A 57115-nucleotide genomic window follows, 5' to 3' on the forward strand; every position below is an offset into this window, starting at 1 on the left:
GTATCATTACAGAAGTAATAACAAGTTCTGCAAATATTGCCGATCTTGTTGATAATATGTATTCTGTAAGTTTAATTTTAAATAACGATACAGATATTGTGAAAAAGCAAACAAGTGATCAAAATGCTGTGACGACAGAAAAAGAGGCTGTTGAGAAAAAAGAGCAACAACTGAAAGTATCTGAGCAAAAATTAGAACAAAAACAGCAAGAATTACAAAGTAACCAACAACAGCAACAAACTTTTATTAACGATCTACATACGAAAGTAGCAAAAGTAGATTCAGAGATTGAAGGGTTAGAAGAATCAAAAGGCATTTTAGAAAACCAGCGTCAAGCTGTTCAAAAAGCAATTGAAGAAGAAAAACGTGCAGAAGAAGCGCGTAAAGCTGAAGAGGCACGTAAGGCTGAGGAAGCAAAAAAACAGGTAGCCGCTTCTGCTAAAGAAAGCACACAATCCGCACCAACACCGCAAGATACGAACAAAGGTGGATTTATTAAACCAGCCGCTGGATCGAAAACTTCAGGATTTGGTACACGTTCTTTAGATAACCATAAAGGAATCGATATCGCAGCTTCAGGAACAGTGCCAATCGTAGCTGCTGCAGATGGCGTCGTTATCCGTTCAGAATTATCATCTAGTTACGGAAATGTTGTATACTTATCTCACCGTATAAACGGAAAAACATATACAACTGTATATGCACATATGAGTAGCCGTTCTGTATCTAATGGACAGACTGTAAAACAAGGCACTCAACTTGGATTTATGGGGAACACTGGCCAATCATACGGACAACATTTACACTTCGAACTTCACCTTGGGGAATGGAATGTCGGCAAGACAAACGCAGTTGATCCATCTCCTTATATCGGATTATAAAAAACTCGGTGCATACCGAGTTTTTTTACTATCATTTCACACTTTGTAGGCATTTCACATAGACTATAACTAAATGCCTATATTTTGCGAGGTGATAAATATGAATACACAATTACAACAAGAAATAGAAGAAGCAAGAGAAACATACATTGGTCGGCTATTTACATTCGGTGGCTCAGCGTTATTTTTAATCGGTTCTTTTATCGCCGTTGTCACAGCTTATAAAGCATATAATCGCTTATTAAATACACCTACAACACAATAAAAAGACGGAGAATCCACATCTCCGTCTTTTTATTATGCAAACATTTTAAATACGCCTATCGCATTTAAAAATACGATAATTACAGTTACCGGAATAACATAACGAAGCAAGAAGAACCAAATATTAAACAATGTTTTCCCTTTCGTTTCCGTAACTTCTAATTCTTTCATTAATAGCTCTTTACTCATTTTATTTGGTACAAATAGTGAAATGGCTAGTACTCCGAGTGGCAGTAATACATTACTTACCGAAAAATCGACGAAATCAAAGAATGTCTTACCAAATATTTTCACATCACTCATAATTCCAAACGATAACGCTGATGGAATTCCAACTGCAAAAATAAGAATACCAATTAATAACGAAGCTGATGGACGCTTCTTCTCATTATCTTTCGCAACAGATGCTACTACAATTTCAAGCATTGAAATCGCAGATGTTAAAGTCGCAAAGAAGAATAAAACTAAAAACATAATGAAGAAAAATTGTCCAAATGGAATTTTTGCAAAGACAGCAGGAAGAACGATAAACAGTAGCCCTGGTCCTTCTGTCGGTTTAACTCCTAATGCGAAAATCGCTGGGAAAATCGCTAACCCTGCAAGTACTGTAATAAATACAGTTAAACTAACAATAGATGTTGCTGATTTAGCTAAATGCTCTTCTTTCTTTAAATACGAACTATACGTTACCATTACCGAGGCACCTACCGTTAGTGAGAAGAAAGATTGCCCCATCGCATATAAAATCGTATCTGCTGTAAGCTTTGAAAAATCTGGTTTTAAGAAGAACTCTACCCCAGCCATAGCACCATCAAGTGTTAACGCACGAATAATGATAGCAATAAATAAAATGAATAATAGCGGCATCATGTACTTACTTGCTTTTTCTATGCCTTTTTCTACACCTTTACTAACAACAAAAATGGTACAAAGCATAAAGATGAATTGTGCCCCAATCGCACTTACTGGATTTGAAATTGTTTCACCAAATACTTTCCCATAATCGACTACTCCGTTCCAGAAACTACCTGTAACACTATAATATAAATAAAGTAAAATCCATCCACCTACAACACTATAAAAAGATAGTACGCTAAAACAAGTAACAACCCCCATACGACCAATCCAAGGATATAACTTGCTATTCGGTACTAATACTTTATAAGCTGTAACCGCCTCTTTTTGAGTACTACGGCCAATAACAAATTCGGCTAAAAGTAGAGGCATACCAATAAATAAAGTTAATAGTAAGAATACAAGGAAGAATGCGCCTCCCCCTCCATTACCTGCAACATATGGAAACTTCCATATTGCACCAAGACCTACTGCGGCTCCGGCTGCTGCGAGTACAAAGCCAATTTTCGACGTCCATTGCTGTGTTTCTTTCATCATAAATTCCCCTTTTCTGAATATTTAAACTTTTGTTAATTATACACTTTCATTTCATACTCGCACACCTCCTTCAGAAAATAAAAAAGTCCCCTACACGCAAATATGCATGTAGAGGACGATATATGTAATGTAAATACCGTGGTACCACCTCAATTGGATCAATAAATCCCACTTGTTCAAGTACAGGAAAAATTCCGATACTCTATCCTTTTAACGGCGGAACCCGGGTTGCCTACTGCAATGTTCAGCATACCTCTCGCAAGCCCATTCTGTATATTTTATCGTACCGGGCTCACACCTTACCCCAGCTCTCTGAACGCCTCAAATATACGTACTCTTCTTGCTCATCGATTTCATCTATTGAAGTTACTAGTGATTATAAATTATATTTTTATATTTGTAAAGCACAATTCATTCACTATCCTACATGAAGTTCCCTCTCTAATTCTTGTAAAAAAATTTCTCTTTTTTGTTCATTTTGAACATATATCGACTTTAATACTTCTTGCAATAATATATTTTTCTGCCTTTTCTCTACTTGTAATTCTTTCACTTTAATTCTAACTTCATATAAAAAATCAAGATATGATTCATAGTTCTCATCATATTTATTTGCAATATCATCACGAATTTTTTTTGCAAGTTTCGGACTAGCCCCTCCAGTAGAAACAGCTACATTAAGCAATCCGCGATGAATTGCCGCCGGAAAATGAACATTTCCACTTTCCGGATTCGTAATAACATTTACCAATTGATTTGCCGAGGCATCTTCAGCAATTTGTTCATTTAGTACCGAATCGCTAGTCGCTGCAACTACTAAAAAAGCATCGTCGATATCACTTTTCTCATACTCCCTTTGATACCAACGGATTTGCTTTTCTTCTACAAGTTTTACTAAATTTGCATCTAATTCTGTACTTATCACAATTATATCCGCACCTTGTTTTAGTAAGGGAACAATTTTAAACCCTGCTACTTTCCCTCCACCAATGACAACCACACGTTTCTTATCAACTCGCACTGTAAGTGGATACATATTGTTCTCCCTCCAATATTCCCTCTGTTTTCTGAATTAACATCTCTCGAAACGCTTCATTCTTCCCTAAATATGGACTTATTTTTATTTCTTCCAACTCATATTGACGCACTTCTTTCTCAACATGTTTCATAAGTAAGCCTGTAAACAATAAATAAGGTAGTACAACAATGCTCTTTTCTTTTCGCTCTACAACTTCCCTCAACTTCTCCTCAAACTTTGGCTCTACAGCTGCTAAATAACAAATTTCCACCTCTTTAATGTTCTCTTCTTTTTGAAATAAAGAAGAGATCCACTTCATGTCTTGTAAAGTTTCCGGATCACTGCTTCCTCTTGCAACGAGCAAAAGTGTTACTTCTTCTTCATAGTCTTTAATGCCACTTCCGTTATATACCGCTTTTACAAGCACTTCTGATACACCAAATGGATTACCATATACTATTTTGATATCCGGATATTCTTCGTTTAACTTTCGTAATTCAAACGGAATATCTTTCTTTACATGTCCTGCCGCTAATAAAAAAACAGGAATAGCGACAATCTCTGTAGCACCACGCTTCACACATGTACGAAATCCTTCTTCAATAGAAGGACTCGCTAGCTCTAAAAAACAAACTTCTTGAATATTTGCCTCTACACGGTTCATACATGACGTAATAAATGCAACCGCTTCTTCTTTTGCTGCTTTCAAACGGCTTCCATGACATATATACAAGACAGCCTGCATTTTACAATACTCCGCTTACTGGATATGCATTTTCCGCTTGTTTCTCAAACCAATGTATCTTTTCTCTAAAACGGACAACTTCTCCAATAATAATCATACTTGGATTTTGAATTTTTTCTTTTCTAGCAACATCTATAATTGTTCCTAACGTCCCTGTAACAGTACGCTGCATAGATGTCGTCCCCCACTCAATGATAGCTGCAGGTGTACTTTGATCTTTTCCATGTTTTATAAGTTGTTCACATATATAAGGTAAATTACTAACCCCCATATAGACCGCTAATGTATCCACACCTTTCGCTAAACTTTCCCACTTCACTTCCTCTTCAGCATTTTCTTTCCGATGCCCTGTCACAATAGCGAAACTTGCACTTGCATCGCGGTGCGTTACTGGAATTCCAGCGTAAGCAGGAGCAGCTATACCAGCTGAAATACCAGGAATAATTTCAAATGGGATACTTTGCTTCGCTAACGCTTCAGCTTCTTCTCCACCTCTTCCAAATACAAATGGATCTCCGCCCTTAAGTCTCGTTACAACTTTTCCTTTTTTCGCATATTTAATAAGAAAAGTGTTAATTGTCTCTTGCTTCATCGTGTGATAATTTGGGAGTTTCCCGCAATAAATTAAATCCGCTTCAGGCTTTGCATGAGAAAGCAATTCTTTATTTACGAGACGGTCGTACAATATAACATCAGCCTTCTCGATGCATCTCAACCCTTTAACAGTAATTAAATCCGGATCACCAGGACCCGCCCCGACGATATAAACCTTTCCCATCATCTCTCCTCATTTCTACTATAAAATGAAACTTCCACTCTTCATCACGAATGGAAGTTACTATTATTTCGTATTACACTTCTCCTTACTCATGAATAACAAATGCCGCCCCTTTTCGAATCTTCTTTTTTTCAAACAAAGAAATCTCCTTCACTTCTGGTAGTGGTAAAAAGTATTTTTCAAGTTCTATCTCCGCAAGCTTAAATGCTTGTTCTTCACTTTGAGCAACAACGACTATTGGAACAACACTATTCGCTAATACAGCTTCAAATCGGTATAAATCCATATTGTCCCTCCTAAGACGCTATTACTTCTTCTAATACACGATTTAGTACAATTTGTAATTCTTCCACTCCAACACGTCCTACGAAATCATAAAACGTTTCGGCTAGTAATTTATTCTTTTGGAAATAACTTAAAAAGGACACGAGAACATCGGGCAAATCCTCTCCATCTATTTTCCCTTTTAATTTTTCGTTATATGCTCCTCCGTCTAATAGCGTTCCGCCCACATATATTTCAAACGCCTCAACGATTCCCTTTTCCTTCGTTTTCAGTTTTATCCCTTGCAAACCAATATCAGCAATTTGACGCTGACCACAGGAGTTCGGGCATCCTACCATATGAATTCGAACTGGAACATCGAGTGCAATTTGTGTATCTAAGTACTCTGCGATTTTGCGTAATCTTTCTTTCGTTTCTACTAACGCAAGATTGCAATACTCAATACCAGTACATGAAACCGCATGACCAATAAATGATTTCGGATTTGCTGAAATTGCTTCAAACAACGGTTCACTTAATAATCCTGCAACATTTTCCGGCGGAACATTCGGAATAATGAAGTTTTGTGAGTTACAAGTGCGAATTTGCCCGTTTCCATATTGCTTTGCAATTCTAGCAATCTCAAACATTTCTTCTGCATGTAAACGCCCTACCGGTACATTAAAACCGACATATTTTAATCCTTCTTGTTTTTGATCTTGGACGCCATAAAAGTATCCTGCATTCCATCCTTTGAGTGCACTTTTCCCTTTACTTTGCAATGGTCCTGTATACTCTATTAGCTTCTCTTTAAATTTCTCCGCACCCCAGTCAGCAACAAGAAATTTCAAACGTGCTAAATGACGCTTTTCACGATATCCAAAATCACGGAATATAGTAGCAATTGCAATTGCTATCCCCTTCACTTCTTCTGGTAAAACGAATACATCTAATTCTTCCGCTAAGTATGGACGAGCTGACAATCCTCCACCTATTTTTATATGAAACCCAACCTTTTTCTCACCATTTATTTCTTTCGTAGCAGGTGTAAACGCCACACAGTTAATCTCTGCATTTGCTGAATTATAAATGTTAGAACTAATAGACATTTTGAATTTACGTGGTAGATTAGAAAACTCTTCATTATGTTGGAAGTAATCGTATATTTCTTTAACAATCGATGTTGTATCAAATAGTTCATTTCCATCAATTCCAGCAAGTGGATTTCCTGTAATATTACGCGTAATATCACCGCATGCCCCCGCTGAAGATAAACCAACTCTAGCTAACCTCTTAAAAATATCCGGAATTTGCCCAATTTCTAACCAATGAAACTGAATCGCCTGTCTTGTCGTAATATCTAACACATCACGCCCATAATCTTCAGCAATGGAAGCCAGCACCTCTGCCTGCGCATTTGTAATAATTCCAGAAGGAACGTTGACACGCATCATAAAATAGCCCGCTTCTTTTGGTCTTTGCAAATACAATCCCGCCCATTTAAAAGCGTCCCACTCTTCTTTCGGAATAGATTCAAATCCATTCTCCGCATAGTAAGGAATATCATTAAAGATTTCTAATCCGTCTTTCTCTAATTTCTTTTTCTCTGTTTGATTTAATTTTTCATTATTAGCCCACACTTTTTCATAACTCATCTTTTATCCCCCTATATGAAACTACGCTCTTGTAAGTACTTCACAATTTGTTCTGCACATTCTTCAATAGAATACTTGTGCGTTTCTACAATTAATTCTGCTTGTTTTGGTTCCTCATACGGCGAATCGATACCTGTAAACTCTTTAATATCACCTTTTCTCGCCTTTTTATAAAGTCCTTTCGGATCACGTTTCTCACACTCTTCAATTGGACATTTTACAAACACTTCTATAAACTCATCTGCTATCAAAAGGTCCCTAACTTGTTTTCGGTCTACTCGAAATGGTGAAATAAACGCTGTAAGGACAACAGTTCCTTGATCTACAAATAACTTCGCCACTTCACCAATACGTCTTATATTTTCCATGCGATCACTTTCAGAAAAACCTAAATCTTTATTTAAACCTTGGCGAATATTATCCCCATCAAGCACATAATTTCCGATATTCTTTTCAAATAGTTTACGAGCAACCGCATTCGCTACTGTAGATTTACCCGAAGCTGATAAACCAGTAAACCAAACTACAAAACTGTGATGCCCATTCTTCATTCTTCTCTCATCTTTTGAAACAGAAGCTGTATGCCAAGTAGTATTCGTATTCGTATCCATCTCATTCTCTCCCTATTCTGTTACTACTTCTTTTTTCAAACCTTTAATTAACACTTCCACTACTTCTTTACGGCTAAATGTACTTGGCGGAATCTCACCATTCCTTAACATTTCTCGTACTTTCGTACCCGATAAGATGACACGGTCTTCTTTTCCATGTGGACATGTTTTCGTTGAAGCCATCGCTTCACATTTCGTGCAGTAAAAACTATGTTCAAAAAATAACGGCGTAATCCCTAACTCTTCTACTGTAAAATTCGTAAAGATTTCCTGTGCTTCATATGTTCCGTAATAGTCCCCTACCCCAGCATGATCACGCCCTACAATAAAGTGGGTACAGCCAAAGTTCTTTCTTACTAGTGCATGAAATATCGCTTCCCTTGGTCCTGCGTAACGCATTGCTGCAGGAAATACGCCTAAAAAGACACGATTTTCAGGGTAATAGTTATGAAGTAATACTTCATAACTTTCCATCCTTACATCCGCAGGAATATCATCTGACTTCGTTTCACCAACGAGTGGATTTAAAAAGAGACCATCTACAATTTCAAGGGCAGACTTTTGAATATACTCATGGGCACGATGTACTGGGTTTCTCGTTTGAAATCCGACTACTGTTTTCCAGCCGCGTTTTTTAAATTCTTCTCTCGTTTCAATTGGATCTAAATGATAAAAAGGAAACGGATTATTTCCAAAGCGTTTTGTAAGAATAATAGCTCCTCCAACGTAAACGTTTGGTCGTTCATATAATTTTTTCACCCCTGGATGTGCTTCATCCGTCGTTTTATATACAAGTAACGCTTCTTTTTCTTTATCTGGCACAAAAATATCTTCTATTTGAATAACACCATATATATTTCCGGCGTTGACAAGTTTTACTTCCTCTCCAGCCTGCAGTTTCTCTGCTACTTCTTCTGTTACCGGTAGTGTAATCGGTATACTCCATACGCTACCATTTGCTAAACGAAGCGTTTCTACTACTGAATCATAATCTCTCTTCCCTAAAAATCCTGTAAGAGGGCTATATCCTCCTGTCGCCAAAAGTTCTAAATCACTAAGTGCAATTTTGTCTATCTCGATTTCCTTTACAATGTTCGATATGTCATATGTTTCATCAATGCGGTTTACTAATTCATTTGTTGTACTCATCTTCTTATATCCCTTCTTAGCTTTATTTCAAAATCTATCTCATTGAAAGTGAAGGCCACATTCCGTCTTCATTTTCCCAGCCCATCTTCCATCTCTTGAGTCGCCACCATCACCTACAGGTAATGTACATTTCTCACACCCAATACTCGGATAGCCAACATCATGCAATGGGTTATACGGCAAACTATGTTTATATACATATCGCCAAACTTCTTTCCAAGTCCAATGAATAAGCGGACAAACTTTAATAGATTGAAAACGACGATCTTGATTTATAAACTGTGTATGCTTACGCGTTTCTGATTGTTCCCTTCTTAAGCCCGATATCCACGCTTTTTCCGCTGCTAGTGATTTTTCTAACGGTAAAATTTTTCTAATCTTACAACAAAGATTCGGATTACTTTCCCATAACTTCTCCCCATGAAGATTCGCTTGTTCATTAAGTGTAAGTTCTGGCTGTTTTTCTATAATATTTAATGAAGGAAATCTCTCGCGTACCTTCTTAATTAATTCGTACGTTTCTTGAAAATGAACATTTGTATCTAAAAATACAACTTTAGCAGATGGATTTACTTGGTTTATAAGATGCAATAAAACCATTCCCTCTACCCCAAAGCTACATGCATATACAATTTCATCTTTATATTCGTTATAAGCCCAACTTAATACTGATAGCGCGCCTTTCGTTTCATCTTCTTCAGAAAATGAAACACTATTTTCTTTCCACGTTTCGTACGTCAACATATTTTTTCCCCCTGTAAAAGCAAAAAGACGGCTTTAACCTATTAAAAATAGATTAAAACCGCCTCTAGTTTTTCTAGTCAGCGCTTTTTACTTTAAACGTACTTTTTCACTTTTTTCTAATTGAATCACTTTTCCATCTTGCACAACAATTGTAATGGAACCATATTTCATATCAGCAAGCATCGCTTGAATTTTCTCAGATACTTCATCAAAATGCTCCCGTACGCTCACGCAAACAGCCCCCCTTTTTATTCATAAAAAAAATCTTTCCCATTTCGAAAAGACTGTTCGGTAATATATTTTACCTTATCTTTCAAAATGGATTCCATTTTGCTGGATTTAGCACCTTGCTTTCTATAAGCAGGTTGCCGAGCTTCGTAGGGCCAGTTCCCTCAGCTTCTCTTGATAAGCTTTGTATTTGTATTTTATCACAATTCTGATTTTTTTCAATCCTAGTTTTCCGATATATTTAATTATTTTTCTTTTTTTAAAAAGAGTTGCCTTTACTAGACAACTCCCTCTTTCTCATTCACACCAGCTCTTTAATACGTATGCGATCGTTCCCAATGATATTTTCATATGTTTCACGTTCTACGACAATTTGTGACGTCCCGCCTTTTGCAAAGACGACAGCTGGTCTACGAATACGATTATAATTATTCGCCATCGAGTACCCATATGCCCCCGTACAAGAAATTGCTAGTAAATCAGAAGAAGCAACTTGCGGTAAGTTAATATCCCAAATCAGCATATCTCCACTTTCACAGCATTTCCCAGCAATCGAAACGAGTTCCTCATTCTCATCATTCCCTCGATTCGCCAACATCGCCTCATAACGCGCTCCATATAGAGCCGGTCTTAAATTATCTGTCATCCCACCATCGACTGAAACATATTTCCGAATACCAGGAATCTCTTTCACTGCTCCAACTGTATAAATTGTTGTTCCCGCATCACCTACGATACTACGACCTGGTTCAATCCATATTTCTGGAAGCGGGTATTCATATACTGTAAACTGCTCTCTTATCGTACTTGTTACAGCCTCCACATACGTTTCAAGTGTTAACGGTGTATCAGACTCCGTATAACGTATACCGAAACCTCCGCCTACATTCAATACTTTCACTACATAGTTTGTTCGCTCTCTCACTTCTTCTAAAAATTGACGTAGTACCTCAATTGCTCGAACAAAACCAGCCGTTTCGAATATCTGTGATCCGATGTGCGAGTGAATTCCTAGCACATTATAATTTGATTTTTGCAAAGCTAGCTCAATCGCTTGCATCGCTTGACCATTTGAAACACCAAATCCAAATTTCGAATCTTCTTGACCTGTTGTTATATATTCGTGTGTATGTGCCTCTACTCCAGGCGTTACACGGATTAATATGTTCACAAATTTCCCATGTTGCATTGCTAAATCATGTAAGATTTCTAATTCTAAGAAATTATCTACTACAAAACAACCGATATTCGCCTGAAGAGCCATAATCATTTCTTCTTCTGTTTTATTATTTCCGTGAAAATGAATACGCGATGCCGGAAAACCAGCTTGGAGCGCAGTATATAATTCCCCTCCAGAAACAACGTCTAAAGACATATTCTCTTCACGAGCTACTCGGCACATCTCCATGCACAAGAACGCCTTGCTTGCATATGCTACTTGATAAGAGAAACCACTTTCTTTAAAAGCACGATGAAACGCGCGGCACTTTCCTCGAATAGACTCTTCATCGTATACATAAAGTGGTGTTCCGTATTGTTTTGCTAGCTGCGTCGTATCGCACCCACCAATTTCTAAGTGTCCTTGCCCATTGATTCGGCTTGTGCCGTGTAAATACATTTGAATTCCTCCCTTATTTCCTCTAAAACTCATAACCCCAATCTTCTATTCATTGCAGCACGCTTTTAGATAGACAAAAAACGCGCGGAACAATGTTCACACGCGTTTCTTATTAGGAAAAATATATATTGAAAAAATAAACGAGTTGTTATCTCCTCAAAATAAGAAACCGCATCAACATCTCCAAATAGCTCTCCATAAAATAAATCTTATGACAGTACTACATTTATTCAATGCAGTCCCAATATATGAATAAGATGGTTATTCTTATATTTCGGCAATAGTCCCTTTCAACCTATGATCACAGATTCCATTAAATCTCCCATAGCTTACTCTTTCCTATTGCGGCCTCTACCTTTGAGAGTAGATGAGGTAAGTCTATTTAATTTTCAAACATCTAATTGTTGCTATTAACAATACCAAAGGACCATTTTATTTGTCAAACAATTTTTTATATTGTTTTTTTACAGTTTAATTTTGTATCATTTGGTAAGCGCTTTACTGAAACCTTTGTCACTTCCCATTCGCCCTCTTCGTTATTAAATGTAATCGTTACCTTCTCAAATGGTGGAGCAATTTTCCCAGCAACACGTTCATACTTCGTTACTTCAATACTCGCTTGAAATAAATATGTACCACTATACACTTTTTTTAAACTAATAATTTTAGGACATTGATAAGGCTTCAAGCTCCCATATTGTTTTTCAATTGCTTTATTTATTTTCGGAAATAAAACAGAATAAAGGGCATCTTCCATAAGAGGTGCATCATATTGTGCTACCGACACACTCGGTGAAGCAAAAAGTATAACACTACTGCATACTATAAAATATAATAATTTTCGCATTATAACCTCCCTTTTATTACTCGATTCTTTCTGCGCACGATAATTATCATACATAGAAACTCCGTTTTATTGTCTCCCACTGCCCTTTTTCTACTCAATTATTATAAAAAAGCCCACAACTCTCTTTTATTTTCGTATAATGATACTCATAGTATAATAAACATAATAACAAAGGACTGTTCGTATATATAAAATGAGGCGCTAATCGAATCGGCTCACAAGAACTGTCATGCTTTTAGGAGAGGAGTATATTATGCTACAAAATCTGTTTCCAAAACTGCGATTTGCACTAGTTGCAGTCGTTTTATTATGGATAAAAACATATATTGTGTACAAGCTAGCATTTGATATTAGAATTGATAACTTCTTTGAAGAATTTATGCTTTTTATTAACCCACTAGCTTCGTTACTTTTATTCTTTGGTTTCGCTTTACTTGCATCTAAGTACCGAAACCGAATTATTATTGTAATTAGTTTTATACTGTCATTTATTTTATTTGGAAATGCAATGTTTTACGGGTTCTATAACGATTTTGTTACTTTCCCTGTTTTATTCCAAACAAATAATATGGCTGACTTAGGGACAAGTATAAAAGAACTCTTTACGTATAAAACATTACTTTTATTTGCAGACGCAATTATTTTAATGTTTATTTCGCGTAAATTCCCATCATTTGGTGATAAAACACCACTTTCTCGCTCTGAGAAGCGAACTTTCTTTAGCGGTGTAACAGCATTATTAGCACTACAAATTGTTGTTTCAGTTATATATAAACCACAAATGTTCTCACGCTCATTTGATCGTCAAACTGTCGTGAAAAATTTAGGGTTATACACATATCATCTATTTGATATTACACTTCAATCTAAGTCTTCAGCTGAGCGTGTATTTGCAAGTGGAGACGGGTTCTCTGAAATTAAAAACTATACAGACTCAAAAGATAAACAAGTTGATAAAAACTTATTTGGAGCTGCAAAGGGTAAAAATGTAATTTTAATTTCAATGGAATCTACACAAAGTTTTGTTATTAACAAAAAAATAAATGGAAAAGAGATTACTCCATTTTTAAATGAGTTTATTAAAGATAGTTTTTATTTCGATAACTTCTATCATCAAACGGGACAAGGTAAAACTTCTGATGCTGAATTTATCGTTGAAAATTCCCTTTATCCGTTAGACCGTGGTTCTGTATTCTTTACTCATGCAACAAATGAATACACTGCCACACCAGAACAATTAAAGAAATACGGATATTCTTCTGCTGTCTTCCATTCAAACGATAAAACGTTTTGGAATCGTGATGTAATGTATCCTGCGCTTGGATATGATCGTTACTTTAATTTAAATGATTACGTAGGAACGGAACAAATGTCTGTAGGTTGGGGATTAAAAGATAAAGAGTTCTTTGAGCAATCTATTCCAAAGTTAAAATCTTTACCACAACCGTTCTATACGAAATTTATTACGTTAACAAACCATTTTCCATTTCTTCTAAATCCAGAAGATCAATATGTTGATGAATTTAATTCCGAAAGTGGTGTTTTAAATCGCTACTTCCCAACCGTTCGTTACACGGATGAAGCTCTTCAATTATTTATTAAACAATTGAAAGACGAAGGACTGTATGATAATTCCATTATTGTCATTTATGGTGATCATTACGGCATTTCTGAAAACCATAATGCAGCTATGGCTCAGTTCCTTGGGAAAGACGCTATTACACCGTTTGATTCTATGCAATTACAACGCGTCCCTCTCATTATTCATGTGCCTGGCCAAGAAGGAAAAGTCATCTCTAAAGTATCTGGTCAAATTGATATTAAACCAACGTTACTTCATTTACTTGGTATTAAAACAAATCAATCCGTAGAATTTGGAACAGACTTATTTACGAAAGAAAAGGACCCTCTTATGGTAATGCGGGACGGCAGTTTTGTTTCGGAAGATTATGTTTATACAAAAAATATGTGCTATAAAAGAAGCACAGGTGAAGAAGCTGATTTAACACTATGTCAGCCTTATATTGAAAAAGCAAAAACAGAATTAAAATTATCCGACAAACTCATTTATGGAGATTTATTACGATTTGATCCTAACAATCGATATAAAACCGGAACGATGACAACAAAATTTGAATAGTTTAGGAAGCAACTTTACAAAAGTTGCTTCCTTTTTTTACTTTTTTTTCAAATTTCTCTTCTATACAATCTTTCACAAATTGGGAATTTCTTTCGTATGAGGAAGAAATTTATGGTATGATAAAATAAGTAAACTTTCATACACTAATTAAGAATTTATTACAGAAAGCAAGGGATCAGATTTTGTATAGAGCAGCTATTCCAAACTTATTTACGCTCGGAAATTTATATAGCGGATTTTTGTCAATCGGCTATGCATCTTTAGGATATTATAAATCAGCTGCTATTTTAGTACTTATCGGGATGATGTTAGATAGTCTTGACGGTCGTGTTGCTCGTTTATTACGCGTTGATTCACAAATGGGAAAAGAGCTTGATTCACTCGCAGATGTTGTAACGTTTGGCGCGGCACCTGCTGTGTTAATGTATTACACATCTTTCTCCAACTATGGCATCATTGGACTATACATAGCGGGATTATTCCCACTGTTCGGAGCATATCGCTTAGCACGATTTAATGTAACACCATCATCTACTTCTATGAAATATTTCACTGGAGTTCCGATTACTGCAGCAGGAGGGCTTGTCGCTTTCCTAACATTATTTTCACATACCATTCCAAAAATCGTTCTTATTACAGTATTTGTAACGTTCGCATTTTTAATGGTGAGTCGTATTCGTATCCCAAGTTTAAAAGATGTACCAATTCCACGATATAGCATAATTATTACATTATTTTTAATTGGGATCATTATCACAATGTACCAAACAGGGTTCGGTAATTTTTCTGTTTTCTTATTCATTGCTATTCCACTATATATTTTGTATATGCTATCTCAATTCATTAGACAAAGACCGTCTAAAAAAGCGAATAAAGAAAAATAAAAAGAAACCTTCCGAATACGGAAGGTTTCTTTTTATTTTGTAACTAATAATTTTTGATTTACAGGTGTTACAGGTTCTTCATCGTTTAATACAGCTAAAATATTTCTCACTGCCATTTCAGCCATCGCATCACGAGTTTCGAATGTTGCATTTCCTACGTGAGGAGCAAGTACTACATTCTTTAATCCTTTTAGCTCTTCTGTAATTTTCGGTTCAAATTCAAATACGTCAAGAGCTGCACCTTCAATTTCATTCGTTTTTAGTGCATGAGCAAGTGCTGATTCATGCATAATTGGTCCACGTGAAGCATTTATAATATATGCTGTTTTCTTCATCATTTTAAACTGTTCTTCATCAATCATATGATGTAATTTCGGATTATACGCACAGTTAATTGTAATAAAGTCCGCTGTTTGCAATAATTCTTCCAACGTTACGTATGTTGCTTCCAGTTCACTTTCAGCTTCAGGCTTTCGATTTGGTCCTGTATATAAAACATTCATTCCAAATGCTTTCGCACGCTTTGCAACTGCCTTCCCGATTTCTCCAAGGCCAATAATTCCGATTGTCTTACCGTGTACTTCGCGGCCCAAGAAGAATAATGGTGCCCATCCGTTAAATCCAGTTGTACGACATAACGTATCACCTTCAGGAACTCTACGTGCAGCTGCTAAAAGAAGTGCAAATGTTAATTCTGCTGTCGCTTCAGTTGATACTTTCGGTGTATTCGTTACCGCAATTCCTTTTTCTCCTGCATAAGTGAAATCAATATTATCGTAACCAGCACCGTAGTTTGCAATAATCTTTAAATGAGGTGCCGCATCAATAACTTCTTTCGTCACCTTTGTAGAAAGTAAGCTTAACAATGCATCTTTATCTTTTACACGCTCTGTTAATTCATCTAAAGAAATCAATTCTTCTTTATCATACATTTCTACATCATGACCCTTTAATAGTTCTAATCCGATTGCTGGAATTTTTCCTGCTACTAATATTTTCGCCACCACTAACACCTCTTCTATACAAAATAAGATATCTCTTATATTTCATTGTAAGAAATCCACATATAAAAACCAAGGAATTTGATTATAGTTTTGAAAATCGACACTTTTCCATTAAAAAAGAGGAGATGCAAGTCTCCCCTCTTTTTACGCTTTTTCTTGCGATTCTTTTCCAAGCTTCACATCAATTGTTCCCTCTGCAACCGTATCGCTAATTTGCTCCTCAATAACAGATTGAGATGCAGCGTTCGTATCAGATGTATAAGCTTGTTGCTGTGCACCTTGTACATTTTGTTTATTTTGTTGTTTCGCCATTTCTTACCCTCCTTTTTATTCTTTCTTATTTTGAACAAAAAGGGTGATTTTCATCAAAAAATCGCGGTTCATTTTGAAATTGTTACTTCTTCTTCAAGCAATCTCATCGTTCTTACTCGTTTCGTAAATGTAGCTACGTGAGAAATATCATGATTGCGTAATGTCTTTATATTTTCTTCCACATATTTTCCTAAATCATTCGGATAATGAGCATCTGAGGAGAGAGTAATCGGAACTCCATGGTTAGCTAATACTTGTAAATAAAGCGGACTTGGACACATTTCACGCACAGGATAGCGATAATACAATCCTGCATTTATTTCTGTTGCGGTATTCGTTTCTACTAACGCACGCGCAATTTCCTTATAATAAGAAAGCTGTTCATTCTCATCTAACCGGTAATTAAATACTTTTATGTTATCAAGATGAGCTATTATATCAAATAGCTCAGAACGAACAGCACTTTCAACTGTAGCGAAAAACGTATGATATAAAGTATGTAACTCATGCTTACCAAAATATTCTTTCGTATCTGGATTATCAAATCCCCATCCCTCTATAAAATGGACTGAACCGATTACATAATCAAAGTCTCCTAATGCTAGTAACTCTTTTAGCTCTTGTTCGCCGCCGATAAAATAATCCGCTTCAATTCCAAGTTTGAGCATTACCCCTCGTTTACTCCATCGTTCTTTTGCCTCTTCAATCGCCTTTGTAAAATCATAAAGAGACGTTACTCTTACTTGGTCTAGCCATTCCTTCTGTAAACGACCGAGTTTTGAATCACTAATATCTACATATTTTTCATAATATCCTTTCGCCTCGTGAAAACGATATAAATGATCGACAATGCCAACTTCTTTTATCCCTTTTCGCAACGCCTCTTCTAAATATAAATCAATCCATTTCGCTGTAAATGGGCCTTCCTTCACACGTTTTTGCAGGCGTTCTTGTGTTTTCATAAGCCAGCCTATTGAATGTTTATCTTCTTTAAGCGGTTCATAATATTGTAGTGCATCATTTATTTTAGCAAGCCAGCCTATTGAATAAGGCCCTTCTTCTAAATGAAGGTGATAGTCCACTTTCATCCATATTCCCTCCTTATAATGTATCTATTTCTTTTCGATCTCCTACTCTCGAAAGCTTTCCATTTCTTTCTTTCACTTCTTGCATGACATCTTCTAATGGAATATTTTTTTCAGCTAATAGAACAAAACAGTGATAGAACACATCAACCATTTCTTTTACTAGTTCTTCTTTATCATTATTTTTAGACGCGATAATTACTTCGGTGCACTCCTCACCAATTTTCTTTAAAATTTTATCTTCACCTTTTGAAAATAAATAATTCGTATATGATTCAGAGAGTGGATTTTTCTTTCGTTCTTCAATTGTTTCAAATAATAACTTAAGGATATCTTCCATATGTACCCCCCTATATAATTTTATAGTGAAAACACGTTTTTTCTCCCGTATGGCAAGCAGGCCCTATTTGCTTTACGACAACAACGATTGAATCTTGATCACAGTCTAAATAAAGTGACTGAACATATTGGACATTACCTGATGTTTCTCCTTTATTCCATAACGATTGTCTCGAGCGGGAATAAAACCATGTTTTTTTCGTTTCTAGCGTTCTTTCATACGCTTCTTTATTCATATAAGCTAGCATTAAAACTTCTTTCGTATCTTCCTCGATAACAACAGCTGGTATCAACCCTTTTGAAAAGTTAGGTTTCATAACCGCACCTCAACGTTTGCTTCTCTTAATTTCCTCTTCACACCCTGTACAGTTGCCTCACCATAATGAAAGATTGATGCTGCTAACGCTGCGTCAACAGTTGTCTTTTGAAAGACTTCTATAATGTGATCCGTATGACCACATCCTCCAGATGCGATAACTGGGACGGAAACACTTTTTGAAATTGCTTCTGTTAACCGAAGATCATATCCATTTTTTGTTCCATCTGCATCCATACTCGTCAGTAAAATTTCTCCTGCCCCTAGCTGGGTAACGCGCTTCGCCCATTCGATTGAATTCATTCCCGTATCAACTCTTCCACCGTTCACATATACATTCCACTTATCCTCTGCTACTTTTCTAGCATCAATTGCGACGACAATACATTGTGAGCCAAAGTGTTCTGCCCCTTCTTTGATTAGCTTTGGATTTCGCACTGCCGCTGAGTTGATTGAAACTTTATCTGCTCCAGCTCTTAGTAAATTGTACATATCTTTAACACTTGAAATCCCTCCGCCAACTGTGAGCGGAATAAATACTTTTGAAGCTGTTTTTTCTACAACATCTATTATCGTTTTTCGTCCTTCATGTGTCGCAGTAATATCTAAAAATACAATTTCATCTGCTCCCGCATCATTATATAAAGCAGCTATTTCAACAGGATCACCGACGTCTTGTAACCCTATAAAGTTTACACCCTTTACGACTCGCCCCTCTTTCACATCTAGACATGGAATAATGCGTTTCGCTAACATAACTTTGTTACCTCTAGCACTTCTTCTAAATCAATCGTTTTCTCGTAAAGCGCCTTCCCAATTATGACACCGTATATATTCATATCATTTAATTTTTTCACATCTTGAATAGATGCCACTCCTCCAGAAGCAATGAGACGAATGCCTACGCTTTTTTGTAATAACTCCAATTGCTCAAAATTCGGCCCTGCAAGTGTCCCGTCTTTCGAAATGTCTGTAAACACAATCGTTTGAACACCTACATTCTCCATTTGCTTCGCTAAATAAATGTAAGAAATTTCAGACACATCAAGCCAGCCTCTCGTTGCTACAAAACCATTTTTTGCGTCAATTCCAACTATGATTTTCTCTTTGTATAGACGAACTGCTTCTTCTAAAAATGCCTTATCATAAAGAGCAGCTGTTCCTAAAATTACTTTTTCTACGCCGACTAACAATAACTTCTCTACTGCCGCAAGTGATCGAACTCCTCCTCCAACTTGCACAGGAATACGTACCGCCCTGCATATCCTTTCAATTACGGGCAAATTTACTGACTCCCCAGCAATTGCACCATCTAAATCAACAATGTGTAGTATTTTCGCTCCAAACTTTTCAAATATGATCGCTTGCGCAACCGGGTCTTCATTCATTACTGTTTCTTTACTAAATTCCCCTTGATAAAGTCTAACGCATCGACCTTCTTTTAAATCGATAGCTGGGAAGATTTCCATGCTTCTACCACCCCTTTGAAATTTTTCAACATTTGCATTCCAATGTCACCACTTTTTTCAGGATGAAACTGTACGCCGTATATATTTCCTTTTGCTACAAAACCAGGTACTTGCACTCCATACTCACTTACCCCATACACAATTTCATTTGGACAATCTGCATAATAAGAGTGGACATAGTATACGAAAGAACCGTCCTCTACTCCATTCCAAAGCGATATTTCTCCATCTTTCTTTAAGTCATTCCACCCCATATGTGGAATTTTATAAGAAACTTTTAACTTTCTAATGACACCTGGCAATAAATTTAATCCGTTACAGTCTTGTAGTTCCTCACTTTTTTCAAATAAAAGCTGCATTCCTAAGCAAATGCCCAAAAGTGGTTTTCCTGAACTCCCAAATTCTTTTAGCACACATACTAAATCTTTTTCTTCTAAAACGTCCATTGCTTTCGGAAATGCGCCTACTCCCGGTAAAATAACGCCATCACTTCTCAATATTTTTTCTTTATCATCCGTTACGATGTGCTCTGCTCCAATATATTTTAATGCTTGTTCCACACTGCGAATATTCCCGATTCCATAATCTATAATAGCAATCAATTACAACATCCCTTTCGTTGAATTTACACCAGTAATGTTGGCATTTCTTTCGACTGCTTCTCTAAGTGCTCTACCAAACGCTTTAAATAATGCTTCAATTTTGTGATGTGTATTGGTTCCGTATAAAATGCGAGCATGTAATGTAATATTGGCAGCATGAGCAACTGCTCTAAAAAATTCTTCCGTTAATTCTGTGTCAAAATTTCCTAGCTTTGGATTTGTTAATTCTCCTTGAAATACAATATACGAGCGTCCGCTTATATCAATTGCGACAAAACCTAAAGACTCATCCATTGGTACATATGCTGAGCCGTATCTGTTAATACCCTCTTTATTTTGCAATGCTTCTTTCAAGCAATTTCCGAGTACAATTCCAACATCTTCAACTGTATGATGCGCATCAACGAATACATCGCCTTCCGCCTCCACTTGCAAACCGAATCTTCCATGCCTTGCAAATAAAGTTAACATATGATCAAAAAATCCAACTCCCGTTTGCACAGAAACATTCTTGCTTTCATCGAGCTGCAAACTTAATTTTATTTTTGTTTCTGTCGTTTCACGTATTTGACTAGACTCACGCATTATTCTTCCTCCTCAAACCTTATTTGAATTGCTCTCGCATGCGCATGTAACCCTTCTTTATTTGCTAGTTCTACAATATGATGTTGTACATCTCTTAACGCTTCCTCCGTATAAGATAGAAAGCTTGATTTTTTCACGAAATCATCGACTGATAACGGTGAGAAAAACCTTGCCGTTCCACTTGTCGGTAACACATGATTCGGCCCTGCTAAATAATCACCGAGCGGTTCCGGTGCATATGGTCCAAGAAAGATAGATCCTGCATGTTTCACATACGCTAGAGTATTCATCGGCTCTTTTATATGTAACTCTAAATGTTCTGGAGCGATTTCATTCGATAACTTTAGTGCCTCATCTAAAGAAGGAACGATAAAGATGGCTCCATTTCTATTTATCGATTCACGTGCGATTTCACTTCTTGGTAATGTCGCTAGCTGTCTTTCTATCTCCCTTTCTACTTCTTTCGCTAACTCTATACTCGTTGTAATGCAAATTGCTGTAGCCCTTACGTCATGCTCTGCTTGTGATAATAAATCAGCAGCAATATATTTTGCATTTCCTGTTTCATCAGCGATAACTACAATTTCTGATGGTCCAGCAATCATATCGATATTTACTATTCCGTATACTTCTCTTTTCGCTAGAGCGACGTACAAATTTCCTGGTCCAACTATTTTATCCACTTTCGGAATCGATTCCGTCCCGTATGCTAAAGCAGCAATTGCTTGCGCACCACCTATCGCATAAATTTCATCTACTCCTGCAAGGCTTGCAGCAGCTAATATATGTGGATCAATTCCTCCTTGATTCGGCGGCGTCACCATTACAATTTTTTTCACACCTGCGAGTTTTGCTGGCAATACATTCATTAATACTGACGAAGGGTACGAAGCCGTTCCGCCTGGCACATATACACCTACATTTTCTAAAGGCCTAATGATTTGTCCTCTAATGATGCCCTCACTCGCGCAATCGAACATCGATTGTCTTTTTTGCTTTTCATGATACGAGATAATATTTTTCTTTGCCTCTTTTAACGCATCTAAAAATGAATTCTCTACAAACCTACTCGCTTGTTTTATTTCTTCCTCACTTACACGAAACTCTTTAACCTCCACACCATCGAACTTTTTTGTATAGAAAGATACAGCCTCATCTTTACTCTCCCTTACATTTTGAACGATTTCGCTTACACTTCTTTGAACAGTTTCTTCTATTATATTAGCGTTTTCACGTAGCAATTTTATTTTCGATAACGCCTTTTGAAAATCTTCACAAACTATCTCCATTACAAGTCCCCCTATTTTCCTGACAAAATTTCTTGCTCCATCATATTTATAATACTGAATATTTCGTCTTTTTTAGTTTTTAATGCAGCCTTATTTACAATCATTCGAGCAGATATAGAACACATTTCCTCAAATACAATGAGTCCATTTTCTTGTAATGTTTTTCCTGTTTCAACAATATCAACAATCGCATCTGCCAATCCAAGAATAGGAGCGATTTCTACAGAACCTTCTATTTTTATAATCTCTACATCCTCCCCTTTATCATGAAAATAGTTAGAAGTAATATGTGGATATTTCGTAGCAATGCGTTTCTTCCGGTAACTCTTCGGATTATAAGTAGGAATAGAAGCAACACAAAACTTACACACGCCTACTCCTAAATCCAACATTTCATAAATATCTTTCTCGTTTTCCATTAAAATATCTTTTCCAACGACCCCAATATCAGCTACTCCATGTTCTACATAAGTAGCAACATCTACTGCTTTCACTAAAATAAATGAGATATCTGTATTTCTACTTTGAAAGACAAGCTTTCGTCCTTTATTTTTGAGCTCCGAGCAATCAATTCCGATCTGCTCAAACAATGGAATCACATGCTTCTCTAATCTTCCTTTCGTTAACGCAATTTGAATGTTACGCATGAAGTTTCTCCTTCTTTCTGGAATACCCATTTCTCTTTCCATACATATTCCACTAATGATTCGTTCTTTGCCTCTACGACCGTTACTATTTTATTTTTTCTGGCAAATTGAAAGGTGTCGTTTAAATTAGAGAATAAAGATAGCTCTACTTTTTTCCCGTCCTTTTGAAGTAAATTTCGTAATCTTTCCGCTTCTGTTAATCTATTTAACTCATAATGAATCATAATATCTATTTTCTTTCGTTCATATGGTTCTTGCTGCTCTTGCAGCGCCTTCACAATTTGATTGACTTGCACCGCGAGTCCAACAGCCGGCAGCATCTCTCCAAAATTCCCAATTAACTCATCATATCTTCCTCCACTAACAATTTCTTCTCCAATTTCATATATATACCCTTTGAAAATAACACCTGTATAATAATCCAAATGTTGAATCATACCTAAATCAATTGAGATGTAAGATCCATAGCCTAGTTTTTCAATTGCTTTATATATTTCTTTCACTCTGGCAATCGCCATTTTCATTTCATTACTTGAGGCGAGTTTTTCTGCTTCCTCAATAACTTCTAAATTTCCAAATAGCCTTGGCAATTTCTCAAGTAATCTTACTGTTTCATCACATCGATCTAATTTCTTTTCTCTAATAAAATTTGATAGAGCAGCATAATTTTTACTTTCAATATATGTTCTAAGCACACTCTCTTCTTCATCACGAATGGAGAGTTTTTTTACAATACATTTATATAACTGTACTTGCCCAATCTCAATTGTAAAAGATTGCACCTTTAACTTTTGAAGTGCCTGAATAACACTTATTACGCATTCAATTTCAGCTCTTACATTATCAATCCCGATAATTTCAATACCACTTTGTACGATTTCATTATATTTTCCAGAATGGGACTCATTCGCCCGAAATACATTCCCGCTATACGTCAGTTTAAGCGGAGTATCCCACCTCTGTGTTCCCATCACTCTCGCTAAAGGAATTGTCATATCTGGGCGTAACACGATAATCCGTCCTTTTTCATCAAAAAATTTATACATCTTTTCCTCATCTATCGGCCTGTTTTGAAATGCAAAAACATCATAAAATTCTATTGTCGGTGTCCTTATTTCTTCATAACCTCGCTCTAAAAAAGTACGCCTTAATTTTTGTTCTACTTCTTCAATTAACGTACATTCTTCGAATAAATAGTCCCTCGTTCCATTTGGGTTCGCCCGTTTCCATTTTGTCATCTAAATTCTCACACCTTTCCCTTTCTAATGTATGCCTATTTCATTCACCTAAACCGAAAATAAAAAGAGCCTTGTAGACAAAATACCTACAAGGCTCTTTAGTAGAGTGTAGGTACAACGGGAATAACCCTTGTACCTACACGTTTTCACGCTAGGTTCAAGGGTTTTATGTATGATGATGTAGTTGTGTAAGCATGTTAATAGATTGTATTGTATTCATAATACTTACTCCCTTTCTCCTCTGATTTTTACATAGTATATAATACTTAATTCTGAATGTAAATACATTTTAAAAATTCCGTTATTTCTTAATGTAAAGCTACTTTCCTTTCATACTCTCCAATTTTTTGTTCATATTGCATCGTAATACTAATTTCGTCTAGACCATTTAATAATTTTTCTTTCCACATTTTCTCGATTGTAAAATGAAACCTGTGCATATTCGTAGTAATTACTTCATTCTCTAAATCGACTTCCATTTGATCTCTCGCATTCGTTTTGGCAAGTTGTTCACGAGTTTCTTTATCCATTACAATCGGTAACATACCATTCTTCATACAATTCATATAAAAAATATCTGCAAATCCTCCGGCGATAATAACGCGGAAACCATAATCAGCAAGTGCCCACGGAGCATGTTCTCTTGAAGAACCACATCCAAAATTATTACCTGTAATTAATATACTTGCTCCTTTTCGTTCTTGTGCATTAAGGGGAAAATTAGGATTTTCATGGCGCTCATTATCATAACGCCACTCATCAAATAAATACTTTCCAAATCCCGTCCTTTCAATTCTCTTTAAGTATTGCTTCGGAATAATTTGATCTGTATCAATGTTATCATTCATAAGTACTGCGGCAGTACCTTTATGAATACGAAATGGCTCCATCGTAACTCTCCTTTCTAATATCAACAAAATGCCCATATAACGCAGCCGCTGCTGCCATTGCTGGGCTAACTAAATGCGTTCTTGCTCCTTTTCCTTGTCTTCCTTCAAAGTTACGATTTGAAGTAGATGCACAATGTTCTCCTTCCGGCACTTGATCCGGATTCATTCCAAGACACATTGAACATCCAGGCTCTCTCCATTCAAACCCCGCTTCTTCAAATATGCGATGTAATCCTTTTTGCATTGCTGCTTCTCTTACCTTTTTAGATCCAGGAACAACGAGGGCTCGCACACCATCTTTTACCTTTTTCCCTTTTACAACAGATGCGGCAATTTCTAAATCAGAGAGCCTGGAATTTGTACAAGATCCAATGAAAACATGCTGAACTGGAATTTCAAAAGTGCTTTGTCCAGGACTCAATCCCATATATGAAAATGCTCTTTCATCATTTTCATCATGCTTTTCTGGTAATTTTTCATCAATGCGAACACCCATACTAGGATTTGTTCCCCAAGTGACATACGGTGCTAAATCCGTAACATCTATCGAAATATGTAAATCATAAATTGCATCTGAATCTGTATAAAGCTCCGACCATTTTTCCGTAAAAGTTCCATAGTCTTTCGGTGCATATTTACGCCCTTTTACATAAGAAAGTGTTTTTTCATCTGGTGCAATAATACCAGCCTTTGCCCCTCCTTCAATTGCCATATTACAAAGTGTCATTCGCTCTTCCATTTCCATAGCATGAATCGTCTCACCGTAAAATTCCATTACGTATCCTGTTCCAACTGCTACGCCGTACTTTGAAAGGAGATGTAAAATAATATCTTTTGCATAAACACCTTTCTGTAACTTTCCTTTTAATTCAATACCCATCGCTTTCGGCTTTCGTTGCCATAACGTTTGAGTTGCCAATACATGTTCCACTTCACTCGTACCAATACCAAATGCTAGCGCTCCGAAAGCACCGTGGGTTGCTGTATGACTATCACCGCAAACAATCGTTTTTCCTGGCTGCGTAAGTCCAAGTTCTGGTCCGATAACATGAACAATCCCTTGTTCTTCATCACCAATATCAGCTAATGACACTTGAAATTGTTTGCAGTTCTCACGAAGTGTATCCAATTGCTGCTTCGCAATACGATCGGTAATATTCCAGACATCTTTCGTTGGAATATTATGATCCATCGTTGCAAATGTTAATTCTGGTCTCCGAACAGTTCTATTTGTAAGCCGCAAGCCTTCAAAGGCTTGCGGTGACGTTACTTCATGAACGAGATGAAGATCGATATATAATAAATCCAATCCATTTTCGTTTGTCGCAACTACATGTCTCTCCCAAAGCTTATCTAATAATCTTTTTCCCATTATCGTCCTCTCCCTACTAGTGCTTGCTCTTCCATCTCTTGAATAACTGCCTTCGTAAATGAAGTTGTCGTCTCATCTCCCCCAATATCTGCTGTATATTTCCCAGATTGAAGAACTGCAGATATTGCGGATTCAATCGCATACCCTTCTCTCGTTAATCCAAATGATTGCCCAAGCATCATTGCAACAGAACGCATCATTGCAATTGGGTTCGCCTTATTTCTCCCCGCTATATCCGGTGCTGATCCGTGAATAGGCTCATATAATGAAGGACCATTTTCCGCATGGCTTGCTGATGGAAGCATTCCTAGCGATCCTGCTAATACAGAAGCCTCATCACTTAAAATATCACCAAATAAATTTTCTGTTACGATAACGTCAAATCGACCTGGATTACGAATTAATTCCATAGCGGCTGCATCGACTAAAATATGCTCTAACTCAACATTTGGATAGCGAAGAGCTACTTCTTCCGTAACAGTTCTCCATAGTTTACTAGACTCTAAAACATTCGCCTTATCAATAGATGTAACTTTTTTCTTCCGTTTGCTCGCTAATTGAAAAGCATACGAAACGATACGTTCAATTTCATGACGATGATACGTAAGTGTATCGGTTGCTACTTCATCCGTTCGTTCTTTCGGATAAGAAAAATAAATACCGCCTGTTAATTCACGAACAACAACGAAATCAATTTCACCAGCGTTTTTTAATGGCGATAAATGTGCAGTTGCGCTTTCTACCGTTACAGGTCGAACATTCGCAAATACACCAAGTCCTTTTCTTAAAGCTAATAATCCTTTCTCTGGCCTTTCTTTCGCACCATCCCACCGTGGACCACCAACCGCTCCAAGTAAAACCGCATCACTTGCTAAACAAGCGGCAAGTGTTCGCTGTGGTAATGGTTGCCCAGTTAAGTCGATAGCACTCCCGCCAAAGTACTCATCTTGTAAATGAAAATGATGTCCATATAGCCTTTCTACCATATGCAATACTTCCTTCGCACTTTCCATAATTTCCGGACCAACACCATCACCCGCTAAACAAACAATACGTTTTTCCAACTTAAACACTCCTTTAACTGAATTTTCAGAACTTTAATTTGATAAGTGAGGAAAGTTCTCCTCACTTATCAAACATTTACTTCACAAGCGTTATAAAAGATTTCAATTTTCCAGCAGCATGAACATACGCTCTTGCTGATGCCTCTAATACGTCTTGTGCAACACCAAAACCTGATACTTGATGAATTCCTTCTTTTAATTCAACATGTACATGAGCCAGAGCATCTTGACCTTGCGTAATAGATTGTATGCGATAATCCGCTAAGTCACATTCTAATCCTAAAATTCTTTGAATTGCATTATAGATTGCTTCTATACTTCCAGAACCAGTTGCTGCATCTTCATACATATTTCCTTCCTCATCTTTTAGTACAACTGTTGCACACTGTGTACTATTGGATACGAAATGTACTTGTAATTGCGTAATACTATATTGTTGTGCCGAAAATGCTGCTTCGCCCAGCATAAGCGCGCGTAAATCTTCTTCTGTAATTTCCTTTTTACGATCAGCCAATTTTTTAAATGCTTCAAACACCGCATCTCGTTCTTCGTTTGTAAATTCATAGCCTAGTTCTTTCATTTTTTCCGTAAATGCGTGACGACCAGAATGTTTTCCAAGTACAAATAGATTTTGAGATTCACCTATAAGCGCCGGTTCAATAATTTCATATGTCGTCACTTCTTTTAAAACACCGTCTTGATGAATACCTGATTCATGAGCAAATGCATTTGCTCCAACAATCGCTTTATTTTTTGGTACAACCATACCTGTTAAACGACTTACTAATGTACTTGTCGCTTTAATTTCTTTTAACGTCATAGAAGACTCTGCTTCATAGAAATCTTTTCTAATATGAAGAGCAACTGCGACCTCTTCTAGAGCTGCATTCCCCGCTCTTTCTCCAATTCCATTAATCGTTCCTTCTACTTGTAACGCTCCGCCCTCAACTGCAGCTAACGAATTCGCTACTGCCATCCCAAGATCATCGTGACAGTGACAAGAGAAAATTGCTTTTTCATACGAAGGAACGGATTCTTGTAAGTATTTAAAAAGAGAATAATATTCTTCTGGATTCGTATATCCAACTGTATCAGGAATATTGATTACATTCGCTCCTGCACGAATCGCTACTTCTACTGATTCAGCTAAGAATGCTCTCGATGTTCTTGTCGCATCTTCTGCTGAAAATTGCACTGTCGGAAATAATGATTTCCCGAGCGTAACCGAGCGATGTATGCTATCTAATACATCTTTTTTTGACATACAAAGCTTATATTTCATATGAATGTCACTTGTAGCTAAAAATACGTGTAAACGAGGAGAGACAGCGCCTTTCACAGCTTCATAGGCTCTTCGAATATCACTTTCTTTCGCTCTAGCTAAACTCATAACCGTAGCATTTTGAATGGTATTTGCGATACGTTTTACCGATTGAAAATCACCTTCAGAAGCTGCTGCGAATCCCGCTTCCATTACATTAATACCAAGCCTCTCTAGTTGCCTTGCAATCTGTAATTTCTCTTGTTCATTTAAATTAACTCCTGGTGATTGTTCGCCATCACGAAGCGTCGTATCCATGAACAAAATCTGCTTCATATTATTTAATCCCTACCTTTACTCGTGGCTGTACGAAAGGCATCATTTCACGTAATTTACGTCCAACTACTTCGATTTCATGTTCATTTTCTTTCTCATTTGTCGCCTGGAAATTTGGTCTTCCTGCTTTATGCTCTGCAATCCAGCCTCTTGCAAATGTACCATCTTGAATTTCTGCTAACACTTCTCCCATCGCTTTCTTCGTATCTTCAGTAACAACGCGTGGTCCTGATACGAAGTCTCCCCACTGCGCTGTATCTGAAACTGAATATCTCATATTTTCAAGTCCGCCTTCGTACATAAGATCAACAATGAGTTTCAATTCATGTAAACATTCAAAATATGCAAGTTCAGGTTGATATCCTGCATCAACTAACGTTTCAAATCCAGCTTTTACTAGTGCAGTTACTCCGCCGCAAAGCACAGCTTGCTCTCCAAATAAATCTGTTTCTGTTTCTTCCTTAAACGTTGTTTCTAATACACCAGCTCTCGTCGCTCCAATTCCATCAGCATAAGAAAGTGCTTTTTCAGTCGCAACTCCTGTTGCATCTTGATATACTGCAAATAACGCAGGAACAGCCCCGCCCTCAGCAAATGTACGGCGCACTAGATGCCCCGCCCTTTCGGTGCTACTAGAAATACATCTACATTAGCTGGAGGTTTTACTTGATCAAAGTGAACATTAAAGCCATGTGCGAATACAAGAGAATTCCCGCCTTGTAAGTTTGGTGCAATTTTAGCTTCATATACTTCTGGCTGTAGTTCATCCGGTAGTAAAATCATTACTACATCCGCTTTTTTTGCAGCTTCCGCTACTGTATATACAGAAAATCCATCTTCTTTCGCCTTTTCCCATGACTTTCCTTTTCTCAGTCCAACTACTACATCAAATCCGTTATCACGTAAGTTTTGCGCATGCGCATGGCCTTGCGATCCATATCCGATAATTGCTACTTTCTTTTCCTTTAATACATTTACCGTCACGTCTTTTTCATAATAAACTTTTGCCATTTTCATTTCCCCCTATATTTAAATAATTATTGAATTAACATCACTTGTTTATCTTGTTTTTTCATACTACGCGTAAATGCTGTTACACCCGTTCTAGCAATTTCTTTCAAACCGTATGGACGAAGTAATTCAATTAACGCTTCTACTTTCTCCTGGGTACCTGTTACTTGCACCACTATGGAATCCTTCCCAACATCTATTACAGCGGCTCGGAACGGTTCAATTAAACTATATAATTCTGCTCTTGTTACACTTGAGGTTGCCACTTTAATAAGCGCAAGTTCTCTAGCAATCATTGCTTCTTCTGTAATATCAGATACTTTTAGGACATCGATTTGCTTATGCAGTTGTTTAATTAACTGTTCAACCTGCTGTTCACTTTCAACATGTACAACAATCGTCATCCTTGAAATATCCGACGATTCCGTATGCCCTACTGAAATACTTTCAATATTAAAATGTCTACGTGTCATAACGCCTGTAATTCGATTTAACACACCGCTTTGATTTCGAACTGTCGCTGTAACAATTCTCTTCACCTTTTCTCCACTCCCTCCATTTGGTGAACCCCTTTTCCTGGGGCAACCATCGGCATAACCTTTTCAGATTGAAGTACGCGGCAATCAATTACGACTGGCTCTTGTAATTCAATCACATGTTGTAATTGCTTCTTTGCAAGAAGTGGATCATCAATACGAACACCTTTTATGCCATACGCATTCGCAAGAGCAACAAAATCTGGTTGACATGGCAATAAAGAATGCGAATATCTTTGATTATAAAACTCATCTTGCCATTGTCTTACCATTCCTAAAGCTTCATTATTTAAAATAAACACTTTAACTGGTAAAGAATGCTCTTTTAATACACTTAGTTCTTGTAGGGTCATTTGAAATCCCGCATCACCGACAATCGCAATAACTAATTCTTCTGGCTTCGCAATTTGTGCACCAATTGCTGCTGGAAATCCGAAGCCCATTGTTCCTAAGCCTCCAGAAGTTACCCATTTATCTGGATTTTTCAGCGGATAATATTGAGCTGCCCACATTTGATGTTGCCCAACATCTGTCGTTACAATCGCTTCCCCTTTCGTAATTTCGTATAGCATATCAATTGCATATTGAGGCTTAATACATTCCGAATGCTCTTTGTAAGAAAGAGGGTATTTTTCTTTTCTACTATTCAATAATGAGAGCCAATCATTGTGATTTACTTCCCCTTCCTTAAAGTTGAGTAGAGCTTCTAATGCTTGCTTCGCACTCGCAACAATTGGAATTTCAGTCGGCACATTTTTTCCGATTTCCGCTGGATCAATATCTATATGTGCGACAATCGCTTCTTTAGCAAAATAAACTAAATTTCCAGTAAGACGATCGTCAAATCTTGCTCCTATATTTATAAGTAGATCGCATTCATATAACGCCATATTAGCCGCGTAAGAACCGTGCATTCCTCCCATCCCAAGAAATAATTTATCATCTGGCGGAAAACCACCAAGGCCAAGTAATGTATGCACAACAGGAATTTCATATTTACGAGCAAAGCTTGTTAATTCTTTCGATGCCTTTGCATGCAATACACCTGCTCCAGCTAAAATTAACGGTTTTTTTGAAGTCGCAATCGCTTGTAATAATTTGTTTATTTGTAGTAGATTCGGTTCGTAATTAGGCTGGTATCCAGGTAAATCCATTTGTACTTCACTACATCGCTCACCTTTCTCTACTACCATATCTTTCGGAAGGTCAATTACGACTGGGCCTGGTCTTCCTGTTCTAGCGATATGAAATGCTTCTTTAATAATTCGGGGTAAATCCGATGCTTTTCGTACTTGATAATTATGTTTTGTCACCGGCATCGTAAGCCCCATAATATCAGCTTCTTGGAAAGCATCACTCCCGATTAACGTTGTTGCTACTTGCCCTGTAAATACAACAAGTGGCAATGAATCAATCATCGCGTCAGCTAGACCAGTAATAACATTTGTAGCACCAGGCCCGCTTGTTGCAATTACAACTCCTGGATTTCCTGTAATCCTTGCATATCCTTCAGCGGCATGAATTGCACCTTGTTCATGCCGCGTTAAAATATGCGGAATCTCACAATCATAAAGCGCATCATATAGAGGTAAAACAGCACCACCCGGATAACCGAAAATCACTTCTACTCTTTCCTTTTCTAGCGCTTCTAACAATAGCTGTGCACCAGTTGCCAGTTTCTCTTCCGTTTTTGAAGACATTTTTCTTATAAGCCCCCTTTTTATACCCTTTATAAAATAAAAAAATCCTACGTCCACACTCCAGCTATGTGCTGAAGGGACGAAAGATTTCGCGGTACCACCCTTCTTTGCAAGAATACTCTTGCCTCAGTGACTCGGGATGAGTCTAGCTAATAACGGAGCTACCGTCTAAGCCTAGACAAATGCTTCAGCTTAGCACTCAAGGGCGATGTTCGTCAACGTGAACCATCGGTTTTCAGCAACCACCGACTCTCTGTGAGGCTTCACAATCAACTACTCCTCCCTATCAACGTTTTATCATGTCATAAAGGATTATTATCCAACTTTATTTTCTTCGTAAATTTTCTCACCATCTTCTACAACTAATTTACGAAATTCTTCTAATAGACGCTTCGTATGTGGACCTGTTTTTCCTAAACCAATCGTTCTACCATCTACTGTCGTAACAGCAATGACCTCAGCAGCTGTTCCTGTTAAAAACACTTCATCAGCTACATATACATCGTGCCTTGTAAATAATTCTTCTCTTACGTCATATCCAAGCTTTTCACCGATTTCTAAAATCGCATTTCTTGTAATACCTTCTAACGCCCCAGCAGAACTTGGCGGTGTAATTAATTTATTTCCTTTTACAATAAATACGTTATCTCCAGAGCCTTCAGCTACATACCCTTGATCATTTAACATAAGTGCTTCTTGTACTCCAGCTAATTTCGCTTCAATGCGAACTAAAATATTATTTAAGTAATTTAAAGATTTTACTTGAGGCGACAAAACATCTGGGCGATTACGACGCGTTGCAACTGTTATAATTGGAATCCCTTTTTCATAATATTCTTGTGGGAATAAAGATAATTGTTCTGCAATTACTACTACATTTGGTTTCGTACAAGAATCGGGATCTAATCCAAGATTCCCCGGTCCTCTTGACACGACTAGGCGGATATATCCATTAGATAGTTTATTATGTCGAATCGTTTCAACAACGATCTTCGTTGCTTCTTCTAACGTATATGGAATTTCTAACATGATGGATTTCGCTGATTCATATAACCGGACAAGATGTTCTCTCAAACGGAAAACATTACCGCTATACACCCTAATCCCTTCGAACACTCCATCGCCATATAAATAGCCATGATCATATACTGAAACTTTTGCTTCGTCTTTTGGAACAAATTCTCCATTTAAGAAAATCCATTGCTCGTTCACTGGAAAGCGCCCCCTATGTTCTATGAGTTTTTTATTGTTTCCTAGTTTACTCTCCTTTCTAAATAAATCAAGTGAATTTTTAGAAAATTTTTAATTTTTAATCGTACGCACATCTTCATTTATATTGATTTAACAACATTGTTAACGTTTGCAAAAAGTCAAAAAATTTTTTTCGCCAATTTCCACTAAAAAAAATATTTGTTTAAAAGAAGGATTTTTGTCAATTGATACGAATCTATTGTATTCAATAAACGGACGTCCGTTTTTATAAATTCGGGAATATACAACGACTTTTGCTGAAAAAGGGGGAAAATAATAAAAATAACGCTGTCTAAAAATAACATTCATATTTTTCATTTCGTAATCATAATCCTATTTTTAAAAAACAATTTGTCAAAATGAAGGAGGAAATCAATATGGCGTGTGTACAAATTAAAGGAACGAGACAAGAGGTAGTAGAAATGCTTCAACTATTTGACCTAATGGATACGAAAGGTTTTTGTAAATTCGATAATTACGTTGAAGTAGAACCACATAGCAAAAAACATAACAACTATACAGCTTCAATCGACATTCATTCAAATTCTTCTTCCGCCCAAGATACTTTAAACGATCAATTCGTAAGTCAAATGCTTACTGGTGTATATAACGACTAAACAAATATTCTCTTCCTACCATCTTTTCATAAATATATGCTATGAACTTGAGCATACTAGCAACTAGATGGTAGGAGGTGAAAATTATGGCTAGAATTGGTGTTGAGAACTCTTTAACTGATGTTCAACAAGCTCTTCAGCAACAAGGGCATGAAGTCGTTTCACTTAACTCTGAAAGTGATGCACAAGGTTGTGATTGTTGTGTTGTAACTGGGCAAGATTCTAATATAATGGGCATTGCAGATACATCGATAAAAGGATCTGTAATTACAGCACATGGTTTAACAACAGATGAAATTTGTCAGCAAGTTGAAAACCGCGCTTAATCATTTTTATCACATGATTTGTGAACTAACATTTAACGGGAATGGTCTCACTGATTATAGTTTCAATTTATCTATAGAAAGAGGGCTCCTTTTGAAAAGGAGCCCTCTTTTTTATATTCACCTAACGGGAAAGTAACATATACTGGATGAAAGCCCTACCTCTCTCTCATCATTACGGTTCCACTGACCGCTCCTTGATTCACTAGTATACATATAAAGCTTACATATACAATTTATAGGGTTTGTTCACAAAAGTTGTTGGTAAGACTACCCGATCTTTCGCAAACTTTTCGTATTATATTCATAAGATTTATTTACTTTACACTAGCTTTAACCGAGACACGAATTAAAATTTTAACACCAATACAATAACTTGTCAACATTTTTTACAAATTAAAAACAGACATTAACGGTTTGTCTGTTTTAGAATGGAGCTTTTTCTTTTATTACATATACAACAAAACCGCTTACTAACATAAATAAGCCAACTACTAAGTTTTTGATATTAATCATAAATTCCTCTCCCTTATTCCACACATCATATATATTTACAGTTCAATTATTCCGATCATCCTAAAGCGCACTTTTTCTAATATATCATAATTCCTAAAAAATGCAAGTTCACTTGTGGCGACCATTTACAAATTTATCTACAGTGCTTGGTACAGTATTTAAAGCTTTTTCAATTAAATGTGTACTGCTATTGAGATGCAATACTTGCACACCGTTAGAACCAACTACTAAAAAAGCAACTGGGCTAATAGAAACCCCAGCCCCGCTTCCGCCTCCGAATGGATGACTTTGCTTGTTCTCTTTATGCTGCCCTTGTCCGTTATTATGTTTTTCGGAAATAAAATCACCTTTAAAGTCACTTCCGCCGGCACCAAAACCGAAAGCCACTTGAGACACTGTTAATACTACATTTCCGTCAGCTGTTGAAACTGGACTTCCAACAATCGTATTTACATCTACCATCTCTTTTAAATTTGTCATTGCTGTTTTCATTAAATTTTCAATTGGATGTTCCATTATGTATTGCACCCTTTCCTCATTATTCTTTTTTATACTTTCCAAAATAGAGGAAGTCATACTTAGTTTTCCTATTTTGAAAAAACATTTTTACTTTCCAATTGGATATTACTCCCTGTACAGACTCGGATAAAGTGAAACTTTAATTAGTGGGGGGTTTGTTCATCCCCCACTGATTATTAGCCTTCACCAATCGGGCGTTTACGGGCAGCAGGGCTCCCACCTAACTTCTTCGCTCCAGCCGAATTTTGAGGCAGGAGTCTTACTGCTCGCAAATAGCGGGATAAAAACAGTAAAGAGAAACATACTATTATTGAACCTTGTTATGAAAGGAGTCCTTACTTTGACTGAGAAATTTGATGAATATAAAAAAAGAGATCGAATAGATAGTGATTATAGTGACTATAAAGAAGAATACGCAGCTGAAGTTGCGCCACAGCGTATTGACTATGATGATAAAGATAACGATGATGTAAGATCATCTGCAGCTGGATCGACTGCTGGTTTTATCGCTCTTGCTTTAGCAATATTATCGCTATTCACATTCCCAACACTGTTTGGTCTTGTGTCTGTTTTACTCGGTATTTACGCATATAATCGTGGGGCTACTGTAACTGGCGGTATCGCTGCCATTGTAGGTGGTATCGCTGCACTCATTGCGATTTTATTCCGAGTGGCGCTTATTGGGTTATTGTTCTCTCTTTTTTAAAAAGAAAAAGGTATCTCGCCTTATGCGGGATACCTTATCCTGTAAATACATCTTCTGATGGATATTTAATTTTTTGTTTCGCTGGTCGTGCCAAAGAGAAAACAAGTGTTAACGGTCCGATTAATCCACAAAACATAACAAACATAATAATACATTTTCCAAATGCCGATAGCTTCGCAGTAATCCCCATTGTTAACCCTACTGTGCCAAACGCTGAAATTGTCTCAAATAATAACTGAATAAAACTGAAGTCTTCTGTAAGCATTAATACAAATACCGCTGTAAAAATAAGTATTTGACTAGCAACGACAATTGCTAACGCTCTCGTTACTGTCGACATTTTAATCGTACGATGAAATAAAACAAAATCCTCTTTCTTTCTAAAGAAAGAAAGAACTGATGTAATTAAAATAACGAATGTCGTTAACTTAATTCCACCACCTGTCGATACACTTCCTGCACCAATAAACATTAATATCATCGTAAATAATATCGATGACTCTTCCATTCCGCCATAATCTATCGTGTTAAAACCGGCTGTACGAGGTGTAATTCCTTGGAAGAACGAAGCCCATAACTTTTCATTTAAAGATAGTTGTCCCAAAGTCTTCACATTATTATATTCCAATACAAAAATCACAATCATTGCAATAATGTTAAGTGCTATCGTTCCAACAATCATGATTTTGGAGTGAAGCGATAATTTTCGGAAGCTGCGGCTATACCATATATCAATTAATACCGTAAACCCTAGTCCTCCTATTACAATTAAAGAACAAATCCCAATATTAATAATAGGATCTCCTACGTATCTTGTTAAATTATCTGACCAAAGCGCAAAACCGGCATTATTATATGACGCAATAACGTGAAAAATACTATAGTATAAACCTTTTCCAAATCCAAACTCTGGAATAAAGCGAATCGATAAAAAGATAACTCCAATTAGCTCAATACAAATAGAAAAAATAAAAACTCGTTTCACTAATTTCACAAGACCACCAATATTTGTTTGATTAAATGCTTCTCCAATTAATAATCGGTGACGTAAACCAATTTTTTTACCTAGCACCCAAACAATTAAAATGGCTATCGTCATAAGACCGAGACCACCTGTTTGAATTAAAAACATAATAACAATTTCACCAAACATCGTAAATGTACTTGCAGTATCTACAACGCCTAAACCCGTTACAGTCGCTGCCGACGTAGCTGTGAAGAAAGCATCTACCCAACTAATATGGACTTTCGTTGCAAACGGTAACTTTAATAACAATCCTCCGATCACAATTAAACAAAAAAAGCCTAATGCTAAAATTTGTGGTGGACTTAATCGTATAAAGCGATTATACAACCCTTGTTTTTTTGCTACTTCCATATCACTAACTCCCTTTATCAAGTGAAGCTTTTATCCCTCATAAATAAAGACTCTTTAAGAGCCTACAAGTAGCGGGATAACCCTTATATTCTCATAATATAGTTGAGCATAATCCTTTTTTTCATAGATTTCAACTTTTTTTTATATTCAGATTCCTATCATTTTACAAAAGAATATTTTCTATTATATCTCCACTTATACTATAACTCTTAGACCAACACCTATTTTATCCCTTTTTCAAATTCCCATATCTTTCACGCCAAGTTCACACGAGGGTCACATCTACCTTTTATAGTATACGTATCGGAGCTGTTCCTCCCTAATTTATAAGACATTCCCCAGTGTCTTGAACAGCTTTCCATCCCTAATTAAATTGACATTAATTGTCCCCTTCCTTGACCATCCTATATGTGATGGTCTTATTTTTTTACTCTCTCTTTCTTCTTACTTAAAACTCCCTCTCTCTTTCACTCTATGTTCACATCTAGGTCACATCTATCTTTTATAGTGTATGTATCGGAGCTGTTCCTCCCTAATTTATAAGACATTCCCCAGTGTCTTGAACAGCTTTCCATCCCTAATTAAATTGACATAAATTGTCCCCTTCCCTAGGCCATCATGTGATGGTCTTATTTTTTTGTTTACTCTATCTTTTATTTAAAACTCCCTTTCCCTTTCACTCTATATACACATCAAAATCACATCCACCTTTTATAGTATATGTATCGAAGCTGTTCCTCCCTAATTTATAAGACATTCCCCAGTGTCTTGAACAGCTTCCATCCCTAATTAAATTGACATAAATTGTCCCCTTCCTTGACCATCCTATATGTGATGGTCTTATTTTTTTACTCTCTCTTTCTTCTTACTTAAAACTCCCTTTCCCTTTCACTCTATATACACATCAAAGTCACATCTATCTTTTATAGTATATGTATCGAAGCTGTTCCTCCCTAATTTATAAGACATTCCCCAGTGTCTTGAATAGCTTCCATCCCTAATTAAATTGACATAAATTGTCCCCTCCCTTTGACCATCATATGCGATGGTCTATTTTGTTTTCTAAATAGATCATTTAACTTTTTTGCTTATTTTAGTAAAAGCAATCTATATTTAAACAGATATTTTTATACGAAATATTCAGAAAATATTGTCAAAATAGGTAGTTTTTCGGTACAATTAATTTAGAAAGTAATTTCACAAAAATAAGGGGGGGTTTTATTGAAACAAACAAAAGCAATCTTAATTGCATTATTTCTCGGTTTAGTTGTCGGACTCACTTTAAATTTAGCTGCACCATCCATTTTTGAACCATTAAATCAATATGTGTTCAATCCACTTGGTCAATTGTTTATTCGCCTCATTAAAATGCTAGTTGTTCCTGTTGTATTCATTTCTATCGTGCTTGGGGCTGCTGGGCTTGGAGACCCGAAGCAACTTGGAAGAATCGGCTTAAAATCAATTTCATTCTTTCTTGTAACTACAGCCATTGCGATCTCTATTGCAGTTACATTTGCACTTATCATCAAACCAGGATCTGGCGGTAACTTTAAAACAGACGGGCTTAAGTATGAAGGTGCAAAAACTGAAACATCTTTCGTCGATACACTACTTAACATCGTGCCAGATAACCCAGCAAAAGCGATGGCTGATGGTAACATGTTACAAATCATTGCCTTTGCCGCATTGATTGGACTCGGTTTAGCTGTTTTAGGAAAACGAGTTCAAGGTATCCATTCATTACTTGAACAGGGCAACGAATTAATGATGTATCTTGTTAATCTCGTTATGAAATTAGCTCCAATCGGAACATTTGGATTGCTCGCTTCATCCGTTGGTAAAATGGGTCTTGCAGGCGTCGCTGCGATGTTCAAGTATATGATTGTCGTTATGTTGGTACTCATTATTCACGGTGTCTTCGTATACGGCGGCTTATTAAAGGTATTGGCAAAAGAAAGTATTATTCGTTTCTTTAAACATTTCGGACCAGTAATGGCGATTGGATTTAGTACATCTAGCTCTAATGCATCTCTTCCGTTTGCAATGAAAACCGCACAAGAAAAACTTGGAGTTCCAAAAGCGATAAGCTCTTTTGTACAACCACTAGGTGCAACGATTAATATGGATGGTACTGCCATTATGCAAGGTGTCGCGACTGTATTTATCGCTCAAGTGTACGGGGTTGAGCTTACATTACCTCAATTAGCTATAGTCGTATTAACTGCTGTACTAGCTAGTATCGGTACTGCAGGTGTACCAGGTGTTGGATTAGTAATGCTTACGATGGTTTTAAATCAAGTAAATCTACCAGTAGAAGGTATTGCTTTGATTATCGGTATTGATCGCATCCTAGATATGTCTAGAACAGCTGTAAATATTTCCGGTGATGCAATTTGCGCAATGATTGTCGCAAAATCAGAAGAAAAATATAATACAGATCAATCGGCAGCATCTTAAATCAAAAAAGGAGTGAATTATTTCACTCCTTTTTTGATTTGCTTCCTTTTTTCGAACGATATTCTTTTCCTTTGTTATCATTACCTGTTTCAAATTCAGTACTAAACTCCTGCTGGAATTGCCCTGATTTCGGTGAACCTTGATTTCCGCTACCTTTACTACCATTACGATTCGTCATATTTCTGCCTCCTTCCTTTACTAGTAGTATGGTACATATTTTCTTTTTTATAATCTTTTACATACGAAAGAAGACCTTTCCTATATAAGGAAGGTCTTCTCTGTCATCACGTAAGCGTTTTCTTACTTTTAATTATTTAAATAAGTTTTTTAGAAATAGATATCATTATATTCATTTCTTCTTCTGAAAGTGCGGAGAATCTTTCTTGTAAATATTTCTTTTTCTCCCCTTCCATTTTCGCAACTAAATCTTTCCCTTGTTCTGTAATCTCCAAATATACAACTCGGCGATCTGACGTAGAGCGTGAACGAGTTACAAAACCTTTATTAATTAATTTTTCTGTAACAGCTGTAATATGACTATTCGACACATTTAACTCATTAGCTACACGTGATACCATTTCTTTATTCGTACGATTCAATATTCTAAGGACGATGAACTCATTCCACGGTATGTAACCACCAAATATTTTTCCAATATCATTACGCAACGTGCGGAACATAGCAAAAACATTTGTCGATAGTTCTTCCATTAATTGCTCTCGATTTTGAGACAATTTTGACAGCCCCTTTTATTTCATTTAGTTAAATAAAAACCTTATTAATAATTTTACATGAAATCTTACTTTTTGTCACCTTATTTTCCCGTAATTCGTAGTTTTTTAATAGATATTTCATGGTACAATGAAATTAATTTTCCAGAAAAAGGAGTTGGGATAATGAGTGAAGAAGACAAACTTTCTAATTTCAGTCTAAAAGATAAGACTATTATTATTAGTGTTGTTATTCTTATTCTCATTATATTCTTTGCATTTATATTCTTTGTATATGTAGGAATCTTTCAAATTACAGGTATAGAATATTCATCAAGAACAGCTCTACTACTCTTTTTTTTACTTATTCTTTTATTAGATGGTATTACATATTTTATATTCATTTCCTTTAAAGTGCTCCTACATCCAATGATGACAAGTATGCCCAATTGGCTCTCAATTGCTCTGCTCTCTATAATTGAAATTACATTAGATTGGTTTGTCCTACATACCGCCGATGACTGGATAGAGAGTGTACAAATGTCCAACATAGCTGAATTATGTGTCGCACTATTCCTTTACACACTAAATAAATTATTTAGTGATAAGAAAGAGTAAGATTACAAGCTTTTCTATATAAAAATTGGTACAATAAAAATAAATCATACTAAAGAGGTGTTACTTATGAACTTACTACAATGGGCTGATAAAGGCATGTCCTTTGATACATATGTGAATGAAATGAAAGTAAACCAATACGAGCTACTACACATTTACAATAACTTTTTAATTCCAAATGAATTACTGCCAGTTTTAGAAGAACGTCAAAATGATGGCTGGCGCGTTATCGTATTAACAGCTGACTGGTGCGGCGACGCTCTTTTATGTGTACCTGTTATGAAACGAATTTCTGAAGTTGCAAATATTGATATGACATTATTAATTCGTGATGAAAACTTAGAATTAATGGATCAATATTTAACAAATGGAACAGCCCGCGCCATTCCAATCTTTATCTTCATTGATAAAGACGGAAATGAACAAGCCGTTTGGGGACCACGCGCTCCAAAAGTACAAGAATTAGTAACTTCAATGCGCGCTACACTTCCTGGAAAAGAAGATCCAACATTCGAGGTAAAACAAAAAGAAATGTACGCTAATTTCCGTGCTACCTTAGCTGATGATACTTCTCTTTGGGAGCACGTAATGGAAAGCATGATTGAAAAAGTAGTAAAATAAAAAACATGCCGAATTCGGCATGTTTTTTATTTTACAAAATTATAATCCTTTTTTCTGAGAATATACAGCATCTACGCACTCTGCTAAACGTTCCATTTCACCCATGTATATTCCACGTGTCATCCACCCAGTCAACTTGTACATAATCTTATATAAAAAATTCTTCGGTTCAAATTCTACGATTAAAGTAAGCGATGTACCTTCTTCATCCTCTTCTAACATATAAGTTACAGCTGTATGACCTTGCTTCATCTCACATCCAACTGAAACGATATACGGTTCATCATACTCTAAAATTTCTGCCTCAAATTCATATATTTTCTTCCCCATCTTTTGCACGGATATATATTTATCACCTTCACGAGGATTGTTTACATCTACGTTTGGAGGATACCTATTTTCTACCATAAAGGTACTCCATTCCATTATTTTCTCATCATTATTTACATAATCAAACACAACATCAATTGGTGCCGGAATTACTATTTCTATTGCAAAACTCACTAAACTGCCCCTCTCAAATACCCTATCGATTTTCTTAAAGTTATTATAACGAAATCATTATGGCATATTTCACTTGGTGAAATACAAGTATTTGAAGGTAAAAGTCTTATTTTTCTCTCGCTATAAAAAAATCCCCTATAGAATAGACTTTTTTCAAATGTCTATTCTATAGGGGATTGCTGACAATTTATTCTTACATAATGAAGAAATAGAATACCGCAGCTAAAATGAACCGGTAATAAGCGAACGGTGTTAGTTTTACACGAGCTAATAATTTTAAGAATGAAACGATTGCAAGCAACGCAACAACGAATGCTGTAATAAATCCAGTTGCAAATAACATTATATCAGCCGAGCTTAATATATCCCAGCTTTTAATTAAATCTAAGGCACTTGCAGCTACCATCATTGGCACAGCTAAAATAAACGTATATTCCGCTGCCGCTGTATGCGAAACACGAGCTAACAAACCACCACTTATTGTTGATCCAGAACGAGAAAATCCTGGCCAAAGTGCTAAACATTGGAACATTCCGATTGTAAATGCTTGCTTATATGTGATTTCATCTAACGTTCTTGCTGTACTTGGTTTTGAAAACTTCTCAGCAACAATCATTAAAATACCACCAGCTACTAAGCTAATAACAACCGGTCCTGGACCGAATAAAACTTCTTTAATTGCGCTATGGAATAGTACGCCGAGTATGCCGGCAGGAATCATCCCGATAATAATATGTAATAAATTTAAAGATGGTCCATCAGTTACTTTTCCTATTCCAACTAACGACCATAAACGTTTCCAAAATATAACAACAACTGCTAAAATCGATCCCAACTGAATAACAACTTCGAAAACTTTCGCTCTATCGTCTTCAAATCCAATTAAGTGTCCTGTTAAAATCATATGTCCTGTTGATGATACTGGTAAAAACTCTGTTAAACCTTCAACAGCACCCATGATTAATCCAATTAACCAATCAGCCACAAGTAGTGCCTCCTTAATAACGCATATGTAATTTTTTCACACCTTATCATAATACCTTATCCCTTTTCAAAGTGCATCCTTTTTTTATTGATTTCATTTGTTGTATACGCTTATTTCTTTTCTATTTTTTGATTAAATTGTATGATGATAAGAGTTTGTTTTTTACGTTGAAAGGGGATTTTATGAAAGAAACTACTTCATTCTCACAAAAGTTAAAGCAATTTTTATTACTCTTTTTCCCGATTTTTGTAACGCAAATGTCATTATTTGCGATGAGCTTTTTTGATACGACAATGTCAGGACATGCGAGTCCTATTGATTTAGCGGGTGTTGCTATCGGAACAAGTATATGGCTTCCCGTTAGTACCGGCTTAACCGGAATTTTAATGGCTACTACTCCTATTGTTGCACAGCTCGTTGGATCAAAGAAAAAGGAGGACGTTCCCCACATTGTCATACAAGCAGTATATTTAGCAATTTGTGCTAGTTTCGTTGTTATCCTTATCGGATTTTTAGCTGTTTCACCTATTTTAAATGGCATGCAATTAGAAGAACCCGTGGAACGTATTGCAGCACAATTTTTAAGTATTATCGCGATTGGAATTATCCCTTTATTTACTGTCACCGTCTTACGTGGATTTATTGATGCATTAGGAAAAACTCGAACAACGATGATTATTACATTACTATCATTACCAATTAACGTAGTATTAAATTACTTATTAATTTTTGGTCACTTTGGCTTTCCAAAACTCGGTGGTGTCGGTGCGGCAATCGCTTCTGCAGCAACCTATTGGTGTATTTTAATTATTACGGTCATTATTATTCGTACGAAAGAGCCTTTCGCTTCTTTCAATATCTTTAAACAGTTATACCGCCCTTCCTTTACAAGCTGGAAGGAATTCCTGAAACTTGGCGTCCCTATCGGATTTGCTATCTTTTTTGAGACGAGTATTTTCGCTGCGGTAACACTTATGATGAGTAATTTTAGTACGACAACAATAGCAGCACATCAAGCAGCTATGAACTTTGCTTCCTTGTTATATATGACTCCTTTAAGTTTAGCAATGGCAATGACGATAGCCGTTGGATTTGAAGTTGGAGCAAAACGATACAATAATGCGAAACAATATGGATTTATCGGAATTGGATTAGCTCTTGCTTTCGCTCTTTTATATTCAATCCTTCTCTATTTCTTTGATGATGAAATTGCTTCTATTTATACGACAAATGCAAATGTCCATCATTTAGCAAAAGAATTTCTTGTGTTCGCTATTTTATTTCAAATTTCAGATGCGATTGCAACTCCAGTACAAGGAGCACTTCGTGGTTATAAAGACGTAAATGTTGCCTTAATTATGACATTAATCGCCTATTGGGTAATAGGTCTACCTCTTGGCTACATATTAGCAACTTATACTGATTGGGCAGCGAAAGGGTATTGGATTGGTCTTATTATCGGTCTAGCATTTGGAGCAATCTTCCTGCTTATCCGTCTCTTTCAAGTACAAAGAAAATATACAACGCAAAGCAGCCGCTAATGATATAGCGGCTGTTTTCTTCGTGCATATTTTTTCTTGTAACGTGTAACATAATGAAAAAGAAAGGTGGATACATATGGACGAAAAACAAAAGAAACAATCATTCGATGAAGAATTCGCCCCTGAAATTTCACCTGGATATCGGCAAGATGTACATAAGCCACCTAAATATAAAAACACTTCTTTTTTAATGGGCATTACCATTTTCGCAGCTGTATTACTCGTACTCATCATTTTCGTTTATTTTTAATGGAAGGCGGTCTATTATATGAAGAAACAAGAATCTAATCGTTCAAAAAGAACTGTTAAAACAGAAAAAGGATATGCAGGAGATTCTGTTCATACACTTAAACAAGTTGAGCAAGGAAACTTATACATTGCTCAAAAAGAACTTGGGCAACAAAATGAAAATCTTTAAAGTCCCTCTTCTACTAGAGGGTTTTTTATTGTACATACTGCTTTTGCTCCAGCACCATAAATATATTATTAACCTTTACAATCTTCATGTCATAATTTAATTTCATTTCACTTCTCTTACCATTTTCAGTACCAGCAACGTACGCTACAGCATGATAGCGAAAACTCTCATCCGTCACTTCACGTATCTCCTCGTTTGTAAATTTATACTCTAAATTCCGAAAACGATTTGGATAATAATTTTCCATTAATTGTTCATGCCCTCTATTTACAAATAGCTCTTCGCTTTTTATCTTCACATCTTCTTTAGTATCAAACTCAAACACTGATAATTGCGTTGTCACAAAGTGTTCTCCTATCATTTTCATTTCTTTATCAGTTAAAGTTTCTATACCCTTGTTCTTTATTTCCTGATTTAACTCGTACTGATCTATCGGTTTAAAGGTAGCAAAAACCGTCTCTTTATATGACCAAAACAAACCAAAAGCGATACATATAGAAATGATTAATATTCTTTTCTTCGTAATACACACCAACCTTCCTCCAAATTATAATTATAGATTACCAAAAAGAAAGAAGATTCTGATATTATAAGGTGGAATAATTTAACTTTTAATTAGAAATGAGGAGTGACTATGAACTATTACAAGCAATATATAAAACAAGCCCTGCCTGACCTTTCTATACATTCATATAAGCAGAATGAAGAAGGCTGGGATAATATAGCGGTTATTATAAATGACGATCTACTCTTTCGTTTCCCGCGAAGACTTGAATATGCAAACCGAATTCCATTAGAAAAAGAACTATGCACCATTCTTTCTCATTCATTACAAAGAATCGAAATTCCTAAGTATCACCTATTGTATAAGAATGATTGTGATACTGTTCCATTTTGTAGCTACTATCCTCTCATTCATGGTAAACCATTAAAAACTGAAATAGTTGCCAAGTTAGAGAAAAAAGAACTTGAAGTAATTATTACACAATTAGCCACTTTCCTTGCGACTTTACATAGTATTCCTTTAAAACGTGTTGAAACGCTAGGATTCCCTATCGAAAAAACACTTATCTACTGGAAAGAGCTACAAACAAAATTAAATCAATATCTTACTAACAGTTTTACTTCATTACAGAAATCAGCCTTAAATAGTTTATTCAAAAATTTCTTTGCCAATCTAGCTAAATCTACCTTTCAAAATACAATCATTCATGCTGACTTTACAAATCATCACATTTTATTTAACAACCTGAACAAAACCATTTCAGGTGTTATCGATTTTGGAGATGCCCAAATTGGCGATCCCGCTTTTGATTTTGCTGGACTATATTATGATTTCGGTCATGAGTTTACTACATCTGTATATGAACAATACAGTGTACTTGTTTCTCACCACGATCCATTACTCATTCACCGCATCACTACCTTTTATCAATACAGCCCTTTACTACATAATCTTATTTATAACATTGAGACAAATAACGAAATAGAATTAAACAAGAGTAAAGAACAATTGAAAGCAATATTACAGGGACGAGATTAAATTCTCTCCCTATATTCTCTCTCTTCATACATCATTAACTTTTTATCCATTTCAACAATAAATTTATACAATTGAAACGCCTGTAAAATTTGCAGTTGAATTCCAAAAGGAGCATTCTGTTCTTTTAACCATTGAAATACTTCCGTTTCATCTTTCATTGATTATTCCTCCCTTTATTAAAATCTGCTACAAATATACCGTAAATGATGAAAAGCTTTTCATGTCAATAATAAAAAGGATGCAAAATTGCATCCTTTAATGTACAATATTTTTCTTCTGTAACACTTTCTCTTTTGCCTCTTCTACTTGGCATTCACTACGAAAGGCACAGCTCATACACTCTGAACGATAATTACGCTCTGTGTAGTGTTCAGGTTGTTGCAGCATTTCTTTCATTCTAAATAAATCATCCATTCCAGTTATAATATCTTCCTGTTTTGGAATGTACTCATACTTAGTTCCTTCTATTAAATTAATAACTTCGATTTTTCCAGGAAGAATGCCGAAAGCTTTATAACTAAATACAGTCATTAGCTTCTGACAAAGAGCAAGCATTTCCTCATCCGCATCGAAAACATACTTTTTAATTACAAATGACTCAGTACTCCACTTACCAACTTCAAATGTCATTGATATGTGGACGCCTAACTCTTCCATATATGTTTGAAACTTCTCATATAAAAACAATGGTGGCGCCTGACTATCATCTCTTTCAACGAACTGTAATAAGTGATCAGTTAGCTTCGCTAACACAATATAATACTCCGTCTTCGAAGCAAACATATTAATCCTTACTTTTTTCCAGTACTTTTCTATTAGTATTAAAAGTACAATTTTCGTTTGTTGGCCCGCGGGTAACGTGTAATACTCGTTAATAATTTGATTCACAATCATTTGCGCTATTTGTTGCCATTCAAATGAAGATGGTTCTCTTCTTTTTATATGACGGAAATAAAATTTATGTGGACAACGCATAAAATCATATAAATGATAATCTGTCATCGTTTTAATTGAGATTTTCTCCTGCAATTGCTCTTCATCTCCCTTCTGCCATTAAGAAAGGTGTTTTACAAATTCAGCTCCAAACTGTAAACATTTTTCCACATCTTCATCTTCTGGCGTTAATTCTACTTTTAGTCCTTCTAACACAACTGCTGCCCCGCGTTCTCGTAGCTTTTCTATTAAAATGTCAACCGCCACGCCGTATTTCGGATAAGCCGAATCACATGACCCGAATACTGCCGCTTTTTTTCCAGCTAAATCAATAGAATCCATTGCGTCATAAAAATCTAAGAAATCATCAGGAAGGTCTCCATCTCCCCAAGTGTATGCACCTAAAATAATTCCATCATACTGTTCTAATATAGAAGCTTCTGGTGAATCCATAATATCAATAACTTCAATTTCATTTTCTGTTTCACGAATTGCACCTGCAATATGATCAGCCATTTCCTCTGTATTTCCACTCATACTTGCAAAAATCATTACTAACTTACTCAACTGAATCTCTCCCTTTACTATGTATCGCTTTTTCTGTTTGACTTGTATTCTTCTCATCTACATATTCAGAACGAATTAAATTTCGTTGCCATTCAATATGCTTATTAATATCTTTATTTTTATTTTTTAATCCCCTCCGCAGAAGGTGAAATGTTTTTCTCATTAACATGTCGCATCCATCCTATTGATAATAATTATCAATTTCAACTATATTTAGATTAATTGACATTGATTATCAATGTCAACAACTATTTTTAAAAAAATGATGAAAATGTACAAGCTTGTCCGTTAGCTATTCATATACTATAAATGAGCATAGTTCTTTCTCAGCCCTCTCTGACGGAAAGAAATAGAAGCAACTGCAATAAAGTGCAGTTGCCTTTTTTTATGCTTTATCAGTTTCTAATAGCCTTATAGTCGTCTCTAAAAATAGTTCCACTCCATTCATTAAAGCCGATTCGTCCACATCAAATTTTGGATGATGATGGGGGTAACAAGTATCCATATTTGTATTCCCTGTTCCTAATTTAATGAAACAGCCAGGTGCTTTTCTTAAATATGCAGAAAAATCTTCTCCTCCCATAGAAGGTTCAAGATGCACAATACGCTGATTTCCGAACAATTTCATCGCGCTTTCTTCTACTATTTTTGTAATGTACTCATCATTAACAACTGGATCATATCCGTAACGATACGTATATGTATAATCCCCTCCATGTGCTTCTGTAATTCCTTTCACAATTTGTTCAATTTTCTCTTTTGCTTCCGCTCTTAATGTTTGATTAAAAGATCGAACAGTTCCCATTAAAGTTGCTGTGCTTGGAATGATATTATCGGCCATTCCCCCATGAAATTGTGTTACTGACACTACCCTATGCATAAAAGCACTTGTATTTCTTGATACGATATATTGTAAGTTTGTAATAATCTGTGCTCCGATAGCGATAGGATCTATCGTTTCTTCTGGCCGTGCCGCATGACCGCCCTTTCCTAAAATTTCAATTGTAAACACGTCTGGCGCTGCCATCATAGGACCATATACAATTCCTATTTTCCCGCTCTCCAATCCAGACATAACGTGCAAACCTATTACATAATCAACGCCGTCCATAACACCGGCCTCCACCATTTCTTGTCCGCCACCAGGGTACACTTCCTCTGCGTGCTGAAAGAATAGACGAATCTCACCATCAAAATCTTCCTTTATATTTGATAGCGCCTCTGCTGTACTTAACAAAATAGCTGCGTGAGCATCATGCCCGCATGCATGCATTATTCCTTTATTCACAGACGTATACGGTTTCCTTGTCTCCTCTTGAATTGGTAAAGCATCTATATCAGCTCGAATCGCAACTACTTTCCCTTGTTGCCTTCCTCTTTTAATTGCTAGCACACTGTACTGCGTTGGTCTCGTTACTTCAAAAGAAGAAAATGAGCATAATGTATCATATATAAATTGCGAAGTTTCTTTTTCATGAAACGATAATTCCGGATATTTATGGAAATGCCGTCTCCATTTCATTATATTTTCTTCCGAAATAAGACTCTTCCACACTTTATTCATGATAATTTCCTCCTTTTAATAAGATCTAGAAATATAAAGTTTGCTCATTCTCTACCGATTAATAGGAAACAAATATTATGTTTTCGAGTATTCTTATAATCCACTTTTATGTATTCATACAATCCACTTCCTATTTACATGTCAAACCCATTACAAATTCATGCTGAATGTAATATAATTGCTAAGTTAGGGATTTTCTTTTTTAGTATTTAGTGCTAATATCAGAAAAGAGCCTTTTGTCTTATTTTTACCTAAAATGTGGAATTTTGTTTTTTTCACAATAATGTAGGACATGATACCTACAAAGAGCTATTATTTCATTAAGAGAGGGAAAGACATGGAAAGATTAAAAGAGATATGGTCTCGACCACTCACACAATGGGTTGCAAAGACGGTTTATTACCTTGCAATTTTATTTGCATTACTTTGGTTGTATGGATTCCATGATACAAACACAAGTACATTTATTTACAATGAATTCTAGGGTGGGAACGTTATGAAGTTATTAGAACAAATTGAAAAGTGGGCTGCAGAAACGCCTGATCAAACCGCTTTTGTTTGGCGAGATGCGAAAATTACGTACAAACAATTAAAGGAAGATTCTGATGCGTTAGCACATTGGATTTCTTCTGAGTATCCAGATGATCGTTCACCAATCATGGTGTATGGCCATATGCAACCTGAAATGATTATTAACTTTTTAGGATGTGTAAAAGCTGGACATGCTTACATTCCTGTAGATTTATCTATCCCAGCTGATCGTGTACAACGTATCGCTGAAAATTCTGGTGCGAAATTACTTTTATCAGAAACAGAAGTAACTGTAACTGATTTACCAGTTCGCATTGTAAGTGAAGACAACTTAAAAGATATTTTCTTTACTCATAAAGGAAACATTCCAAATCCTGAACATGCGGTAAAAGGTGATGAGAATTTCTACATTATTTACACATCAGGAAGTACAGGTAATCCGAAAGGGGTTCAGATTACTTATAACTGCCTTGTTAGCTTTACAAAATGGGCTGTAGAAGATTTCAACTTACAAACAGGGCAAGTATTCTTAAACCAAGCACCTTTCTCATTCGATTTATCTGTAATGGATATTTACCCATCATTAGTAACAGGTGGTACACTTTGGGCAATCGATAAAGATATGATTGCACGTCCAAAAGACTTGTTTGCTTCCTTAGAGCAATCGGATATACAAATATGGACTTCGACACCATCTTTCGCAGAAATGTGTTTAATGGAAGCATCTTTCTCTGAGAGTATGCTACCAAACATGAAAACATTCTTATTCTGCGGTGAAGTATTACCAAATGAAGTGGCTAGAAAATTAATTGAGCGTTTCCCGAAAGCTACAATTATGAATACGTATGGTCCAACAGAAGCTACTGTCGCTGTAACAGGTATTCACGTTACAGAAGAAGTGCTTGATCAATACAAATCACTTCCAGTTGGCTACTGTAAATCAGACTGTCGCCTTCTTATTATGAAAGAAGATGGCACGATTGCACCTGATGGTGAAAAAGGTGAAATCGTAATTGTCGGTCCAAGCGTAAGCGTTGGATATTTAGGAAGCCCTGAATTAACAGAAAAAGCATTTACTATTATTGACGGTGAGCGCGCCTATAAAACAGGCGATGCTGGCTATGTTGAAAATGGTCTTCTATTCTATAATGGTCGTCTTGATTTCCAAATTAAGCTTCATGGTTATCGAATGGAATTAGAAGAAATTGAGCATCATCTTCGTGCGTGTTCTTACGTAGAAGGAGCAGTTATTGTTCCAATTAAAAAAGGTGAAAAATACGATTATTTATTAGCGGTTGTTGTTCCTGGTGAGCATTCATTTGAAAAAGAATTCAAATTAACATCTGCAATCAAAAAAGAACTCAATGAGCGTTTACCAAACTACATGATTCCACGTAAATTCATGTATCAATCTTCTATTCCAATGACACCAAATGGAAAGGTAGATCGCAAAAAATTATTGAGTGAGGTTACAGCATGACCGCGTATGGATCATTTTATTTTTTCGCTATAGTGGGCATTTTATTAATACCTACTATCATAGCTGGATTAAAAGGTAAAATGTTGCGTAAATATAATGCCTTTTTAACATTATTAATGCTTGTTATTATCTTCTCTGATAAACCAAAGCAAGCAATAATGTTAGCCGCATTTATTATTTGGCAATATGCCCTTATTAAAGGCTATTTATTATTAAGAAAACAAAATAATAGTACATCTAGGTTTTATATAGCTGTTATTTTATCGATTTTACCGCTTATTTTGGCAAAAGTCGCACCGTTTGTACCTGAGCTAAAGTTTGTCGTATTTTTAGGAATGTCCTATGTAACATTTAGAGCAGTACAAATGGTATTTGAAGTCCGTGATAATTTAATTAAAGAGCTTTCCTTCTTTAATTTTTGGGAATTCGTTTTATTCTTCCCGGCTATCTCAACAGGACCTATCGATCGTTACCGTAGATTCCAAAAAGATATTCAAAAGCCACCTAGTGCAGAAGAATATCAAAACTTACTATATACAGGGCTAAACCGTATTTTCCAAGGTTTCTTGTATAAATTTATTATTGCTTACTTAATAAAGCAATATTTTATGGATCCGGCATTCGCTCAGCAAGATACAATCCTATCAAATATGATTTACATGTATAGCTATAGTTTATATTTATTCTTTGACTTTGCTGGTTATAGCTCATTTGTAATTGGTGTAAGTTATATGATGGGAATTAAAACTCCAGAAAACTTTAATAAACCATTTATTAGTCGTAACATTAAAGACTTCTGGAACCGCTGGCATATGAGTTTATCATTCTGGTTCCGTGACTTTATTTACATGCGTTTTGTCTTTTTTGCAACGAAGAAAAAGCTAATTAAAAACCGTTACACAATTTCGTATATCGGTGCATTTTTAAACTTTTTCATCATGGGAATATGGCATATTACTGGTGAGCATGTGTATCAATACATTATTTATGGTCTTTATCACGCTGCCTTGTTTATCTTGTTCGATATTTTCGAACGAAAAAACAAGAAGCATAAGTTTTGGCCAAATAATAAGTTTACGCATGTCCTTGCGATTGTAATTACGTTCCACGTTGTATGTTTCGGTTTCCTAATCTTCTCTGGACACCTTAACAGATACTTTTAATGCACCCTTCTTATTCCATTAAGAAGTTGCACATATAATATATTCGGATATAAAGGAGATTTTAAAAATGGCAGAATTCAAAGAGCAAGTATTAGATATTTTAGAAGAAGTATGTGAAAACGATATCGTGAAAGAAAACTTAGATGTTCAATTATTTGAAGAAGGTATTCTTGATTCTTTCGCTGTAGTATCTTTATTAGTTGAATTCCAAGAGCGTTTAGATATTGAAGTGTCTATTTCTGATTTTGACCGTGATGAGTGGGCTACACCAAATATGGTTATTAAGAAGTTGGAAGAAATCCGATGAACAAAGCAAAATTTGGTCCGATGCTTTTAGCATTGGCCCTTTTTGCTGTATTCTTACTTATTCCGACGCGCTTCCTACTTCCACTTTTAAGTGATGAGAAAGTAGAACAAGCTGCGACTTCTTTAAAAGAAGAAAAGATTCAAAGTATGATTTTACAGCAAAAGATGTTAGCAGATCCGAAATATCTTCCGATGTACGGTTCATCGGAATTCGCACGTATGGATGCTTTCCATCCATCAAATTATTTCAAAGTAAAGCCTGAAGGGTTCACACCATTCCTTCTTGGACGCGGCGGAACACAAGACCTTGTACACGTATTAAACTTTGCATCTACAATGGATCAATTGAAAGACAAGAAAATGGTATTCGTTCTTTCTCCGCAATGGTTTGTGCCACAAGGTATTGATGAAACACACTTTGCACCTAACTTTTCAAAACAACAAGGCTATCACTTGCTTTTCAATGATGACTTAAAGCCTGAGATGAAAAAACAAATTGCAAAACGTTTACTAAACTTTGAGATCGTTAAGAAAGAAACTTTACTTAAAGTTTCGCTTGAAGGTATCGTTTATGATGATACAAAGCATAAAGTAAAAGCACTTGCTGCTAAACCTTTCGCTTATATTTATCGTAACATTTTAGATCGTAAAGATTTATTTACAGCAATGTTTGATATTAAACCGCATAAAGAAAAACTTGACCCTTCATTAAAACAAATGAGCTGGGAAGAGGCTCGTAAACATGCAGATCAAACGGGCGCAGTAGAATCTGGATCGAACGAATATGGTATCGAAAATGATTACTTCAATAGCAAGATTAAGAAGAAGTTAAAGCAACGTGAAGGCTACTTAAAAAATGATGCTTATGATCAATCGCCAGAATATGAAGATTTACAAATTGTACTTGATTTATTAAAACAATCTGGTGCAAAACCACTCTTCATTTCTGTTCCTGTAAAAGGTCCTTGGTACGATTACGCTGGCTTCCCGAAAGAACGACGCGAATTGTACTACAAAAAAGTTCATGAGCAAATTGAGAAAGCTGGCTATCCAATTGCCGACTTCTCAAATCATGAGTATGATAAATACTTCTTAAAAGATCATATGCACTTAGGTTGGAAAGGCTGGGTTTACATCGACGAGGCCATCCAACAATTTTATAAAGCAAACTAACAAAAAGACCGCTTGAATTATTCAAGTGGTCTTTTTCTATATACATTTTGCAATTGTTCGATTACGTTATCTGCTTCTTTCATAACTCGCTCCACTACATGCTGAGCTGATTCTATTCGTGCTAATGATGACGCTTGTCCCGCCCAAAGCGACATGTATTCTCCTTTATTTTGTTTTGCTGCTTCTTGGCGTATTTTAGAGGTTAATACATTTTGCACTGGATACATCGGAAGCCCTTCTTCTTTCCCTTCATGTTTCTCTATAAATTCATTACGAATACCCCGTGCATATTTCCCGGAAAACGCACGAGTTACAGTTGTGCTCGTATCTGTACTTTGTAATACAGCCTCTTTATATGCATCATGTGTAATACTTTCTTCACTCGTTAAAAAGGCTGATCCCATTTGAACAGCTTCTGCCCCCAGTGTAAATGCCGCAACAAGCCCTTGCCCATTCATTACACCACCTGCTGCAATAATCGGGATATGCGGGACTGCTGCTACTAACTGAGGAATTAATGCAAACGTACCAATCATTGCATCACGTTCTTTCCCAATAAACGTTCCTCTATGCCCTCCTGCCTCGCTACCTTGTCCGACGATAATATCTACCCCTAACTCGGCAAGTACTTTCGCTTCTGCTACATGGGTAGCTGTTCCGACAACTTTTATTCCTCTTCTTTTTAATTCATCTATTTCTTCTTTTTCTAACGTTTGAAATGCAAAACTAACGACCGGTACTTTTTCCTCTAATAATACTTGTAATTGCGCTTTATAGCTTTTCGGCAGCTTTAGTGCCTGCTCTCCCTCTATACCTAGTTCTCTATTCACCGCTTCCAGTAATACGTTCGCCTCTTTTACCTTTTCTTCTTCTATCTTTACTTCTTTTGTTAAAAGTAAATTAACACCAAATGGTTTATCTGTTAACTCCCTTATCTTATAAATAGCTTCACGAATTTGTTCTGGGCTCATATAGCCAGCTCCAAGCGTTCCTAATCCTCCGCTATTACTTACAGCGGCAACGAGCTCTGGCGTTGTAATAGCACCTGCCATCCCAGCTTGAATGATAGGATTCTTCACTTGTAATAGATCTATTACGCGACTTGTAAACATCATTTCTCCTCCTATTCCCCTTATATCTTCTTTATTTGACAAGCTTTCCCCTCCTTTTACAAGGGTTGAACTTCATCTGAAGCGAATATATTGGAAGAGAAGGAGGTTGAAAACAATGATGTATCCAAATGCTTTAAAACAAGGTGATACAGTAATGATTATTGCACCGTCCGGCCCACCAACAATTGAAAATGTATTAAAAGGTGTAAACGTATTACAAGAAATGGGTTTATCTGTAGTAATCGGGAAGAGTATCTATGAGAAATATGGATATTTAGCTGGAAGTGATCAAGTTCGTCTCGATGATATACATGAAGCATTTACAAATAATGAGGTAAAGGCCATTTTCTGTGCACGAGGTGGTTACGGAAGTGCTCGTCTCCTCCCTCACATTCAATATGAAATCATTCAACAGAATCCAAAAATCTTTTGGGGATATAGCGATATTACAGCTTTACATACTGCTTTTTCACGTTATGCAAAGCTCGTTACTTTTCATGGTCCAATGGTTGAAGAATTAGGTAAAGGTGTAGATTCTCTCTCCTTATCTTCTTTCAATCAACTATTTCATCCGTATTCCACCATCTTATCTGCTTCAGAATGTATCGTACCTACCTCTTCCTGTACAGTTACAGGCACATTAGTCGGAGGAAATTTAGCTGTGTTAACGAGTATAATTGGCTCGCCCTATGAGATAGACACAAGCAATAAACTTTTATTAATTGAAGATATTGGGGAAGAACCGTATCGCATTGACCGTATGTTAAATCAGCTACTTTTATCTGGAAAGTTTAATGAATGTAGTGGTGTTATTTTTACAAGCTGTCATGACTGCACTCCTTCTAAACCATCTCAATCATTGCAAACAATATTATATGAATATTTCGCACCATATCATATACCTGTCTTATTCGGTTTACCAATTGGACATATAAGCCCAAATATCGGCATTCCCCTCGGAGCTACAGCAACAATAAATACAAATAATAAAACACTCTCTATTTCTTCCGGCCTAGCCACTCCATGTTTAAATTAAAAAGGAAAAGCAATTAAGCTTTTCCTTTTACTTATAATAATTAAAAATTCGTCCAGATGCGATATCTGCGATTTCTTCTGGAATAAATGTTTTACTCATATCTGTTCCAACATTTAATACAGCTGTCGCATCTTTCTCGATGCTACCAAATAATTCTTTTCCACGTATCGTAATAAGGGGTGTCCCTTCTGGCAACACATCTTTTACAAATTCCAATTGCGTAAAGAATGGAACGATCCATCTATCCTCTCCTTGGAAATGACGTAAAC

67 protein-coding genes, 1 pseudogene, 2 riboswitches and 2 other annotated features (2 of these 72 only partly in view) are annotated in these 57115 nt (G+C 36.2%); of the genes and pseudogenes, 20 read left to right on the top strand and 48 right to left on the bottom strand.

Features of this window, described 5'->3' with window-relative positions:
• Positions 1 to 881 carry the 3' portion of a murein hydrolase activator EnvC family protein gene (locus SJY24_RS23140; protein WP_377866315.1) on the top strand. It extends 394 nt beyond the left edge of the window, so 881 of the gene's 1275 nt are visible here — the last part of the coding sequence; its start codon lies beyond the left edge, outside the window; it ends in the stop codon at positions 879 to 881.
• A 100-nt stretch (positions 882 to 981) separates the two neighbouring features.
• On the top strand, positions 982 to 1146 hold the full coding sequence (locus SJY24_RS23145) for a hypothetical protein (RefSeq protein WP_002135196.1): 165 nt from the start codon (positions 982 to 984) through the stop codon (positions 1144 to 1146).
• Positions 1147 to 1178: 32 nt separating this feature from the next.
• On the opposite strand, the gene SJY24_RS23150 is transcribed toward SJY24_RS23145, so the two are convergent.
• The 12 genes from SJY24_RS23150 to SJY24_RS23205 all read right to left on the bottom strand — a co-directional run bounded on the left by SJY24_RS23150 (position 1179) and on the right by SJY24_RS23205 (position 12194).
• Positions 1179 to 2534, bottom strand: a complete 1356-nt coding sequence (locus tag SJY24_RS23150) for a sodium-dependent transporter (RefSeq protein ID WP_377866316.1) — start codon at positions 2532 to 2534, stop codon at positions 1179 to 1181.
• Between the two features lie 111 nt (positions 2535 to 2645).
• Positions 2646 to 2894 (bottom strand) — a binding site (T-box leader).
• A 61-nt stretch (positions 2895 to 2955) separates the two neighbouring features.
• Positions 2956 to 3573: an NAD(P)-binding protein gene (locus tag SJY24_RS23155; RefSeq protein ID WP_000283328.1), complete on the bottom strand. Its 618-nt coding sequence runs from the start codon at positions 3571 to 3573 to the stop codon at positions 2956 to 2958.
• A complete protein-coding gene (locus SJY24_RS23160) occupies positions 3548 to 4300 on the bottom strand; it encodes a sirohydrochlorin chelatase (protein ID WP_377866317.1) in 753 nt (250 codons plus the stop codon). Before SJY24_RS23160 ends, SJY24_RS23155 begins: the two co-directional genes overlap by 26 nt.
• Before the next feature lies 1 nt (position 4301).
• Positions 4302 to 5078: a uroporphyrinogen-III C-methyltransferase gene (gene cobA, locus SJY24_RS23165; RefSeq protein ID WP_377866318.1), complete on the bottom strand. Its 777-nt coding sequence runs from the start codon at positions 5076 to 5078 to the stop codon at positions 4302 to 4304.
• Between the two features lie 85 nt (positions 5079 to 5163).
• Positions 5164 to 5364: a DUF3906 family protein gene (locus tag SJY24_RS23170; protein WP_098763022.1), complete on the bottom strand. Its 201-nt coding sequence runs from the start codon at positions 5362 to 5364 to the stop codon at positions 5164 to 5166.
• A 10-nt stretch (positions 5365 to 5374) separates the two neighbouring features.
• Positions 5375 to 6997: a nitrite/sulfite reductase gene (locus SJY24_RS23175; protein ID WP_377866319.1), complete on the bottom strand. Its 1623-nt coding sequence runs from the start codon at positions 6995 to 6997 to the stop codon at positions 5375 to 5377.
• An 11-nt stretch (positions 6998 to 7008) separates the two neighbouring features.
• The gene (cysC, locus tag SJY24_RS23180) at positions 7009 to 7608 is read right to left on the bottom strand and encodes an adenylyl-sulfate kinase (protein WP_212089800.1); all 600 of its coding nucleotides are present in this window, start codon (positions 7606 to 7608) and stop codon (positions 7009 to 7011) included.
• Between the two features lie 12 nt (positions 7609 to 7620).
• Positions 7621 to 8757: a sulfate adenylyltransferase gene (sat, locus tag SJY24_RS23185; protein ID WP_377866320.1), complete on the bottom strand. Its 1137-nt coding sequence runs from the start codon at positions 8755 to 8757 to the stop codon at positions 7621 to 7623.
• A 39-nt stretch (positions 8758 to 8796) separates the two neighbouring features.
• Entirely contained in the window at positions 8797 to 9501 is a 705-nt protein-coding gene (locus SJY24_RS23190; RefSeq protein WP_377866321.1) for a phosphoadenylyl-sulfate reductase, read from the bottom strand.
• An 87-nt stretch (positions 9502 to 9588) separates the two neighbouring features.
• A complete protein-coding gene (locus SJY24_RS23195) occupies positions 9589 to 9732 on the bottom strand; it encodes a YezD family protein (protein ID WP_000116159.1) in 144 nt (47 codons plus the stop codon).
• A gap of 72 nt (positions 9733 to 9804) precedes the next feature.
• Positions 9805 to 9913, bottom strand: a riboswitch (SAM riboswitch).
• A 117-nt stretch (positions 9914 to 10030) separates the two neighbouring features.
• Positions 10031 to 11347 (bottom strand): diaminopimelate decarboxylase, encoded by a 1317-nt coding sequence (gene lysA / locus SJY24_RS23200; protein WP_377866322.1) that lies wholly within the window; start codon positions 11345 to 11347, stop codon positions 10031 to 10033.
• A gap of 180 nt (positions 11348 to 11527) precedes the next feature.
• Positions 11528 to 11709: riboswitch (Lysine riboswitch) on the bottom strand.
• 89 nt (positions 11710 to 11798) lie between these two features.
• Complete coding sequence (locus SJY24_RS23205) at positions 11799 to 12194, bottom strand: DUF3888 domain-containing protein (RefSeq protein ID WP_001228834.1); 396 nt, start codon at positions 12192 to 12194, stop codon at positions 11799 to 11801.
• 253 nt (positions 12195 to 12447) lie between these two features.
• Between SJY24_RS23205 and SJY24_RS23210 the strand changes: the two genes are divergently transcribed.
• Complete coding sequence (locus SJY24_RS23210; RefSeq protein ID WP_377866323.1) at positions 12448 to 14334, top strand: LTA synthase family protein; 1887 nt, start codon at positions 12448 to 12450, stop codon at positions 14332 to 14334.
• Positions 14335 to 14516: 182 nt separating this feature from the next.
• A complete protein-coding gene (gene pssA / locus SJY24_RS23215; RefSeq protein WP_044739224.1) occupies positions 14517 to 15218 on the top strand; it encodes a CDP-diacylglycerol--serine O-phosphatidyltransferase in 702 nt (233 codons plus the stop codon).
• 32 nt (positions 15219 to 15250) lie between these two features.
• Here pssA and SJY24_RS23220 read toward each other — a convergent pair whose 3' ends face one another.
• The 21 genes and pseudogenes from SJY24_RS23220 to SJY24_RS23320 form a co-directional block, all read right to left on the bottom strand.
• On the bottom strand, positions 15251 to 16222 hold the full coding sequence (locus SJY24_RS23220; RefSeq protein WP_377866324.1) for an NAD(P)-dependent oxidoreductase: 972 nt from the start codon (positions 16220 to 16222) through the stop codon (positions 15251 to 15253).
• Between the two features lie 144 nt (positions 16223 to 16366).
• Complete coding sequence (locus tag SJY24_RS23225) at positions 16367 to 16534, bottom strand: YozQ family protein (RefSeq protein WP_377866325.1); 168 nt, start codon at positions 16532 to 16534, stop codon at positions 16367 to 16369.
• 68 nt (positions 16535 to 16602) lie between these two features.
• A complete protein-coding gene (locus SJY24_RS23230; protein WP_377866326.1) occupies positions 16603 to 17622 on the bottom strand; it encodes a histidinol phosphate phosphatase domain-containing protein in 1020 nt (339 codons plus the stop codon).
• Between the two features lie 13 nt (positions 17623 to 17635).
• The gene (hisE, locus tag SJY24_RS23235) at positions 17636 to 17959 is read right to left on the bottom strand and encodes a phosphoribosyl-ATP diphosphatase (RefSeq protein WP_377866327.1); all 324 of its coding nucleotides are present in this window, start codon (positions 17957 to 17959) and stop codon (positions 17636 to 17638) included.
• Between the two features lie 10 nt (positions 17960 to 17969).
• The gene (gene hisI / locus SJY24_RS23240) at positions 17970 to 18275 is read right to left on the bottom strand and encodes a phosphoribosyl-AMP cyclohydrolase (RefSeq protein WP_377866328.1); all 306 of its coding nucleotides are present in this window, start codon (positions 18273 to 18275) and stop codon (positions 17970 to 17972) included.
• Positions 18272 to 19030: an imidazoleglycerol phosphate synthase cyclase subunit gene (gene hisF, locus SJY24_RS23245; RefSeq protein ID WP_377866329.1), complete on the bottom strand. Its 759-nt coding sequence runs from the start codon at positions 19028 to 19030 to the stop codon at positions 18272 to 18274. The genes hisI and hisF overlap by 4 nt, the downstream gene beginning before the upstream one ends.
• Positions 19024 to 19743, bottom strand: a complete 720-nt coding sequence (gene hisA, locus SJY24_RS23250) for a 1-(5-phosphoribosyl)-5-[(5-phosphoribosylamino)methylideneamino]imidazole-4-carboxamide isomerase (RefSeq protein WP_377866330.1) — start codon at positions 19741 to 19743, stop codon at positions 19024 to 19026. Before hisA ends, hisF begins: the two co-directional genes overlap by 7 nt.
• Positions 19716 to 20345 carry an imidazole glycerol phosphate synthase subunit HisH gene (gene hisH / locus SJY24_RS23255; RefSeq protein WP_377866331.1) on the bottom strand — a complete coding sequence of 210 codons (630 nt, stop codon included), beginning with the start codon at positions 20343 to 20345 and terminating at the stop codon, positions 19716 to 19718. The genes hisA and hisH overlap by 28 nt, the downstream gene beginning before the upstream one ends.
• Positions 20346 to 20930 (bottom strand): imidazoleglycerol-phosphate dehydratase HisB, encoded by a 585-nt coding sequence (gene hisB, locus SJY24_RS23260; protein WP_377866332.1) that lies wholly within the window; start codon positions 20928 to 20930, stop codon positions 20346 to 20348.
• Positions 20930 to 22219: a histidinol dehydrogenase gene (gene hisD / locus SJY24_RS23265; RefSeq protein WP_377866333.1), complete on the bottom strand. Its 1290-nt coding sequence runs from the start codon at positions 22217 to 22219 to the stop codon at positions 20930 to 20932. The genes hisB and hisD overlap by 1 nt, the downstream gene beginning before the upstream one ends.
• A gap of 11 nt (positions 22220 to 22230) precedes the next feature.
• Positions 22231 to 22866 carry an ATP phosphoribosyltransferase gene (gene hisG, locus SJY24_RS23270; protein WP_097831795.1) on the bottom strand — a complete coding sequence of 212 codons (636 nt, stop codon included), beginning with the start codon at positions 22864 to 22866 and terminating at the stop codon, positions 22231 to 22233.
• Positions 22842 to 24104, bottom strand: coding sequence for an ATP phosphoribosyltransferase regulatory subunit (gene hisZ / locus SJY24_RS23275; protein ID WP_377866334.1), 1263 nt, complete (start codon positions 24102 to 24104; stop codon positions 22842 to 22844). The genes hisG and hisZ overlap by 25 nt, the downstream gene beginning before the upstream one ends.
• A gap of 308 nt (positions 24105 to 24412) precedes the next feature.
• On the bottom strand, positions 24413 to 24994 hold the full coding sequence (gene leuD / locus SJY24_RS23280; RefSeq protein WP_377866335.1) for a 3-isopropylmalate dehydratase small subunit: 582 nt from the start codon (positions 24992 to 24994) through the stop codon (positions 24413 to 24415).
• Positions 24972 to 26366: a 3-isopropylmalate dehydratase large subunit gene (leuC, locus tag SJY24_RS23285; protein WP_377866336.1), complete on the bottom strand. Its 1395-nt coding sequence runs from the start codon at positions 26364 to 26366 to the stop codon at positions 24972 to 24974. The genes leuD and leuC overlap by 23 nt, the downstream gene beginning before the upstream one ends.
• A complete protein-coding gene (gene leuB / locus SJY24_RS23290) occupies positions 26366 to 27430 on the bottom strand; it encodes a 3-isopropylmalate dehydrogenase (RefSeq protein WP_377866337.1) in 1065 nt (354 codons plus the stop codon). The genes leuC and leuB overlap by 1 nt, the downstream gene beginning before the upstream one ends.
• A gap of 76 nt (positions 27431 to 27506) precedes the next feature.
• Positions 27507 to 29027 (bottom strand): 2-isopropylmalate synthase, encoded by a 1521-nt coding sequence (gene leuA / locus SJY24_RS23295; protein WP_377866338.1) that lies wholly within the window; start codon positions 29025 to 29027, stop codon positions 27507 to 27509.
• A gap of 1 nt (position 29028) precedes the next feature.
• Positions 29029 to 30038 (bottom strand): annotated as a pseudogene (gene ilvC / locus SJY24_RS23300) (ketol-acid reductoisomerase).
• 26 nt (positions 30039 to 30064) lie between these two features.
• Entirely contained in the window at positions 30065 to 30577 is a 513-nt protein-coding gene (ilvN, locus tag SJY24_RS23305) for an acetolactate synthase small subunit (protein ID WP_000822951.1), read from the bottom strand.
• Positions 30574 to 32274: an acetolactate synthase large subunit gene (gene ilvB / locus SJY24_RS23310; protein WP_377866339.1), complete on the bottom strand. Its 1701-nt coding sequence runs from the start codon at positions 32272 to 32274 to the stop codon at positions 30574 to 30576. The genes ilvN and ilvB overlap by 4 nt, the downstream gene beginning before the upstream one ends.
• Positions 32275 to 32346: 72 nt before the next feature.
• Positions 32347 to 32573 (bottom strand) — a binding site (T-box leader).
• Between the two features lie 16 nt (positions 32574 to 32589).
• A complete protein-coding gene (gene ilvE, locus SJY24_RS23315) occupies positions 32590 to 33486 on the bottom strand; it encodes a branched-chain-amino-acid transaminase (RefSeq protein ID WP_377866340.1) in 897 nt (298 codons plus the stop codon).
• Positions 33487 to 33627: 141 nt separating this feature from the next.
• A complete protein-coding gene (locus SJY24_RS23320; RefSeq protein WP_044739212.1) occupies positions 33628 to 33843 on the bottom strand; it encodes a hypothetical protein in 216 nt (71 codons plus the stop codon).
• Between the two features lie 59 nt (positions 33844 to 33902).
• On the opposite strand from SJY24_RS23320, the gene SJY24_RS23325 reads away from it, so the two are divergent.
• Together SJY24_RS23325 and SJY24_RS23330 are read left to right on the top strand one after the other, a co-directional pair.
• Positions 33903 to 34142 (top strand): DUF3911 family protein, encoded by a 240-nt coding sequence (locus tag SJY24_RS23325; protein WP_377866341.1) that lies wholly within the window; start codon positions 33903 to 33905, stop codon positions 34140 to 34142.
• Positions 34143 to 34228: 86 nt separating this feature from the next.
• The gene (locus SJY24_RS23330; RefSeq protein ID WP_000101008.1) at positions 34229 to 34468 is read left to right on the top strand and encodes a YkuS family protein; all 240 of its coding nucleotides are present in this window, start codon (positions 34229 to 34231) and stop codon (positions 34466 to 34468) included.
• 423 nt (positions 34469 to 34891) lie between these two features.
• On the opposite strand, the gene SJY24_RS23335 is transcribed toward SJY24_RS23330, so the two are convergent.
• Entirely contained in the window at positions 34892 to 34981 is a 90-nt protein-coding gene (locus SJY24_RS23335; protein ID WP_000608227.1) for a hypothetical protein, read from the bottom strand.
• Positions 34982 to 35089: 108 nt separating this feature from the next.
• Positions 35090 to 35557, bottom strand: a complete 468-nt coding sequence (gene ytfJ, locus SJY24_RS23340; protein WP_002075130.1) for a GerW family sporulation protein — start codon at positions 35555 to 35557, stop codon at positions 35090 to 35092.
• A 283-nt stretch (positions 35558 to 35840) separates the two neighbouring features.
• On the opposite strand from ytfJ, the gene SJY24_RS23345 reads away from it, so the two are divergent.
• Entirely contained in the window at positions 35841 to 36206 is a 366-nt protein-coding gene (locus tag SJY24_RS23345; protein WP_000136552.1) for a hypothetical protein, read from the top strand.
• A gap of 34 nt (positions 36207 to 36240) precedes the next feature.
• Here SJY24_RS23345 and SJY24_RS23350 read toward each other — a convergent pair whose 3' ends face one another.
• Positions 36241 to 37584, bottom strand: a complete 1344-nt coding sequence (locus tag SJY24_RS23350; protein ID WP_377866342.1) for a TrkH family potassium uptake protein — start codon at positions 37582 to 37584, stop codon at positions 36241 to 36243.
• Positions 37585 to 38805: 1221 nt separating this feature from the next.
• On the opposite strand from SJY24_RS23350, the gene SJY24_RS23355 reads away from it, so the two are divergent.
• Positions 38806 to 40041, top strand: a complete 1236-nt coding sequence (locus SJY24_RS23355; protein WP_377866343.1) for a dicarboxylate/amino acid:cation symporter — start codon at positions 38806 to 38808, stop codon at positions 40039 to 40041.
• 22 nt (positions 40042 to 40063) lie between these two features.
• On the opposite strand, the gene SJY24_RS23360 is transcribed toward SJY24_RS23355, so the two are convergent.
• Entirely contained in the window at positions 40064 to 40219 is a 156-nt protein-coding gene (locus SJY24_RS23360; RefSeq protein WP_000184933.1) for a hypothetical protein, read from the bottom strand.
• A 136-nt stretch (positions 40220 to 40355) separates the two neighbouring features.
• Entirely contained in the window at positions 40356 to 40775 is a 420-nt protein-coding gene (locus tag SJY24_RS23365; protein WP_000081442.1) for a MarR family winged helix-turn-helix transcriptional regulator, read from the bottom strand.
• A gap of 162 nt (positions 40776 to 40937) precedes the next feature.
• On the opposite strand from SJY24_RS23365, the gene SJY24_RS23370 reads away from it, so the two are divergent.
• Together SJY24_RS23370 and SJY24_RS23375 are read left to right on the top strand one after the other, a co-directional pair.
• On the top strand, positions 40938 to 41369 hold the full coding sequence (locus tag SJY24_RS23370; protein WP_377866344.1) for a regulatory YrvL family protein: 432 nt from the start codon (positions 40938 to 40940) through the stop codon (positions 41367 to 41369).
• A gap of 33 nt (positions 41370 to 41402) precedes the next feature.
• On the top strand, positions 41403 to 41990 hold the full coding sequence (locus SJY24_RS23375; protein ID WP_377867301.1) for a thioredoxin family protein: 588 nt from the start codon (positions 41403 to 41405) through the stop codon (positions 41988 to 41990).
• Positions 41991 to 42029: 39 nt separating this feature from the next.
• Here the strand turns inward: SJY24_RS23375 and SJY24_RS23380 are convergent, their stop codons facing one another.
• Both SJY24_RS23380 and uppP read right to left on the bottom strand, forming a co-directional pair.
• Positions 42030 to 42494, bottom strand: a complete 465-nt coding sequence (locus SJY24_RS23380) for an SRPBCC family protein (RefSeq protein ID WP_377866345.1) — start codon at positions 42492 to 42494, stop codon at positions 42030 to 42032.
• A 193-nt stretch (positions 42495 to 42687) separates the two neighbouring features.
• Positions 42688 to 43479, bottom strand: a complete 792-nt coding sequence (gene uppP / locus SJY24_RS23385) for a bacitracin resistance undecaprenyl-diphosphatase (protein ID WP_377866346.1) — start codon at positions 43477 to 43479, stop codon at positions 42688 to 42690.
• Positions 43480 to 43661: 182 nt separating this feature from the next.
• Between uppP and SJY24_RS23390 the strand changes: the two genes are divergently transcribed.
• The 3 genes from SJY24_RS23390 to SJY24_RS23400 all read left to right on the top strand — a co-directional run bounded on the left by SJY24_RS23390 (position 43662) and on the right by SJY24_RS23400 (position 45438).
• Positions 43662 to 45020: an MATE family efflux transporter gene (locus tag SJY24_RS23390; protein WP_377866347.1), complete on the top strand. Its 1359-nt coding sequence runs from the start codon at positions 43662 to 43664 to the stop codon at positions 45018 to 45020.
• Between the two features lie 76 nt (positions 45021 to 45096).
• Positions 45097 to 45270 (top strand): hypothetical protein, encoded by a 174-nt coding sequence (locus SJY24_RS23395; protein ID WP_000343684.1) that lies wholly within the window; start codon positions 45097 to 45099, stop codon positions 45268 to 45270.
• A gap of 18 nt (positions 45271 to 45288) precedes the next feature.
• Positions 45289 to 45438: a hypothetical protein gene (locus SJY24_RS23400; RefSeq protein WP_002149552.1), complete on the top strand. Its 150-nt coding sequence runs from the start codon at positions 45289 to 45291 to the stop codon at positions 45436 to 45438.
• A 25-nt stretch (positions 45439 to 45463) separates the two neighbouring features.
• On the opposite strand, the gene SJY24_RS23405 is transcribed toward SJY24_RS23400, so the two are convergent.
• Positions 45464 to 45973 (bottom strand): biotin transporter BioY, encoded by a 510-nt coding sequence (locus SJY24_RS23405; RefSeq protein WP_377866348.1) that lies wholly within the window; start codon positions 45971 to 45973, stop codon positions 45464 to 45466.
• Positions 45974 to 46072: 99 nt separating this feature from the next.
• On the opposite strand from SJY24_RS23405, the gene SJY24_RS23410 reads away from it, so the two are divergent.
• Positions 46073 to 46981 (top strand): aminoglycoside phosphotransferase family protein, encoded by a 909-nt coding sequence (locus SJY24_RS23410; RefSeq protein ID WP_377866349.1) that lies wholly within the window; start codon positions 46073 to 46075, stop codon positions 46979 to 46981.
• Here SJY24_RS23410 and SJY24_RS23415 read toward each other — a convergent pair.
• From SJY24_RS23415 to SJY24_RS23435, 5 genes are all read right to left on the bottom strand, one after another.
• Positions 46978 to 47139: a hypothetical protein gene (locus tag SJY24_RS23415; protein ID WP_377866350.1), complete on the bottom strand. Its 162-nt coding sequence runs from the start codon at positions 47137 to 47139 to the stop codon at positions 46978 to 46980. The two genes, SJY24_RS23410 and SJY24_RS23415, sit on opposite strands and share 4 nt — an antisense overlap.
• Before the next feature lie 97 nt (positions 47140 to 47236).
• Entirely contained in the window at positions 47237 to 48010 is a 774-nt protein-coding gene (locus SJY24_RS23420) for a hypothetical protein (RefSeq protein WP_377866351.1), read from the bottom strand.
• A 24-nt stretch (positions 48011 to 48034) separates the two neighbouring features.
• Complete coding sequence (locus tag SJY24_RS23425) at positions 48035 to 48481, bottom strand: flavodoxin (protein WP_377866352.1); 447 nt, start codon at positions 48479 to 48481, stop codon at positions 48035 to 48037.
• Positions 48474 to 48650 (bottom strand): hypothetical protein, encoded by a 177-nt coding sequence (locus tag SJY24_RS23430; RefSeq protein ID WP_377866353.1) that lies wholly within the window; start codon positions 48648 to 48650, stop codon positions 48474 to 48476. Before SJY24_RS23430 ends, SJY24_RS23425 begins: the two co-directional genes overlap by 8 nt.
• Positions 48651 to 48866: 216 nt before the next feature.
• A complete protein-coding gene (locus SJY24_RS23435; RefSeq protein WP_377866354.1) occupies positions 48867 to 50045 on the bottom strand; it encodes a M20 metallopeptidase family protein in 1179 nt (392 codons plus the stop codon).
• Positions 50046 to 50382: 337 nt separating this feature from the next.
• Between SJY24_RS23435 and SJY24_RS23440 the strand changes: the two genes are divergently transcribed.
• The 5 genes from SJY24_RS23440 to dltD all read left to right on the top strand — a co-directional run bounded on the left by SJY24_RS23440 (position 50383) and on the right by dltD (position 54698).
• Positions 50383 to 50529 (top strand): teichoic acid D-Ala incorporation-associated protein DltX, encoded by a 147-nt coding sequence (locus tag SJY24_RS23440; RefSeq protein WP_000440293.1) that lies wholly within the window; start codon positions 50383 to 50385, stop codon positions 50527 to 50529.
• A gap of 12 nt (positions 50530 to 50541) precedes the next feature.
• Complete coding sequence (gene dltA, locus SJY24_RS23445) at positions 50542 to 52056, top strand: D-alanine--poly(phosphoribitol) ligase subunit DltA (protein ID WP_377866356.1); 1515 nt, start codon at positions 50542 to 50544, stop codon at positions 52054 to 52056.
• The gene (dltB, locus tag SJY24_RS23450) at positions 52053 to 53219 is read left to right on the top strand and encodes a D-alanyl-lipoteichoic acid biosynthesis protein DltB (RefSeq protein WP_000127920.1); all 1167 of its coding nucleotides are present in this window, start codon (positions 52053 to 52055) and stop codon (positions 53217 to 53219) included. The genes dltA and dltB overlap by 4 nt, the downstream gene beginning before the upstream one ends.
• Positions 53220 to 53286: 67 nt before the next feature.
• Positions 53287 to 53526 (top strand): D-alanine--poly(phosphoribitol) ligase subunit DltC, encoded by a 240-nt coding sequence (gene dltC / locus SJY24_RS23455; protein WP_000807310.1) that lies wholly within the window; start codon positions 53287 to 53289, stop codon positions 53524 to 53526.
• Positions 53523 to 54698 (top strand): D-alanyl-lipoteichoic acid biosynthesis protein DltD, encoded by a 1176-nt coding sequence (dltD, locus tag SJY24_RS23460; RefSeq protein WP_377866357.1) that lies wholly within the window; start codon positions 53523 to 53525, stop codon positions 54696 to 54698. Before dltC ends, dltD begins: the two co-directional genes overlap by 4 nt.
• Before the next feature lie 17 nt (positions 54699 to 54715).
• Here the strand turns inward: dltD and SJY24_RS23465 are convergent, their stop codons facing one another.
• Positions 54716 to 55810, bottom strand: a complete 1095-nt coding sequence (locus SJY24_RS23465; RefSeq protein ID WP_377867302.1) for an NAD(P)H-dependent flavin oxidoreductase — start codon at positions 55808 to 55810, stop codon at positions 54716 to 54718.
• A gap of 115 nt (positions 55811 to 55925) precedes the next feature.
• Between SJY24_RS23465 and SJY24_RS23470 the strand changes: the two genes are divergently transcribed.
• Entirely contained in the window at positions 55926 to 56846 is a 921-nt protein-coding gene (locus tag SJY24_RS23470; protein WP_377866358.1) for a S66 peptidase family protein, read from the top strand.
• Positions 56847 to 56873: 27 nt separating this feature from the next.
• Here the strand turns inward: SJY24_RS23470 and SJY24_RS23475 are convergent, their stop codons facing one another.
• Positions 56874 to 57115 carry the 3' portion of an SseB family protein gene (locus tag SJY24_RS23475; protein ID WP_144506213.1) on the bottom strand. The gene runs 157 nt beyond the window's last position, so the window shows 242 of its 399 coding nt (coding positions 158–399); its start codon lies off the right edge, out of view — the gene reads right to left on this strand; it ends in the stop codon at positions 56874 to 56876.

The organism is Bacillus sp. R86525 (assembly GCF_042466195.1).
GTDB lineage: Bacteria > Bacillota > Bacilli > Bacillales > Bacillaceae_G > Bacillus_A > Bacillus_A nitratireducens.

Excerpts from the sequence above, each read along its gene's own strand:
- SJY24_RS23145 (WP_002135196.1), top strand. The coding sequence starts at position 982 with ATGAATACACAATTACAACAAGAAATAGAAGAAGCAAGAGAAACATAC.
- SJY24_RS23150 (WP_377866316.1), bottom strand. The coding sequence starts at position 2,534 with ATGAAAGAAACACAGCAATGGACGTCGAAAATTGGCTTTGTACTCGCA.
- SJY24_RS23155 (WP_000283328.1), bottom strand. The coding sequence starts at position 3,573 with ATGTATCCACTTACAGTGCGAGTTGATAAGAAACGTGTGGTTGTCATT.
- SJY24_RS23160 (WP_377866317.1), bottom strand. The coding sequence starts at position 4,300 with ATGCAGGCTGTCTTGTATATATGTCATGGAAGCCGTTTGAAAGCAGCA.
- cobA (WP_377866318.1), bottom strand. The coding sequence starts at position 5,078 with ATGGGAAAGGTTTATATCGTCGGGGCGGGTCCTGGTGATCCGGATTTA.
- SJY24_RS23170 (WP_098763022.1), bottom strand. The coding sequence starts at position 5,364 with ATGGATTTATACCGATTTGAAGCTGTATTAGCGAATAGTGTTGTTCCA.
- SJY24_RS23175 (WP_377866319.1), bottom strand. The coding sequence starts at position 6,997 with ATGAGTTATGAAAAAGTGTGGGCTAATAATGAAAAATTAAATCAAACA.
- cysC (WP_212089800.1), bottom strand. The coding sequence starts at position 7,608 with ATGGATACGAATACGAATACTACTTGGCATACAGCTTCTGTTTCAAAA.
- sat (WP_377866320.1), bottom strand. The coding sequence starts at position 8,757 with ATGAGTACAACAAATGAATTAGTAAACCGCATTGATGAAACATATGAC.
- SJY24_RS23190 (WP_377866321.1), bottom strand. The coding sequence starts at position 9,501 with ATGTTGACGTACGAAACGTGGAAAGAAAATAGTGTTTCATTTTCTGAA.
- lysA (WP_377866322.1), bottom strand. The coding sequence starts at position 11,347 with ATGTATTTACACGGCACAAGCCGAATCAATGGGCAAGGACACTTAGAA.
- SJY24_RS23205 (WP_001228834.1), bottom strand. The coding sequence starts at position 12,194 with ATGCGAAAATTATTATATTTTATAGTATGCAGTAGTGTTATACTTTTT.
- SJY24_RS23210 (WP_377866323.1), top strand. The coding sequence starts at position 12,448 with ATGCTACAAAATCTGTTTCCAAAACTGCGATTTGCACTAGTTGCAGTC.
- SJY24_RS23225 (WP_377866325.1), bottom strand. The coding sequence starts at position 16,534 with ATGGCGAAACAACAAAATAAACAAAATGTACAAGGTGCACAGCAACAA.
- SJY24_RS23230 (WP_377866326.1), bottom strand. The coding sequence starts at position 17,622 with ATGAAAGTGGACTATCACCTTCATTTAGAAGAAGGGCCTTATTCAATA.
- hisE (WP_377866327.1), bottom strand. The coding sequence starts at position 17,959 with ATGGAAGATATCCTTAAGTTATTATTTGAAACAATTGAAGAACGAAAG.
- hisI (WP_377866328.1), bottom strand. The coding sequence starts at position 18,275 with ATGAAACCTAACTTTTCAAAAGGGTTGATACCAGCTGTTGTTATCGAG.
- hisF (WP_377866329.1), bottom strand. The coding sequence starts at position 19,030 with ATGTTAGCGAAACGCATTATTCCATGTCTAGATGTGAAAGAGGGGCGA.
- hisA (WP_377866330.1), bottom strand. The coding sequence starts at position 19,743 with ATGGAAATCTTCCCAGCTATCGATTTAAAAGAAGGTCGATGCGTTAGA.
- hisB (WP_377866332.1), bottom strand. The coding sequence starts at position 20,930 with ATGCGTGAGTCTAGTCAAATACGTGAAACGACAGAAACAAAAATAAAA.
- hisD (WP_377866333.1), bottom strand. The coding sequence starts at position 22,219 with ATGGAGATAGTTTGTGAAGATTTTCAAAAGGCGTTATCGAAAATAAAA.
- hisG (WP_097831795.1), bottom strand. The coding sequence starts at position 22,866 with ATGCGTAACATTCAAATTGCGTTAACGAAAGGAAGATTAGAGAAGCAT.
- hisZ (WP_377866334.1), bottom strand. The coding sequence starts at position 24,104 with ATGACAAAATGGAAACGGGCGAACCCAAATGGAACGAGGGACTATTTA.
- leuD (WP_377866335.1), bottom strand. The coding sequence starts at position 24,994 with ATGGAGCCATTTCGTATTCATAAAGGTACTGCCGCAGTACTTATGAAT.
- leuC (WP_377866336.1), bottom strand. The coding sequence starts at position 26,366 with ATGGGAAAAAGATTATTAGATAAGCTTTGGGAGAGACATGTAGTTGCG.
- leuA (WP_377866338.1), bottom strand. The coding sequence starts at position 29,027 with ATGAAGCAGATTTTGTTCATGGATACGACGCTTCGTGATGGCGAACAA.
- ilvB (WP_377866339.1), bottom strand. The coding sequence starts at position 32,274 with ATGTCTTCAAAAACGGAAGAGAAACTGGCAACTGGTGCACAGCTATTG.
- SJY24_RS23320 (WP_044739212.1), bottom strand. The coding sequence starts at position 33,843 with ATGAAAAATATGAATGTTATTTTTAGACAGCGTTATTTTTATTATTTT.
- SJY24_RS23325 (WP_377866341.1), top strand. The coding sequence starts at position 33,903 with ATGGCGTGTGTACAAATTAAAGGAACGAGACAAGAGGTAGTAGAAATG.
- SJY24_RS23330 (WP_000101008.1), top strand. The coding sequence starts at position 34,229 with ATGGCTAGAATTGGTGTTGAGAACTCTTTAACTGATGTTCAACAAGCT.
- SJY24_RS23335 (WP_000608227.1), bottom strand. The coding sequence starts at position 34,981 with ATGATTAATATCAAAAACTTAGTAGTTGGCTTATTTATGTTAGTAAGC.
- ytfJ (WP_002075130.1), bottom strand. The coding sequence starts at position 35,557 with ATGACTTCCTCTATTTTGGAAAGTATAAAAAAGAATAATGAGGAAAGG.
- SJY24_RS23350 (WP_377866342.1), bottom strand. The coding sequence starts at position 37,584 with ATGGAAGTAGCAAAAAAACAAGGGTTGTATAATCGCTTTATACGATTA.
- SJY24_RS23360 (WP_000184933.1), bottom strand. The coding sequence starts at position 40,219 with ATGACGAATCGTAATGGTAGTAAAGGTAGCGGAAATCAAGGTTCACCG.
- SJY24_RS23370 (WP_377866344.1), top strand. The coding sequence starts at position 40,938 with ATGAGTGAAGAAGACAAACTTTCTAATTTCAGTCTAAAAGATAAGACT.
- SJY24_RS23390 (WP_377866347.1), top strand. The coding sequence starts at position 43,662 with ATGAAAGAAACTACTTCATTCTCACAAAAGTTAAAGCAATTTTTATTA.
- SJY24_RS23395 (WP_000343684.1), top strand. The coding sequence starts at position 45,097 with ATGGACGAAAAACAAAAGAAACAATCATTCGATGAAGAATTCGCCCCT.
- SJY24_RS23400 (WP_002149552.1), top strand. The coding sequence starts at position 45,289 with ATGAAGAAACAAGAATCTAATCGTTCAAAAAGAACTGTTAAAACAGAA.
- SJY24_RS23410 (WP_377866349.1), top strand. The coding sequence starts at position 46,073 with ATGAACTATTACAAGCAATATATAAAACAAGCCCTGCCTGACCTTTCT.
- SJY24_RS23415 (WP_377866350.1), bottom strand. The coding sequence starts at position 47,139 with ATGAAAGATGAAACGGAAGTATTTCAATGGTTAAAAGAACAGAATGCT.
- SJY24_RS23430 (WP_377866353.1), bottom strand. The coding sequence starts at position 48,650 with ATGTTAATGAGAAAAACATTTCACCTTCTGCGGAGGGGATTAAAAAAT.
- SJY24_RS23435 (WP_377866354.1), bottom strand. The coding sequence starts at position 50,045 with ATGAATAAAGTGTGGAAGAGTCTTATTTCGGAAGAAAATATAATGAAA.
- SJY24_RS23440 (WP_000440293.1), top strand. The coding sequence starts at position 50,383 with ATGGAAAGATTAAAAGAGATATGGTCTCGACCACTCACACAATGGGTT.
- dltA (WP_377866356.1), top strand. The coding sequence starts at position 50,542 with ATGAAGTTATTAGAACAAATTGAAAAGTGGGCTGCAGAAACGCCTGAT.
- dltB (WP_000127920.1), top strand. The coding sequence starts at position 52,053 with ATGACCGCGTATGGATCATTTTATTTTTTCGCTATAGTGGGCATTTTA.
- dltC (WP_000807310.1), top strand. The coding sequence starts at position 53,287 with ATGGCAGAATTCAAAGAGCAAGTATTAGATATTTTAGAAGAAGTATGT.
- dltD (WP_377866357.1), top strand. The coding sequence starts at position 53,523 with ATGAACAAAGCAAAATTTGGTCCGATGCTTTTAGCATTGGCCCTTTTT.
- SJY24_RS23465 (WP_377867302.1), bottom strand. The coding sequence starts at position 55,810 with ATGTTTACAAGTCGCGTAATAGATCTATTACAAGTGAAGAATCCTATC.
- SJY24_RS23470 (WP_377866358.1), top strand. The coding sequence starts at position 55,926 with ATGATGTATCCAAATGCTTTAAAACAAGGTGATACAGTAATGATTATT.